The organism is Microcoleus sp. D3_18_C2 (assembly GCF_036702395.1).
In the GTDB taxonomy this organism is placed as follows: domain Bacteria; phylum Cyanobacteriota; class Cyanobacteriia; order Cyanobacteriales; family Microcoleaceae; genus Microcoleus.
The window spans coordinates 222,028-279,059 of record NZ_JAUBTG010000002.1 but is presented as its reverse complement, the minus strand read 5'-3'; the positions used below and the strand labels follow the sequence as shown (position 1 = coordinate 279,059).

Sequence of the window (57,032 nt, the reverse complement as noted above, 5' to 3'; positions counted from 1 at the left end):
ATACCATAACCGCTATATTTAACAGTCCTCTTTGAGAGGACTTTCGCTCTCTCGACGGGGGTTTTGAACCCCCGGCGGACTGTTGGAGAAGCGAAAGCATCCTCAAAGTTTAATCGTTTTCCCAAACGGCGACAGCTTCCGAACCCAAACCACGGCGAACAACAATCGGTTCGCTTTGTGTCAAATCGAGAATGGTAGAAACTTGATATCCCGGATCGGAACCGTCATCGACAATGATATCTACTAACTTTGAAAAACAGTCAAAAAGTTCAGCTTTGCCAAAACTTTCTGCTTTTTCTGCTGGCACCGGTGCAGCACCTTCATCATCGGTGGTAATGTGAGCGGATGTTGAAATAATTGGATTTCCCAAGGCTTCCAACATGGTAAAACAAAGCCGCTGGTCTGGAACGCGAATTCCCGTGGTTTTGCGCTTTGGGCTCATTACCAACCGTGGCACTAACTTGGTAGCTGGCAGCAGAAATGTATAAGGCCCTGGTATTAACCGCTTGATAATTCTGTATGCTTCATCGCTGACTGTAGCATAGTCGGTGATATTTGACAGAGATGAACACAGGAACGTTAAAGGCTTATCATTGGATAGTTGCTTGATCTGCCTGACTCGTTCTACAGCAGACTTGGAGTTGAGATCGCAGCCGATCGCGTAAACTGTATCTGTCGGATAAAGCATCACTGCCCCATCTTTCAGAGCTTTTTGAATTTTCTCGATCCGGTCTCTTTGGGGTGCAACTGGATGCACTTCGTAAATAGTTGCCATGTTAAGATATTGCAGGCTAAGTGGGCGATCGAAATATAGAGTGAAACAATCAATGCTGAAAATTAATTGTTAACAATGAATAAAATAGCTTATTTTGACTGTCCAACCGGCATTGCTGGCGATATGTGCATCGGAGCTCTCATCCACGCCGGCGTTCCTTTAGAATACCTAATCGAAAAACTCAATTTGCTCGGCATTTCGACAGAGTACCAGTTGCGGACGGAATTAGTCCACCGGAATACTCAACAAGCAACTAAATTTTATGTCGATTTAGCTGCGGATTTGGGGTTAAAACCTGAAAATCCCGCTACCGAACTCGATCCCTCAGAAACGGAATCCCCGACTTTCGACGCCCGCCGCCACCATCATCACGGGGAAGAACATTCTCACAGTCACGGCGAAGCAGATGCCGAAATTAGCCACAGTCATCACCGCAATTTGCCCGAAATTGAGCAAATCATCGTCTCTGCAAAATTGCCTCCGCGCGTGGAAGCCTGGAGTTTGGCCGTATTTCGCAAATTAGCAGAGGCAGAGGCTGCCGTACACGGTATCCCCGCAAGCGAGGTTCACTTTCACGAGGTGGGGGCGACGGATGCAATTATTGATATTGTCGGTACTTGTTTGGGTTTGGATTGGTTGGATATTCAGGAGTTTTACTTTTCGGCGATGCCGACTGGTGGCGGTACGGTGAAGGCTGCCCACGGCCGATTAGCGGTGCCGACGCCGGCGGTGATGCGGTTGTGGGAAACGCACCGAGTGCCGGTTTATAGCAATGGGATCGATCGCGAATTGTGCACTCCTACGGGAACTGCGATCGCCTGTACTCTAGCCGCTGCTTTCGGCCCGCCACCGTCGATGCAAATTCAGGCCATTGGTTTGGGTGCAGGTTCTCGAAACCTGGCAATTCCTAATATTTTGCGCCTCTGGATTGGGGAGAAGCAAGAGGGGGAGAGGGGGAGAGTGGGAGAGGGGGAGAGTGGGAGAGTGGGAGTGGGAGAGAGTGGAGGAAAGACGGGTAGTCATTCCCAATTCCCGATGCCCAATTCCCAATTCCCAATGCCCGATGCCCAATGCCCAATGCCCAATTCCATAGAAACTATTACGGTGTTGGAAACGCAAATTGATGATTTGAGTCCGCAGGCGATCGGCTATGTTTTCGATGCTTTGTTCGCCGCCGGAGCTCTGGATGTTTTTACTGCCCCAATTGTGATGAAAAAGTCGCGGCTGGGGGTTTTGTTAACTGCGATTTGTCATCCAGAATTTGAGGATGCTTGCGAAGCTGTGATCTTTCGCGAGACTACTACTCTGGGACTTAGGCGATCGACTCAACAAAGAACGATTTTACACCGAGAAATCCAGACAGTTAAAACCGAATACGGCGAAGTCAAGATAAAAGTTGCGAAGTCTGGAGAAACTATTGTTAATGTACACCCGGAATACGAAGATTGCGCGGAAATTGCCAGACTTAAAAATATTAGTTGGCGCGAAGTTCACCGCTTGGCGCTGCAAAGTTGGTACGATCGAAGTTAGTAAATCACCAAGGATTAAGCTATCAATAAGTTAAGTTTGTTTGTCATCAATTCTTGCTCAGCATTTTGGAATAAGCGTTCTCTGACATACTCGACGATCGCAGGTTGTAGCATTAAACTTGTCGATGCGGTATTGTCGGGCGATCGCCGATCTTCAATGAGCGATCGTTCAGCCAGCCCCTCCAATGCTTCCATCAGTTGCCTTCCAGAAACTTTGGGCAAAATTTCAGCTTTTAACTTCCCAGGAGTCGCTCCTTCTTGGTTAATTGCCAGCCAGTACATAATTTTTTGTTGCAGGGGAGACAAGCGATCGAACTGGCGATCGAGCAAATCCCAGAAATGGCTAAAAACAGTATTTCCTTGTACTAAAAATGCGTGAATGTCACCGCCAAAAAGTGTTTTAATAGTCGTTGCAGCAAGTTTGAGGGCGAGGGGATTGCCGCCAAAGTAGTTGACAATATCTTGACACTGCAATAGGGTTGCCTTTAATCCTTTATCGGCGATGATTTTCTGGCATACTGGCGGTGAAACTCCGAAGAGTTGGAGCGATCGCACTGGTAAATTTTCGCCCGATCGCACAGCAAACCCACCCGGTTGTTCTCGTCCGGTTAAAATCAGACAACTTTGGTGCGGTTCGTCAGCAATGCGCGCCAATAAATGTCGGTAATCCTCATACCCTTGTTGATATTGTCCGCTGCGATTTCCCCCTTGCAAAATCGACTCCAGATTGTCGAAAATTAACAAACAGCGTTTTTGCCGCAACTGTTCCATGAGAGCATCAATAGAGTGATTGTTTTTGGCTGATGAATTAGTTAAAATGGGTAAAATATTGCTGAGGATAACATCTAATCGCGGTGCTTGCTGCAAACTCCGCCAAATTACGTATTCAAATTGAGATTGAATTTGCTGGGCGAGTTTGACAGACAGAGAAGTTTTGCCAATACCGCCAATTCCAAAAATACCGATCAGACGAGTAGAATTGCCGCTAATCCAAGTTTCTAATGTTTCCAATTCCTGTTGCCGGTTGTAAAATTGGGAAACATCGATCGCTTCTCCCCAATCTTGAGTGCTGCTATCTGCTTCGCTAGCGTGCAAGATGCCCGCACTGCAATGCTGGTAGCGGCGCAAGACTGCTTGCAGATTTTGCTTTGAGATTTTTTCGCCGATGATTTGAGAGAGATTTCGCCACAAATGCGAACCGACTTTTTTGATATAGTCATGTTCGTAAAGTAAGCGATCGGCTATCTTTTGATAAGAGTGTCCCTCCCAAGTTTCCAGAAAGACGCGGGATTGAATGTCATTGAGTTTTTGCTTTTTGTTTGCGGATTGTAACAGACCATCAACTAGGGCGATCGCCTCTTGTGCTGTCATAGCGATTTTGATCTATTAAGTAAATTTATTTATGTTTCATGACGGCGAGTTCCTTTTCAGGAAAGAAAACAAATTGACTGAATTAACCGCAAGGTAATCCCTTTTATACTTGGCGGTTGAAACCGATACTACACAAGCTTTTGTTGGTCTTCTGATAGTGAGAAATAAGGGGATGTTTAACCCGGATTTGGGATGAGGTTAATTGCACAATCTCAGATATCAAATCTCAAATCGATTGAGGATTTACGTAAGTTTACAAAAGCTAGTCACTTTTTCTCACCGACAGGGCGATCGGGGTGGTTTATTCTTTGAGTTAAGGCAGAGAACAAGTTGTTCAGACTGTTCGGAGTTAAACCGCAGATGTGCGAGATAAGTCGATGGGGAAGACTATTGTACTGCAACTTGTTAGTGCTGGAACTTGGGAAAAAATACTAGAGGCAGTACCCTAGATTTACTTAATTATCTGTGATGTCTAGCTATCGAGTTGCAGAAGACTAAAAAAGCAAAAATATTAACGAGAGGTGAATAAATGGGACGTATCTTTATTTCGGCCGGTCATTTTACTGGAGACTCAGGAGCGCCATCAGTCCTAGGTACTAAAGAAGCAGACGAGATGATCCAAACTCGTGACTTACTCCTACAAGAACTAAAATCTCAAGGATTAACAAGAGACCAAGATTTCTTCTCTGTTCCTGATACAATTGATCTTAGTCCGTCAATCAACTGGATCAATGGTCGGAGTCGGAGTGGTGATATTGCAGTTGAACTCCACGGGAATTCTGCTATTGCTTCTGCGCGGGGAGCAGAATCTTACTATGTTGATGGCAACAATCAACGAAAATCTGATGCAGAAAAGCTTGTTAATGCTCTGGTTGCAGCCGTTCCTGGACTCAGAAATCGGGGAGCTAAATCAGACAACCAAAGTCAACATCCACGTCTAGCTTTTTGTAGAGATGTGGATATTCCTTCTGTGCTTATAGAATTATGTTTTCTGTCAAGTCGCGAGGACATGAATCTTCTCACCAATCAACGTGATAAGTTTGCTAAAGGACTCGCAGATGGACTCTTACAGTGGAGCGGTTTGAATCCTGTTATTCCACCAACTCCTTTTCCCACCATCGATATAGAAATTAATGGTCAACGCTATGAAGAGCCAGGGCTTCTCGTCAATGATAATTCCTTTATTCCAATCGATTTAGCCGATAGACTGGAAATTAATTTAGCTGAACTAAACAGTGTTCGTCGTATCAATCAAAACGGTATTGTCTTTATCAAAGCTGTAGAACTTCAGCCGTTTAATGTATCAGTCAACTGGAATAGTACGACTAGGACTATTATTCTTACAACAGTAACTTTTCCAAGACAAGCTGTTTCAGAACGCATTATGAGCCGTGGAAGTGCTGCAGAAAATCAACTAAAAAGTTTACTGCAAGCAAACAATTCAGATGCATTGACTCAATTTCCAGATTTGCCGAGACTTTACATTGAAGAGTCTGCCATTGAGGGAGTAAATCACAATATTGCCTTCTCTCAAATGTGTCTGGAAACGGGTTATCTAAACTTTGGTGGTGACGTAGAACCTAGCCAAAATAACTTCTGTGGTCTTGGTGCAAGTGGAGGAGGAGTCAAAGGAGCTTCTTTCCCTAACGTAAGAACGGGAGTTAAAGCTCACATTCAACACCTCAAAGCATATGCAAGTCAAGATCCTGTTGTACCGCCCATTGTCGATCCTCGTTTTAATCTGGTTCAAAGAGGTATCGCTCCTATGGTTGCTGATTTAAGTGGACGTTGGGCAACAGAGAAAAGTTATGGTAATAAAATTTTAGCAATCCAAAGGCGACTTCTTGGTATTGTTTAAGGCATTATCAGCATATATAGGGAGTAGGTGGGATTAAATGATAGATCTCAATGTAAATTTGACTACAAACTTTCGCCTTTGGGAGTTAGTTAAGTCTTCAACAGCAGATCGGTTAGGAATTGATAATACTCCTAATGCAGAAGAGATTGGAAATCTTCGGAAACTGTGTGAAAAGATTCTTCAACCTGCTCGTGATGCGCTAGGTCCCATAAAAATATTATCTGGGTTTCGCTCAGAAAAAATCAACAAAGCCGTAGGGGGCGTTAGTAATAGTGATCATCGACTGGGTTTTGCAGGAGATGTAATTCCGGTTAGTGTCAGCACAAGGAAATTAGCAGAATGGGTGGCTCAAAACTGCCCAGAGTTCGATCAGGTTATTCTTGAATTTGGTAAGCTTGACAATCCTAACTGGATACACCTTAGTGCTGCTCCGCGCAACCGCAAGCAAGTTCTGAGAGCGACTCGTGAAGATGGGGAAGTTGTTTATCGTCCTATTGCATTGTTCAGTTAAGTCCCCACAAGTTTAAAGAGGAGAAGCGTGGTGTTCTAACTGTTGTAGGAGCGATCGCACCTGACCCCTTCATCTCCTCACCAAATAACGGGACATGAAGGTTGCAGGTGCGATCGCCCTTTCCCCTAATTCGACAATTTACGCATTTACAGAACTTTACACTGGTCACTTTTTCTCACCGGCAGGGCGATCGGGGTGATTTATTCTTTGAGTGAAGTCAAAGCAAAACTTGTTCAGACTATTCAGAGTTAAACCGCAGATGTGCGGTATAACCTGACTAAGAAAAGTATTGTGCCGCATCTGCGACACAATTATAAGTTCGACTGCTTTAGCTTTCGGTTGAGATGTACTTCAGAGTTTTCTGTTCGAGTTGAATCTAAAATATGAGGCTTTGTTATGTGGTTATTCAAGCAGATTAGGCAAGAGCCAGTTTTATTTCAGGGACTTATTCAAGCACTTTTTCCCGTGCTAGTGGCTTTCGGTGTTCTTAAGTTGCAGGAGAGTCAGTTAGGAACTTTATATGCTTTCACTGCTGCATTGCTATCCTTTCTTACCCGCCTTCAAGTAACTCCTCTTTCAAATCCCAGAGATGATGCTGGCAATCGACTAGCTCCTAGACCCAGTAGTGATTCATGACTGAAAGATAGGTTGAGCGGTGCGAACTCCAAGCTATATTAAATTGTAATTGGTGAATGCCATGCAAGCCAAACTTCTGGAACAACTTTCCCTCGCTGATGCCGAAATTATTTTAGGACGCTTGCCCGATCGAATTCAAGCCGCTCTAATTGCTCGTGCTGCTGAAATTGAATACCCGATCGCAGCAGTTATTGAGATGGCAATCGCCAGTTTTCAAGGGCACAGAGGCATTAGGTTTTGTAGATTGCAAACCAGGACGCGGGCAGTAAAATTATAAAATATTTTAGAAGGCCGATCGCACCTCATCCCCCCTTCATTCCCTCGTCAAATAACAGGAAATGAAGGTTGCAAGTGCGATCGCCCTTTCCTCTACCTCGACAACTTACCAATTTACAAAGCGTTACAAAACCATGTCACTTTCTGGCTGGAAAATTACTGTTGTATCCGCAGATAATAAGTACGTAAAAATCCCTAGCTCACAATAGGGCGATCGTCCTACCTTTCTGATTCTTGCGAGTAAAAGGTATATTTACACTTTATTGTAGCTTACACAGGTAGATTCGAGCTATTCTAGAAACATACTTGATTCCCGATCGCATTATGGTTGCCTTACGCGATCGCCCATCACTGAGATATTGCACCATTCTTAATAAGCTTTTATGAACAGGCTTTTCGGCCTGTTCCACAAAGAGTGAATTTTCTTGTGGAACAGGCCGAAAAGCCTGTTAAGCGAGAATGGTGCAAGATGTGAGATTTAAACAAACTGGCCCGTTGGAGTCGATCGCACCCGACGAATTCCAATCACCGACGGCATCGGCGAACGACGCCGATCGTTCTCAATATTGCTAGGCCACAAACTGCCGCGAGACACACTCCGAGTCTGATTGAAAACAGCACCGTTCAAATCCAACATTTCAATTTGCCGACTCAGTACAGTACCATCATCGATCGGGCAATCTTCCCCCGGATGCTGCACCGAAAGCAACAGCGTATCTCCCACAAAAGTCGGCCCCGTCATTTCGCACCGATTCGGGCCGTAAGCAAACGGAATTACTGTTCCTGCATTCGGCCCAGAAGTCGGAATATAAAAGAGCCAATTGTTGCCGAAAACTCCAGTAAAATCTGACACATTTCCAGTCTTTTTATGGTCGATCGTCGTTGGCTTTCCACTCGCACCTACATCAAAACCGTTGTGCGTGCTCGTAGACATATCAGTCACGCCCCAAACATTGCCTTGAGTGTCAAAAGCCAAATTGTCTACACTAGCAAATCCCGCCCCAGCTACCGAACCCGCTTCTCCACCTTGAGCCAAACGCTGCCAGCGGAACGTCAAACCCGCACCGTCGGGACTGTCTTCAATTATTTTGTAAAGTCCTCCCGACTGCTGATTGCTGTTGACTGCGCTACCGTATTTAGCAACATTAAAAATGCGAGAATCTGGATAGCCGTCGCTTCCCGGTGCGCCGTCAGTATAAGCAATGAAAACTTCCTTCGTAGTAGGATTAACTTCCAAATCTTCCGGCCGCGCCGTCGGAGTGCCACCAATCAAATTAGCAGCTAAGAAAGCATCAACTAAAACCGCGCCTTGGCTGCTGTAGAAATTAGCCAGAGTTTTATTTTGGTAGCCCGAAATTGCTGTTGCTTCATTGGTTGTATCTACTACAAAAGAACCGCCGTCTTCGGTTTGACCAGCAATTCCGGCGCGTTTGGGCAAGCGAGTAGCGGCATCTCTTTGAGCTTTGCCAAAACTTGCTAATTCCGCCTCGCCAACTCTAGAAGGACGCACCGGATTTGTCGGGGTATTTAATGTCAGTGGCAGCCATCTTCCAGTACCGTTGCGGTTATATTGGGCAACGTACAAAACCCCATCTTCAAACAATCGGCTGTTGTTTTTATCTGCGGGATTGGTGACATTACCGTTGCTGACAAATTTCCAGGTGTGTCCGCCGCGCCGATCGTCCCCCATGTAGCCTATTAACTTGCGGCCTGCTTCAGCGCGAATCGCGACGTTTTCGTGGCGGAAACGGCCCAACCATGAGTGCTTCCGGGGGCGGAAACTTGGATCTAGGGGATCGACTTCTACCATCCAGCCGTATTTTTCGCCGACTAAGCCAAATTCCTCACCGATAGTGCCCTTGGCGTAGCTGGTTTGGCCACCGTTGGGTTTGACGTTTTCCTGAACCCCGACGAAAAATGCTTCGCTACCTTGGAAGTTTTCTTCGGCGGAGAGGATTGTTCCCCAAGGGCTTGTGGCGCCGGAACAGTTGTAGGCTGTACCGATGATGCGGTTGCCGAGTCCGTCGGTGTTGACTTGCGCGAAGACTTGGGTAGCTGCAGGGCCCGTGCCGATGAGGTAGTTGTCGTCCCCTTGTCTGGTTCCCCAGGAGGTGACATCTTTGTATTTGTCGGTACGCTGGCTGTTGATTCCGAGGCCGGAAAGTCCGTGAATACGGCGGTTGAGGGGGTCGCCGGCGATCGCCTGAAATCTGCCGTTGGCTTGTTTGGTGATGCGGACGATCGAACCACCGAGATTGTACAGGAATTCGCCGATGGTATCGCGATTCTTTACGGATAAGTCTATACCGAGGACGGCGCGCTCGGTTGTTGGAAATGATGCCAAGTCTGACGGGGTATCGGGTGCCTCTTTCGACATTGGGAAGGATACGTACTCGTGGTTAACCCAGAGATAACCGTCGTCATTGCTGCCGCGAAGGCCTACAAAGCCGGTGTAGTCGCAGTTGTAGCCGAAATAGTCTGCCGGATTGGGAAAAACTCGATCGCCCCAGCGGACAATCACGTAACGTTCGTATTCCGGCGGCACAACCACATCGTCAACAATGCTGTAACTCGTTAATCTAGTATCCTGTGAGGCAGCCATCACAGTTCCCTGTCCGTTTAAGCCCATCGGCATAAAGCTGGACAATTCTCGATAAATCGGCAGCGGGTGGGGAAGTCTTAACGGAGTGAAAGATAGCGGAACTACAGCTTCGGCCGAGGTGGAATTGATGCCGAATAGTGTTTTAGTTACTTGAGGGGCAAGCACAGTGGTAGCTGCACTGCTGCCGAAGAAAATTAGCAGTTGTCGGCGAGTTATTTTAGACATAAATTCCTGTTCAGCCCAACTTCCCTAATCAGATGATTCCGTATGAAACTATATCACTGTTCAATTAAGGGAAGTTAACCTGAAGGTTAATTAACATTGGGAGATATTTAGGTTAACAACAAGTTAAAAATAGGAAATTATAGCAATCATAAATCATTTGTGAATTTCTTACTCCCTCCCCTTGATAAGGGGAGGGTTGGGGTGGGGTAAAAATTTCACGAGTCATTTAGGATTGCTATAGTATGAGAGAGATATTTAGGAAAAAATATCTATCCGTGTATCCGTGATTTCCGTGTCGTGCTGTTGGTTATTTGTTATTTGTTATCTGTTACCAATGCCCGATGCCCGATGCCCCATGCCCGATGCCCGATTTCAATCATCTCGAAAACCTGGATCATTTTCTCTGGAGGTCGATCGACTAGGCGCAGGTACATTCCTCACTTGCGAAAATCCAGAATTTGGGGACGAAATACCGCCGTTTCTGAATCCCAGCAGCAATTGAGCATCGGCAAAATATCTAGTCCACTGTTCGATTCTCGCATCTTGTTGCCAGTCGCGACGGGATACTCTCGATCGCAAAACTGGAACTCTTTGTCGGCTGCGATCGGCTGTAATAATGACTGTAACTTCTGTTAATGCCGGATTTTCTTGAAACTCGCGGGCGATCGACTCTTTCGCTAAATCTTCCGCCTGCTGCACTAAACTCGCAAAAGATTGACTACCGTCCGAATCTAGGGTAAGGTAGCGCTCTTTTGTTTCAGCCAAACCTATTGATATACTTGCTGTTAAACTGATAATTGCTAGAATGACAGCCGACAATAAGCGTAGGTACAAATTCATTATGTTTGAAACTAAATACTAACACTTGTCAATAATAGTTAATAAAATTTAACATACTGTTAAGCTTAAATTAAAATAATATTTTGTGTTATCAGAATGCGCCAAAAATGCAGGCTTTAGGGGGAAAGTTTCGTAAAAATACAACTTGTATGGGCGGGTTAAACCCGAAATCTGTTTAGGAATCAAAGAATATTGATAAACCCGCGCCGCCTTAATCTTCTCTCTTCCTGACATCCGTTACATCCGTTACATCCGTTACACAATCCGTTGCCGAACCTTCCTTATGAAACTAACAAAATGTGCGATCGCCCTCGGTAGCAACTTAGGCGACTCCCTAGCCACACTCTCTAGCGCGATCGTAACCCTAAACAACACCCCAGGAATAGCAGTAAAATCCCATTCAAGCTGGTATCAAACCGCCCCCGTCGGGCCGCCCCAACCCGATTACATCAATGCCTGTGCCATCCTAGAAGTTGCACTAGAACCCGAACAATTACTAGCAAAATTATTAGAAATTGAAATAAAATTTAATCGAATTCGCCGAGAAAAATGGGGGCCAAGAACCCTCGACCTAGATTTGCTGCTGTACGACAATTTAATCCTAGAAACTCCCACACTGACTCTACCTCATCCCCGGATGACCGAAAGAGCTTTTGTATTAGTACCTTTAGCAGAAATTGCCCCGGATTGGGTGCATCCGGTGACGAAAAGTGCGATCGTCCAACTCCTGCAAACCGCAGACTGTTCGGGAGTGCAAAAATTGTAACTGTAAAAAGTGAGTACAATTCACCGATCGTACCAGTTTCAAAAAAAATGCAACCGTAGCTAAGCTGCCAACTGTGATAGTCATCAGTCATTCCCAATCTAAAATCTAAAATCTAAAATCTAAAATCGTATTAGATCGCCTATGATGTCTTAAATCGGTGCACCCTAACATTATTCGCTTGTCGCTTATGTCGATCGGTCAAGAACTACCCCAACTCCTCAAACAACGCCTATTTTACCAAGGGCGCAAATTCAACTTTGACGTAGCCACCCTCCGTCTTCCCAACGGTTCCGAAGGCGAGTGGGAATGTATTCGCCACCCAGGCGGAGCACTTGCAGTTCCCGTCACACCCGAAGGTAAACTCGTCTTGGTACGCCAATATCGCTTTGCCACAAAAGGGCGAATTTTAGAATTTCCCGCAGGTACAGTAGAAATCAATGAAAATCCCGCCGAAACTATCAAACGAGAAATCGAAGAAGAAACCGGATATCGCGCCGGAAAATGGCAGAAATTAGGGCAATTTTTTCTCGCCCCCGGTTATTCCGACGAAATCATTTATGCTTTCTTAGCCCAAGATTTGGAAAAACTGGAACAGCCGCCAGCACAAGATGATGACGAAGACATTGAAACAGTTCTATTCACCCCTGAAGAATTAGAAAAAGCTATCTTAGCTGGGGAACCCATTGATGCAAAATCTATTTCTAGCTTTTTCTTGGCACGTCCCTTTTTGATGTAAATCTGACTGACGGAAAAACCCGGTTTCTTATAAAAATCGTGCGTCCAACCGATAAATATTAACTTAGAAACCGGGTTTTTGAACCCGCTTGTGTCCAGAACTGTAAAATCTAAAATCTAAAATCTAAAATCTAAAATCGAATGTCTGATATATCCAATCTAATTTTATTTTGGCACCGCCGCGACTTGCGTATTTCTGACAACATCGGACTGGCAGCAGCGCGCCAGCAAAGCCCGAAAGTAGTCGGAATTTTTTGTCTCGATCGCAATATCCTAAATCGCGATGACGTAGCCCCAGCCAGAGTCACCTACATGATCGGCTGCTTGCAAAAACTCTCCTCGCGTTACAGGGAAGCAGGCAGCCAATTGCTGATAATTCAAGATGACCCGATCCTAGGAATACCGAGATTAGCAACAGCTATAAATGCCCAAGCAGTATTTTGGAACTGGGATGTAGAACCCTACGCCAAACAGCGCGATCTGGCCGTCTCAAACGCCCTCCAACAAGCAGGAATTCAAGTTCAAAATTTCTGGGATCAACTCCTGCACGCCCCAGATGAAATTCGCAGCGGTACAGGGACTCCCTACACAGTTTATACACCATTTTGGAAAAAATGGAACAGTCAACCAAAAGCCCAACCAGTAGAGACACTGCCGATAACTTATCTGGAATTAATGACCGGATTAACCGCCGAAGAACAAGCAATCGCCAACCAAGCAGGTGCAAGGGAAACAGTGCCAACTGCCTCTAGTTTAGGATTTATTTGGGAAAACCCATTAGTAATAGAACCAGGAGAAGATGCAGCGCAAAAAAAATTAGAAGAATTTTGCGATCGGGCAATTTACAAATATCAAGGACAGCGCAATTTTCCCGCCATTAACGGCACATCCAAACTCAGCGCAGCCCTCAAATTTGGTGCAATTGGCATCCGCACTGTTTGGCAAGCTACCCAAATAGTAATGGACACTTGCAGCAGCGAAGAAGCGTCTACAAGCATCCGTACTTGGCAACAGGAAATAGCGTGGCGAGAATTTTACCAACACGCCATGTATAACTTCCCAGAATTAGCAGACGGCCCCTACCGTCAAGCATTCAAAGACTTTCCTTGGGAGAACAATGAAAAACTCTTTCAAGCTTGGTGTAAAGGCAAAACAGGCTATCCTATTATCGATGCAGCAATGCGGCAGTTAAATCAGACAGGTTGGATGCACAATCGCTGTCGCATGATAGTCGCCAGTTTCCTCACCAAAGATTTAATTATTAACTGGCAGTGGGGTGAAAAATACTTCATGCAAAAATTGATAGATGCCGACCTTTCTGCTAATAACGGCGGCTGGCAGTGGAGTGCATCTAGCGGCATGGACCCGAAACCTTTGCGAATATTTAATCCGGCGAGTCAAGCTCAGAAATTCGACCCGGAAGGGGAATATATTCGGCACTGGGTTCCCGAATTGCGTCGCGTTGATACTAAATTTTTGCTAACAGGAAATATTTCGTCTTTAGAACGCCGACTTCTTCATTATCCCTCTCCGATCGTAGATCACAACGAGCAGCAGCGCAAGTTTAAGGAACTGTACACGCAGCAAAAAATTTAAACATCACACCCAGAACCCCGACTTTTTGAAGAAGTCGGGTTTCTAGCTGCCCTTATTACACCTACCTAATTAATATGTGATATCATGTTCTGTTAATTCCCCTTAAAAAAATTGTTTGTAGTAAGGACTTGAGTCCTTGTTGACTCTATTCGAGGACTCAAGTCCTCACTACGAACTATTGATGGCTATATGAACGGAGAATTTTTCATGATTCAAACCATAATCAAATCTATAACATTTGAAGACTTTTTAGAATGGTATCCAGATGGAAAAGGACGTTTCGAGCTACGCAATGGAGTAATAGTTGAGATGAACCCAAATGGAGACCATGAGGAAGTTACAGGTTTTCTGCTTCGTAAAATTAACGTAGAAATTGACCGTTTAAATCTTCCTTATGTAACACCTTCAACTTATTTTGTCAGACCTCCCGAAACGACCACGGGCTACCAGCCGGATATTATAGTCTTAGACAAACCAGCCTTAATGTCAGAGCCACTCTGGAAAAAATCATCAGTTATTTCTCAAGGTAGCTCTGTTAAGCTTGTTGTCGAAGTAGTTAGCACTAACTGGCAAGATGATTACCTGGTAAAAGTGGCTGAGTATGAAAGATTGGGTATCCCGGAATACTGGGTTGTTGACTATGCTGCCTTGGGTGGTCGGCGGTTCATCGGCAATCCCAAACAACCTACTGTCTCGATTTACCAGTTGGTAGAGGGGGAATACCAGGTTAGCCAGTTCCGAGAGGGCGATACGATTATTTCGTCTGCCTTCGGGGAACTTAATCTGACTGTTGAGCAGGTTTTTAGCTCTATAATTTAAATAAATCGGAGGTTGAAATGGTAACGCTGCAATTAAGGCAAATCATTGTACCACCTGGACAGAGAGTGCTGTTAAATGATGTCAACTGGCAGGAATTTGAAGCAATTTTAGAAGAGTTGGGAGAACACCGTGGCTCTAGAATAGCTTACAGTCAAGGAACTTTGGAGATTAGGATGCCACTACCAGAACATGAATTCAATAAGGAAATCATTGGCGATATGGTGAAAATATTACTCGAAAAACTTGAAATCGATCGAGAATGTTTTGGTTCGACGACTTTTCAGCGAAAAAGTATGTTACAAGGAATTGAACCTGACAATTGCTTTTACATTCAGAATTATGCTCTAATGATTGGCAAAAAGCGGATAGACTTAACTATCGATCCGCCGCCTGACTTAGCTATTGAAGTGGATATAACTTCCAAAACTCAACTCGATGCTTACGAAGCTTTGGGAGTACCTGAAATATGGCGCTATGAAAATAAAAAGCTTCAGATTAATGTGCTTCAAGATGGGAAATATGTTGAATCGGAAATTAGTCCGACTTTTCCAAATCTGCCAATTATTGAAGCTATTTCTCAATATTGCGAACAAAGCCAAACAGTGGGCACGAGTCAAACTCTCAGATTGTTTCGCAAGTGGGTTAGAGACCAAATACAAAATTGATATGAAATCGGTCTTCCACGGACTTGCTGTAAGGAATCCGGCTTATTTACGATCGCCAAAAAGCAATTTTCTCACAGCAAGCGTCCTAATTCCGTTTTATTTTTAATTTCGCTTTTGGGAAATAGAGAGAGAGTAAGGGTGTTGACCTTGAGCTCGATCGCCCACAAAAATAACATAAGTCCCCTTGTCCCCATAACCGGAAAATTCTACATTCCCCGCAGCAGCATTCGCCGGCAGCACGCAGAAACGCCCCCTCGGCCCTTGAATCATCAAACTCGGAGCTCCAGCGGTTTGTACTGCAATCCGCCAGTAAGGCAAATCCTGCGTTACTTCAATGACGTGGTTCGGCCCTTGGGAGACAAAACCGCAGTCGCCACTATTGTTCGGGCCGCCGGAAACTCCAGAAACTCCCAGCGGTTCGGGAAATCCCGGAGCAATTTGTAGCGGTTGGCTCCGAACAGCACCCGCATCCGCTAAAATCATTGCCAAGGCTACGGTCACGATCGAGCTAAACCACAGTTTGCCGCGATCGCCCGGATAATTTATCTTCATGTTTCCTCACACAATGGCATTTGGTTATAGTTCTTTGACGGTAGGGGATAATGGCAGTTCCAAACACATTAATCTAAAATAACTTCCGAATTTTTTTATGAATCCTCAAAATAACTTCAATTGGCAGCAAGCGTTCGGAGAACTAAAAGCTAAAGTAGAACGATCGCGACTCATCACACAAAATCCAGACAGCTATCAAGCCGTCGGAACCTTCTACAATCAATTACTGGACAAGTTTCAAAGACTCCCCAAACCTGGGCAGGTGGCAGCCTTTGCCGTCGGAGCGATAATTGTCCTGACAGTCTTCAATAGCGTCGTACAGCTAATTTCAGCGCTGATGACTCTTGCCGTTCTCGGAGTGCTAATCTACATAGCGTATAAATTGGCAATTTCCCCCCAGTCCTCAAATACTAACGACAAATAATAGGAATTTCTAAATATGGCTAACCCCACCGCGCCCAGCGGCATCAATCAACCCGATCCGTCTTGGCAAACACAATCCAAGCAAATGCCACTGCTGGTTCGCAGGTGCGGCGCTTGGGCTGTGGAAATTTCGTTAATTGCGGCCAGCGCCCTCGTTCCCTTCAGTATCGGGGCATTAGTCAACCAGGAATCTCAAACCGTACCGCTCAATTCCTCAGTAGCAGCAGCATCCGAAACCGTCGCCCGTACCTTGGGCATACCCGTGCGCGATCGCAGCCCCAGAGTAGCACCCCTAACTAATCTATTCTGGTCGGGGGCGCTGCTGGCACCGGCAGTTTTAGCGGGGTGGCAACTGTTTTTGCTCGCCAGAACCGGTCAAACTATCCCCAAACGCTGGTTCGGCGTCAAAGTTGTCACAGCGTCGGGTACTCCTCCGGGTTTTGGGCAAGTGCTAATTCGCGAAAGTTTGGGGCGCTGGGGAGTGCCTCTGGGCGTCGCTTACGGCATTTGGCGCTTGACGGGAGCGTTTCCTGATTTGCTGATTTTAGGGGGGCTCAGCGGCTTGGCAGTGCTCGCAGACGGGGCTTTTGCATGGCGCTACAAACGGCAAACGGGACACGATCGCCTCGCCAATACTTTGGTCGTCAACGCTCGATCCCATCAACTGTCTGCCAATCCTGTCAAGACTCAAGATTGGACTGAGGAAGACGCGCAGATTGCGGCTTTGGTTGTGACTCCACCAAGCGGCCTGAAAGTAAATGCCAGTTTGTGGAATTGGATGCGCCAACACCCAGGCACAACTTTAGTAATAGTTACCGTCGGCAGCGCGGGATTGATTTTAACTTTGTTTGTCGGCACTCTCATCTACACTCAAAGTCAAGCAAATATGCGGGATTCCCGGCAGCGGAACGACGAATTATTTGTGGCTTTAGTCAGCAAATTGTCTCCCACATCGGCTAGCGGGGCATCGGGCAGGCGATCGGCAATTTTGGCTTTGGGGGCGGTGGAAGACTCCCGCGCCCTACCCCTGCTATCGGATTTGCTAGCTCAAGAAGACAACCGGGCCATGCTGGACGCGATCCAGCAAGCTTTAGTCAGTAGCGGGCCGAAAGCTTTGCCTGACTTGCAGCGGTTGAACCAAGCCCTCAGCAACGACCTCGATTCCCTGCGGTTTGACGGCAAGGCCCCGGAACGCGAGTTAGCGGCCGCCCGCCAGCGAACAGTACAAAGGGCGATCGGCAAAATTCTCACAGTGTATAGCAGCCAACTCAACGGTGTCGATCTCAGCCGCACGGATTTAGCTCAAAGTCCTGCCGGCCCATCTCAGTTTACTTTAGTTTTAAACAAAGTTGACTTGTCGGGAATTAAGTTGAGAAATGCCAATTTAACCAATGCCAGCTTGCAGGGATCTCGCTTTTACGGCACCGGCGAAGACAGGCGTCCGGGTACATTTGACGATTGGATTTCTGACTTGAGCGGCGCTAATTTGGAAGGAGTAAATTTGACCGGGGCGTCTTTGAACAGTGCTGTAATGAACGGGACTAATTTTGTGCGCGCTGTCATGAACAAAGCTAATTTGTCAAACGGCAATTTGAATTCAGCTAATTTCAGCAGTGCTATTTTAATTGGAGCCAATTTACAGGAAGCAATGTTAAAAAATGCCCGTTTTACCGGAGCCGATATAGGAAGCGCGAATTTGTCGCGAGCGGATTTGTCCGGTGCACGTTTGGGCAAAGTTAAGGCTCAAGGCGCTCAGTTGTCCTTGACAAATTTGTCTAAATCGGAATGGCAAGGTGCTGATTTATCCGGTGCTGATTTGAGCGGCGCAAACTTACAAAATGCCAATTTGACTTCGACTAAACTCGCCAACGTGAATTTAAAAGATGCTCGGTTGCAAGATGCCAATTTTCGGAATGCAGAGGTGAGTTCGGTTGATTTTCGGGGCGCGAATTTAGCGGGAGCGGATTTTAAAGGCGCGGTGTTTCTGGGGAAAGCAGCTTCGGAGCAATTTATTCAAAATCCCACGACTGGTAGTAAATCAGGTAGATTCCTAGGAGTTGATTTTGCGGAGGCTAAGAATTTAGATAAAAGTCAAATTGCTTACATTTGTTTGCAGGGGGGGATTCATCCAAAGTGCCCGCAGAAGAAGTAAGGATTTGTTGTTAGCGAGTAGGCTAATACAGTTGAGCATTTAAATTGTATATTCACGGCGGGTGGGACACCCCAAAAAAGTTTGATTATTTTTTGACATACAATTTAAATGCCACAACAGCTTAGTCAACAATCAATAATCATGAGGAGTGCAACCGGGATTGAGATTATGCAATAGCATCCGAAGTGACAAGAGTCTCGAATTGCGCCAATAGCATTGCCTCACCACTATTGGGAGTTCCAAAAATTTTAGGTAACTGGCCTGTTTGGGCGAGAACTTGTCTCACTTCTTGGTTAGATACATCGGCTAGATTTTTGTTATTTAGAATGGCATTAACCGCAGCGATACCCACACCTTGACCAACTGCAGCGTTGAATTCAACTATTCTGCCGACAGAACAGGCTAACCCTTCAAATCCCGAACACGGACTGACTACTGCCAAGTTAGGAACGTTTTTAATTAATGCGTGGCGGATGCCAATATTAAAGATAGGCTGTTTAAAACTCAGACTTTTAAACCATCCTAGACTGTTTGCTTTCTCGCCAATACCCTGGATGCCTCCCCGTACATCAAAATGATAGCTAAATGTTGCCAGGGCTTCATTAGCAGGTACGCCACCTAACAGCATTTGTGCGCCAGTTAAAGGTTCTACAACTCCCGTCACATTGCCAGCGTGTCTGATATAAAGTTCTGAGGCATAAGTAACAGAAGTAGCCCCCAAACTCCTCAGCCAAGTTGTAATAAATAACATCTCTCTTTGCATATTAGCCGTGGGTTTGCTCCCGCTTCTAGCTAAGGCTTCGGCTTCGCTGGCTGTGACTGCAAATAAAAGCGCATTCCACGAAAGTCGGTCATTTGGAAGTATTGCTATATTTCCCTCATCTAAAATTATGCCAGTTTCAGAAAAAGATAGTTTTCTTCCTCTAAATGAGTGGTAAGCTACAGACAGAGCCGGCGCGCGAACATCGATGTAATCGTTACCCGCCCACAGAGTTTTGAGATTGCCTTGAGTGTCCCTCATTTCCCGCCGCAGCTCTTCTGCTAGTTTGGCATCCTTGCCTGCGGCGTACAGCAAAAATTTTTGACTCTCTGCATCGGCCAGGTTGGTAAAGCGTTTTAGATAAATATAATCGAATTCTTTCAGTGCTCTTGCACTGAGTCCTTGGGTTTCAAAAACGAGGGTGACTGGAAGTTCTGAATTAGGCAGACCAAATGTTTCAAATCCCTTCAGCTTTCTCACACCGGCAGCTTGAGCTAATTCGGCATTGACAGTGGCATCAATAAATTGCTTGCCGGCATAAACTACGCCTTGAGAGGTGGTTATACTGACAATTTTTTGACCTTCTTTACTGACTGATTTAATTTCTACTTTGCTCAGGAGATCGGCCCCAGCTTTTACCAGCATTTCTTTCAGGGCTGCACTGGCTTTGCGGGGGTCAAGTGCAATTGCGGTGACACCGGATTTTTGTAAGAATTCTTTATAGATTGTCGCTGGTGAACCAAAGGTATCTAACTTTAAAGATTTTTGAAGTTCTTCACTAATCTGACTTCTATCTAAATAAGCAAGACCGCCTCTTACCAAATGCCCGCCAATTCCTTCTTGCAAGCTTCCTTTAGACATCAGTAGAATTCGCGGATAACGCTTTGTTCGGCGAAGATATTCTCTGGAGGCAGAGATAACAGCTAGAACTCCTGGAACTTCATCACCAAAACAGATGATATCGTAAGAACGCAGATTCATGACCATTATTTAATAACCTCTGTTGATTTTCATGTTTTCGAGCTGCATCTCAATGTTTGCCGTCCAACTTTCTGTTTTTCCCAAATCTAGCTAGATACTTCCTGATTTTTGCGATAATATTCACACATTTCTGGAGGCAGAAACCGGGTTTTTTCCAGAAAATCCTCCTTTGAGGACGATCGATCGGGCGTTGCAAAACCCGGTTTGTGAGCGTCTAGAGTACAACACTGAGGTACTCTTGATTGCCATCAGCCCAGATTATCAGGATCTATCCCCAACTCCCGCAATCGCTGAGCCAGTCGATCGGCGCGCTGGGATTCCTGTTGGGCGCGCTGCGCTGATTCTTTCACCTGTTCTTCAGGTGTCAGATAACGTTTTCCATCGGCATCATACCAATACAACCACTCTCTTGTCACCCCAGAATAACTTCCCCTTTCACAACCAATCCCCAAACCAATTTCAGGCATCCAAACTGGATGTTCTGGCTGTAACTCGTACTTCCCATTGACTAACTTGTGTACTTCCAAATGAGGTTTACGGCGGCGGCGGGAAGAATAAATGACGTAATAAAGTACGCCTAAAGCTTGATAAGTGTCTAATTTTGTGCTGTATTCCTTGCGATAAGTTGGGGAAACAACTTCCAGCACAAAAGTAGGCAGAACATTTTCATCCCACAGCACGTAACTGGGGCGCAATTCTTCGTCGTAAAATCGTTCTACTCCTAAACTTAAGAAAGCATCGGGGACAATGGGCGGTTCGTCAGGGTGATGATAAATACCCATATCTATGCCAAAAAACCAGTCCATGCGTTCTGCCCAAAGTATGAGCAATATTGCTTTTAACAACCCTGGTATTAGTTCTTGCAGTTCGTTATCCACAGGAGTTTCATCTGAGTCTGGTAGTTCATCGGCTGAGGGCCAGTGCCTCGGAAATTTGTAATCTAACATGGCGGCTTTCCTCAAAACTCACTAATATTATACCGTTGATTTGTTGGGCAATAGTATTTATGGAACGAACCGCGAAGACGCGAAGGAAGAGAAGATGAGAGGTAATTTTGACTTAGGAACGCGAATTAAATAACTTACAATTTTAATTGTGATTGTGGGATGGGTGTCCCGCCCGTCCACTCATGACGGGCTATAAGAGCCCATCCCACTTTCAAGAGTGGAAGTTATTTAATTCTCATTCCTTAGTTAATCTGAAGTAATTTTTGTAAAAGATTTGCTGAGACTTACGCGATCGACTAAACTATGTGTAACCAGTCGGTTCTAATGGGGAGCAGCCGTTAGAGGAAACGGGGAAAGTTCGGTGCAAGTCCGGCGCTGTCCCGCAACTGTAATGAGAGTTTTGTCGCTTTCTGAGTCAGGATGCCCGCCGATGTGTTAGTTTACATAGTCTCATCTGCGAGGTTCAGCGTGAAGGCCAGAAATCGGAAATTGGTCAGCTTGGGATTGATGGCTGGCTTGAGTTGTTATATTGTCCTGGGTTCGGCAACGCCCGCCGCAGCTATGCACATTTCGGAAGGTTTTTTGCCGGTGCAATGGGCGGCGTTTTGGTGGATGGTGGCGTTGCCTTTTTTTGCAGTAGGTTTGCGATCGATTACTCGTATTACAAAAGAACACCCGGAACTTAAATTATTGCTTGCTTTGGCGGGTGCGTTTACTTTTGTGCTTTCTGCTTTAAAAATTCCCTCGGTAACGGGCAGTTGTTCTCACCCGACGGGTACCGGTTTGGGTGCAATTTTGTTCGGCCCTTCGGTGATGGCTGTACTGGGGGCTTTAGTTCTGCTGTTTCAAACGTTACTGTTAGCTCACGGCGGGCTGACAACGCTGGGAGCGAATATGTTTTCGATGGCGATCGTCGGCCCTTTCGCTGCCTATTTTATCTATCAATTGCTGATGCGAACTGGCAGGCAACGGGCGGCAATTTTTTGTGCGGCGGCTTTAGCAAATTTACTGGCTTATGTGACGACTTCGATTCAATTAGCGTTAGCTTTTCCGGCAGCAATTGGCGGTTTTATGGCTTCGTTTCTCAAGTTTGCTGGCATCTTTGCTATCACTCAAGTACCCCTGGCGATTAGTGAAGGATTGCTGACTCTATTGGTCTGGAATTGGCTGCATTCTTACGGGAAGCCGGAGTTGGAAACTTTGAAATTATTGAGACAGGAGTCATAAGCCGTGAGTCAAAAAAACACAAGAAATCAGCAAGCTACTTCACAACAAAATTGGATGTTGGTAATTGCTGTTATCGCGCTTGCCGTTATTCCCCTAGTTTTTGTCCGGGGTGAATACGGCGGATCGGATGGGGAAGCACAGAAAGCGATTGCGGAAATTCAACCTGACTATCAACCTTGGTTTAACCATTTTTTTGAGCCTGCTAGCGGAGAAATTGAAAGTTTGCTGTTTGCGACTCAAGCGGCGCTGGGGGCTGGCGTAATTGGATATGCGATCGGGCTGTACAAGGGGCGATCGCAGCGACAAAAATCTGATGATGAATAGCCGTCAGAATGAACCATCAGATTGATAGTCTGGCTTATACAAATCGCTTGCGGGGGTTGCCGCCATCTCACAAGTTATCCTTTGCGATCGCCCTTTTAATTCTGTCTCTCGTTTCTGGGGCGATCGTCCAATTGTCGATCGGCTTTTGGTTAACCGTCTGGATCGTCATCTATGCGGGTATTCCGGCGAAACTGTATTTGCGGTTGCTGTCGCTACCGTTGATGTTTTTGCTGACAAGTTTGCCTGCTTTGGCGCTGGGTGCGGTTGAGTTAAGTCAAATCCAGGAAATTCAGTGGGATATTTGGCAAGGTTGGGGCATTAGCATCGGCACTTTTTATCTGTATGTGAGCCGCACTGGAATATACCAAGTGAGCTTGCTGTTTGCCCGCGCCTTCGCATCGACAAGTTGTATGTATTTCATTCTCTTGACGGTTCCATTTACCGAAATCTTGCAGATTCTCAGACAATTACGCTGTCCAGAGTTAGTCACAGAACTGCTATTACTAATGTATCGGTTTATTTTTAGCTTATTGGCGATCGCCCATGAACTTTGGATAGCACAAAACTCGCGCTGTGGCTACCGCACTTGGAAGCGGGGAATGCAGAGTTTAAGCATTTTAATCGGGCAATTGCTTCAGCGAACTTTGGAAAACTACCGTCAAGTTTCGTTGAGTTTAGCGTCGCGCGGCTTTAATGGAGAATTGCGCGTTTGGAATTCTTACCCTTATAAACCTTCGCGAAGATATACATTTGAAGCCGTGTTTGGTTGCACGGTTTTAACTTTGTTAAGCGCGGTACTTCAACGCTAAATTTATTGTTATTCCTGGACGAATGGGGGTCAGAAACCGGGTTTTTTGACCTAATCTGCGATCTAACGCGTCTTTTCGTAAAAAACCCGGTTTCTTTGGTCGGAGTGGGTAAGTCCTGCATGATATTCACGATTAGTGCCGGTGACGGTGGCGGTGGTTAATATCAACGGGAGTTACGCATCACAATCAAAGAAACCGGGTTTTTACAGAATCTGCGGGTTGTAACTGAGATATTGCAGCATTCTCAATAATCTTTTTATGAACAGGCTTTCCGGCTTGTTCCACAAGAAAATTTATCTCTTGTGGAACAGGCCGGAAAGCCTGTTAAGCGAGAATGGTGCAAGATGTGAGTTGTAACCAAGTATTCTCGCAAAAAACCCGGTTTCTGAACACCCGCGCCTCCAGGAATATTGTTGATAATTCTCCTATTCTCGTTAGTTTAGCGGGCCGGATTTGAATAAGGGCGATCGCACTTCTTGCAACAGCTATTACAAATACAGCGGATTCCAGGTTTATAAAGTACACCCCAGAAACCGGGTTTCTTGTGGATTTCTCGCCAGAAACCGGTTTGATTCAAGAAACCCGGTTTCTCTGTACTTCACTTACCTGGAAAGTGCTGTATGACTTTTATGAACTTAATTAATGAATTATATGAATTGACGTGAACATTAGTTGAATGAATAATTACAGTATCAAAATAAATAGAAAAAATTCTGTATCAAGATACTAACAAAAACAACAGCCCGCCCCCCATTATTTTTATTATTGCCATCGGCTTAATTTGGTTGGGCGCCTACAAGTTCCTTCCCGGTTTATTGAATGCCAAAAATTAAAATAGACCTACATCTACATCTACATCGGCAACGATCGCACCCGGAGCGCCAGACGAGCTTTGCCAATAATCTATCAGGATTTGGCAGCTACATCTTTCGGACAGTACCCAATATTAGCTTAATGGCAGCTCCCTTAGCAGAATATGGAGTGAAAACAGCAGCCAAAACTAATATTGCGGTTTGTTATGATTCCCAAGCACCGGATAACATATCATTTAAAGATGAATTTGTGGCATCTCTTACTGCTGCTGGTGGCAAATTAGTTCCCACTGTTTGCGACTTTTATTTACCCTCTTTTAATCCCGAAAGTGCGATCGCCGATGCTGTCAGCAAAGGTGCACAAGGATTGATGGTAGCGCCCCACATCGATCGCATTGACCGTGCCATTTCTCTGGCTCGCATCAATCGAGGCAAATTGCCACTCTACGGCAGCACTACGCTCTACACCTTTCAAACTTTAAAAGACGGACAAAAAGACGTTGACGGGATTGTTTTGCCCGTTCCCTGGCATCCTGAAACTAATCCCGGTAGCCGTTTCCCAGAAAATGCCCGCCAGCGTTGGGGAGGCATTGTGAATTGGCGAACAGCAACGAGTTTTGACGCGACTCAAGCTGTCATCGCTGGCTTGCGGCAAAGCAATACGCGGGAAGGGTTGCAACAAGCACTCAGAAATCGGAGTTTTTCAACAGCAGGATCGAGCGAGGATGTGAAGTTTTTGCCCACGGGCGATCGGGCTGGGAAGCCGATTTTAGTGCAAGTTAAACAAGGAGGAAGCACTGGCTATAACTTTGTCCCGCTGCGGTAAGTTTGTTAAGTAATATCATGTCCAGTCGATTGACCATGATTCCTGTAGGGGCGGGTTCACCAACAATATTTGCCAAAAACCGACAATCTCAAAAACCCGCCCCAGCTTATGTATTATGCGCGATCGATCGGACATAATATAAGTTTCCTAAGTGCGATCGGACTCATATTTTGCATCATTTTTATTAATAAAGGGCTAGTTTGTGGGGTGGGGGCGGGTTTATTTAACCTGTCTGCACCATGAGAAAGCTTTTGGCGAACCCGCCCCTACAGGCTTTTTCTTTTTCTCAGACTATTCGTGGGAATGCGTAGCCGAAGCTGCGGTATCCAAATAATATCGAAATAAAGATAACAAATCATCCCTATAATTAAGGATTTTTAAGATAAACTGAAATGAGTAGATTAAAGGAGAGCGTTGTGTATGATCGCGCAAGTTGAAACCAAAACCTACACCGCTGAGGAATATCTAGAATTAGAAATCAATTCTCTGGATCGGCATGAATTTATCAATGGGGAGATTGTTCTGATGGCTGGCGGCACACCGGATCACAATGAAATTACCACTAATTTAGTTGTTGCGCTGAAACTGGCGTTAAAAGGGAAACCATATCGGACTTTTAGTTCGGATCAGCGGCTTTGGGTTCCGCAGCTTAATAATTATACTTACCCGGATGTGATGGTGGTAGCGCGCCCGATCGAGATGCAATCTGGACGGACGGATACAATTACTAATCCGCTGCTAATTGCTGAGGTGCTGTCTAAAGGTACCAAAGCTTATGATCGCGATGAAAAGTTTGCTGCTTATCGCAGTATTCCTAGTTTTCAGGAGTATTTATTAATCGACCAATATCGGCTACAGGTGGAGCAATATTCTAAAACTGATGCGAATAAGTGGATTTTTTCGGAATATAGCTGTATGGGCGATCGGCTGAGTTTAACATCTGTTGCTGTGGAGATTTCGCTGGCTGATTTGTATGAAAATATTGAGTTTGGTTAATAGGCACACGGCTTTTTTTGTCAAATATCCCAAATAGTGGTAATATCCCCGTATATCGATCGGCTCTGATGAAAAACACACATCAGACGTAAGGGGGAAAGTTCGGTGCGAATCCGGCGCTGTCCCGCAACTGTAATGAGAGCATTGCATCTCTGAGTCAGGATGCCCGCCGATTTGTTTACAATCATGTTTTTCATCTGCGAGGTATGGATGATGGTGAGTTCAATATTTTTACAAATAATCTGCTGTTGTGCTCCGTTTCCCGATCGACAATAACGAAATTTTAGGCAGCGGGAAACTAAAAAAATGCGAATCGAAGATAGTGTTTGGCAGGGTAGTTTTGGCTACTGGCAAAACTTGTTTATTCATCAGAATATTTTGTCGATCGGACATACCGCTTGGAATGGCTTTTTGCATCAAGGACGAGGCTTGGTTGCTTGCAAAATCAATACTCCCATTAACGGCTATGTGAATTGGAGCGTAGATACTATCAAGTACGATCTGGAATTTATTTCCGACTTGGAGGCAACCGTTTATTTGCAACAACTAGAAATCGAGCAAAATACTGTTTCAAATCTGCTCCAAATCATTGATAGCTACGAACCCAAGGAAGCAATTATATTTTTGTCGATCGCCCACGGTCACATTGATATCAATTTGTTGCAAAAGTTGGCAATTTCTCCGGTTGAGTGCTATGAACAGGTATGCAAGCGCTGGGAAGAATTTCAACTCAGCCCTAAATCCTAAAACTTACTAAATTTTCCCAATGTCGCAGCCAAAATCTATCGAAATTTCTAAAGTAACTCGCTACCAAAATGCAGCGCTTAATTACTATTTGGGCTTGACAGATTCGCCCTACCTTCACTACGGCTATTGGGAAACCCTACCTGTGCCCGCTGACGAACTCACGATCGCACGATTGCGCGTCGCTCAGCAAGCTTATACTGTAAAACTGTTAGATGCAATCCCCAAAGGCACTCATACGATACTCGATGTGGGCTGCGGGATTGGCGGAAATGCGGCTTATTTGCTCGATCGAGGTTTTGCAGTCGAAGGGGTCGCACCCGATCCTTTCCAACAACAGCGCTTTCTTAAGTGTACGCGCGATCGGGCAATCTTCCACCTCACGAGGTTTGAAGACTTCAAAGCAACCCATTTCTACGATCTTATTCTCTTTAGCGAAAGTAGCCAGTATATGTCGGCTGTTGATATTGCTAACGGTGCCGCCAAAATCCTCAATCCCGGCGGTTACGTTTTGCTGGCTGATATGCTGCGATCTGATGCTAATTATCAAGAGGGAATGTTCTCTAATTGTCATGTTGTTACGGAACTTCATGCAGCATTAAAGCAAGCTGGATTCACTTTAGTAAAAACTGAGGATATTTCCGCCCATATTTTGCCAACAATCGATTTGTATGTCGATACTTTCCGCCGATATGGACTAAATACAATGATTTATGTTGCAGATTTGATTGCGATTACAGTTCCCCCCGTCCACAAATTCCTGCGCTGGATATTTCGTCGCTGGTTCAAGAAGCTGGTGGTTGAAGGATTGGAGGCAAGTCAACTTTTTGAGCAACATCTCTGTTATGAAATGCAACTTTGGCAGTTGTCAAAATCTGATCAAGGCTGACACAAATATAGCAATTCTAAATCATTTGTGAATTTCTTACTCCCTCCCCTTGATAAGGGGAGGGTTGGGGTGGGGTAAAAAGTTTACGACTCCTTTGTGAATTTCTTACTCCCTCCCCTTGATAAGGGGAGGGTTGGGGTGGGGTAAAAAGTTTACGACTCCTGCAAGGATTGCTATACAATGAAAATCGGTAATCGGTAATTGGTAATCATTCATCGGTAATCGGTAATTGGAGGCATAGCCTCCGGGTATTTATTCCCAGGCAGAGCCTGGGAACAAGGCTATAAAAAATAAAAAATATGTCTGAATGGATTCTAGAATTCGATCGCACTTCCTACTCCTATCCCTGCGGTTCGCGAGTGGCAATTCAGGGTTTAAATCTCAAAGTCCCCACTGGGAAACGCTGCGGGCTGATCGGTCAAAATGGCTGTGGCAAAACTACATTTTTTCTGTTAGCAAATGGCTTATATCAACCGCAACAGGGAATCATTAGCTGGCAAGGTGAACCCTTGCGCTACGATCGCAAATCTTTGATGCAACTGCGCCAACAAATCGGACTCGTCTTTCAAAATCCCGAACATCAATTAGTAGCTTCGACGGTAGAAGAAGATATTTCCTATGGATTGTACAATTTAGGCTTGAGAGAATCCGAAATTGCTCAACAGGTGCAGCAGGCGATCGAGCAATTCGATCTAAGCGAACTCGCCCGCGAACCAATTCACAATCTCAGTTTGGGCCAGAAAAAGCGGGTTTCCATCGCCGATATCATGATTCTCAAGCCCAAACTGCTGCTGTTAGATGAACCTACCGCCTATCTCGATCCGCGTCACACCCGACAACTGATCGGTTTACTTCAACAAATTCACAGCGCCGGAACCACTATCCTTTTAGCAAGTCACGACCTCGATTTCATCTACCGCTGGGCTGATTGGGTGTTTGTAATGGATCGAGGAAAATTGATTTTAGAAGGAACACCGGAAACCGTTTTTGCTCAGCGGGATGTCTTGGAACAATTGCAGCTTGGCGTACCGCTGGCGATCGAGCTAATCGAGCAAATAAGGGCGATGTTTCCAACAGACGATCGCTCAAAAATCCCCGTTTTCGAGCAATGGCAACAACAAATTTTACAAGCACGTCGGCTGCTTTAACGGGACTTAGACAATTGATAATTGGGGTTGCTGATTCACGGTATGAATCACCTTTGATCGGAATTTACAAAACTCACCCGACTTGGTTTATAGCAATTGCAAAATCTTGAATTCCTACCTGTATCCAGTAACGCCCCCCGTGGGGGGAAGTTCAGATTACACATTACCAATTATCAAAAATTGATTTAGGAAAAAGGCGATCGCCCCACTGCCGATCGGCACAGTCAGATTGTCAATTCCCAGCTTGGAAACCGACTCCAAAGTAGCAGCAGCCAAAGCTACAACAGCAGACACAGCCCAAGTTTGCCAAATATTGCCTTGAACCGCCAGCAAAATCAAACTACTAATAGCAAAACTCACCAAATACATAGTTGCAGAACCTTCCCAACTCTTTTGTATTCCCCCAACTCGATAAATATGTTTGCCGTATTTCTGGCCGATGACAGCAGCCAATCCGTCGCCCCAAGTCATCACTAAAATGCCCAAAGCAGCGTATTCCTGATGTTGCAGCGGCCAAAACCAAGCTACGAGAACGCTGATACTAACAGCATAGAAAAAAGTCCCCCAACTCTTCCGGTTGATACTGTTAAGACTGGGCAAAATCGGAACTTGGTAAGAAATTAGGGCGATCGCACCTGCTAAAACTCCCGCCGAAATCCCCACCCAACCGGGTATTTCCAGCCACCAAGCCAGCAAAATCACATTTCCAGTACCGATGTGAACCACCTTCCGCGATACTTCAGGATTGACAGAAGTAAAGCGATTTAACCCCTCAGCGACCAGTAAAATCAAACCCAGCCAGATACCCACGAGGGAAATTTGCAGCCATACAGTGGGAATTTCGGAAAATATAGACACGATATTTAGGAAAAACTTAGAGCGGGCAATGTTTATAACTTTAGTGGAAATAGGAAGGTGAAACGATCGATCGAGCCATAGAAATAGCAGGAAAAACGGGCACTCCTGCTAAACCACTACTATTTTGGCGAATTCGCGCCTTGTTACACAGGCGCTCCCAAGGGGATGCCTTTGTTGTCAACCACAGCGACGGCTTGTCGCAAGGCTGCGGTACGATCGCTCATGACATGCTCTGGCGCAATCAGATCCAACAATCCCAACTTCTGCAAGCGCTGCTGAATTTTCTCGCTGGCACCGACGATGTAAACCTGCAAACCCTTATCGCAGGCATCGCGAATCGCATTTTCGATCGCCAGCGAAGCCGTCACCCCCAGCATGGGCACAGCAGTCAGATCCATCACCAAAGCATCCGCATCCTTCATAGCATTGTGTTCGCGGGAAATCGCCTTCGACAACCCAAAAATCATCGGGCCGCTCAAGCAGAACAGCAACACGCGCCCCCTACCCCGATCCAAGAGTTGCTTCTCCTCCTGACTGAGGACCACATCATCATCCGTATCGGAAATCAGCTTCACTCCCGCAGACTGCAAACTACTCAACCGTTCGATAGTCAGGATATTGGCAATAAAGACGCCCACACCCACCGCCACAATCAGATCCACAAACACAGTCAAAAACAGCACCCCGTACATGATCAGGGAACCCTTAACAGATACTTTGTGCGATCGTTTCAGGAAACTCCAGTCAAGAATATCAATCCCCACCTTCAGCGCAATCCCCGCCAACACCGCCATCGGAATCGGTTCAGTTAACTTCGCCGCGCCCAAAACCACCACCAGCAGCACCAACGCCCGAGTTAAACCCGACAACGCCGAAGTCGCGCCTGTTTGGATATTGACCACAGTTCCCATCGTTGCCCCGGCCCCCGGTAAGCCACCGCAGATCCCCGACATGATATTGCCAATTCCTTGACCGATCAACTCCTTATCGGACTTGTGCTCAGTCCGCGTCAGACTGTCCGCCACCACCGCCGTCAGCAAGGTATCGATACAGCCCAGCATCCCCAGCATCACCGCATTCACAAACATCACCGTGAGTTGACCGGCGGAAAAAGTCGGCAATTGCAAGGGAGGCAGTCCCACCGGAATTTCTCCAATCCGGCGAATATCCGCGCCCTGAAACACAGTCAGGGAAATTACCGTGCCGACAATCAGCGCTATCAATTGCGGGGGTACGATTTTCTTCAGCTTTTTGGGCATCAGGAAAATAATTGCCACCGTCAAGATACCGAGAATTGCTTCCGGCGGATTTACGTTTGCCAGCAACTGCGGAATTGCCATAAAAGTGCCCAAAACACCTCCTTTGGGAGGGGCTTGACCCAGAAACGGTGCAATTTGCAGAATTATCAAAATCACGCCAATTCCCGACATAAAGCCCGAAATCACGCTGTATGGCATCAGGGTGACGTATTTCCCTAGCTTGAAAATACCAAAGATGATTTGAAACAACCCCGCCAGCATCACAACGGTAAACGCCATTGCTAGCCCTTGTTCGGGATTGCTGGCGGTGAGGGATGCGACGATCGCAGTCATCACCACAGTCATCGGCCCTGTGGGTTCCGAAATCAGTGTTGGGGTGCCGCCAAACAGCGCCGCAAAGAAGCCAACACAAATGGCACCGTACAGTCCCCCGATCGGCCCGATTCCCGAAGCGACCCCGAAGGCGAGGGCCAGGGGCAGCGAGACAATGGCAGCCGTGACACCGCCGAAGATGTCGCCCTGGAGATTATTGAAACTAATCCGATTAGTTATTGACATGAGTGGTGCATTAATAAAATAGACAGAATTTAACAATGCTGACTTTGATCCCTTCACCCACTCTCAGGGCAAAAGTTTTCCCTAATCGCCTGACAGATAGCACAAGCAGGGCAGACCCAAGGAAAGGTCTGTACTCGTCCCCGATCGATGTCAAAGTCGTAAATACTTAATTTTCAGTATTTCTTAATTTCTTAATTTAATCTAAAACGTGTCTGATCGAATTTTTATTTTTAGCCTACTCTCTCAAGGCTCCCCGAAAAGTTTTCTATCGAGCCAAATCTGAGCAAATCTCAATGCCAAACAAAACCCCCTACTCTAATAAATTAATATCTTATATCCTGCTGATAATTAATAACTCTTATTGATGGTTACGATCGCGAATTAAATAATTTACACTCTTGAAAGTGGGATGGGCGTCCCGCCCGCCGTTTCTGGACGGGCTATAAGATCCCATCCCACAAGAACCATCACGCATTCTAAGTTATTTAATTCTCATGCCTTATTTAATCAACTCTCGCACAAACTCAAACGCTTTTGGACGCAACTCGACCGGCAGCAGCGACAATCCCAAACCTGCCCACATTTTCGCCGCAGAAACAGACTTTCCCTCCCGCACCATCCGGCGTCCTTTTGCAGTTTCACCCACCTCAATCAGCCGCAAACCCAGCGCTAATTGAGTTTCTGCAATCCTTTTGAGCCTGACTGTTTCCAACTTCTCGGAATCAAATTCGTAGCCGGTCAAATAGCGCAATTTATCGCTTAAATACGGAATTGCCCGATCGACTCCTTGCTGTCCTGCATGAACTCGATACTCCATCAACAGCTCCGGCAAGTAATAGCACTTTTTGCCAGCAATCGCAAGTCTTACAAACAAATCGTTATCTTCGCAATTTTGCAAATTCGGCCGCAGAAATCCGACTTCTTCCAGCGCGCGGCGGCGAAACAAAGTCGCCCCTATTTGCAAACTTTGTCTGAGAAAAACTGCCGAGAGCAAATCTTCAATAATTCCAGCCGACAACTCGGTGCGCCCCCACCGCTGCGAATTCAGTTTCGTCTGGTTTTCGTCAATATAATTGTTAATGTCGATCACCCAGTGATCTGTACTGACAAAATCGATGCTGGGGTCTTTATCTAAAATAGCAGATGTCCGCTCTAGAAATTGCGGGCTGAGGCGATCGTCATCGTCAAACTTGATAAAATATTTGCCCCTTGCAGCAGCAAAGCCCGATCGCATATTATTACTCTTGCCGATATTCTGCGGGTGGCGAATGTAGCGAATCGGGCGATGGCGTCCCGCCCCGCAAGCTACGACAAATTCCGACATCAACAAAGGAGTGCTGTCAGTAGAACCATCATCACAGATAATTAATTCAAAATCTGTATAAGTTTGATCTAGCACGCTGGCGATCGCACAAGCCAGCAGATGCACTCGATTGTAAGTAGGAATGCAAACGCTAATTTTAGGCACTAACTTAGACAATTTTAGATTTTAGATTTTAGATTTTAGATTGCTAAAAAGTGACTAAGCTGTTGTACATCTAATTTGACAGTCATTTTTTATACAATTATTATTGTGGAACTGGCCCCAGAACCCGGATCTGGATTCAATTTAAATGCGTAGCAGCTTACAATTTGGTATTAACACTTTTGGGTCCAGGAAAATTAACTTTAACTCAAACGAGCCGTACATTCGAGAATTAACTTTTGATTCACCAAAGCAAACGGTTGAATTTCCAAAGCGCGACGAAAAGCTTGAATAGCATTTAGGTATTCTCCCAAGGCAGCGTAGCACAAACCCAGACCGTGCAACGCCCCAAAATGCACCGGGTTCAGTTTGAGGACAATTTCGCAGTCGTCGATCGACTTTTTATAATTTCCTTGAGTATAGTGAAGTACGGCGCGTCGGTTCCAAGCTTCCGCAAAATCCGGCGCTTCCGCAATCAATTTCGTCAGCAAATCCAAAGCGTGGTGAACATCGCCTGCATCCAGCGAAACTTGCGCTCGCCTGAGAATTTGCATCCCATAGTCACCTTTCTGGTTAAACCAAGTGTGCCAGAGTTCAGTAGTTGCCCGATCGCGAACACTTTCGTCGGACTTTTTCAAGTCTTCCAGCAGCGCCTTAAGAGATAATTCGTCCATAGGTGCGAAGATTGTAAAAAAAAAACGTTTTATCAATCAATTTTATCGCGCAAGCGGCAAATTTATTTATCCCACATCCCATGAAGATTTTAATGCTTTCCTCAACTTTTCCCTATCCGCCCAGCCGCGGAGGAACTCAGGTAAGGACGTTTAATTTATTACAATACTTGAGCCAGCGACATGAGGTAATTCTCGGCACTGTACGATCGCCCGATGTCACCGACGCACAAATCGACGCATTGCGCCAGCAAGTCACAGAATTAGCAGTTTTTCCCAACCCGCGATTACCCCCCCAACCCCCCCTTGCTAAGGGGGGGCTAAGACTCCACCAGGAGACTGAGGAAGGATTCTTACCTCCCCCCCTTGTTAAGGGGGGGACTGAGGGGGGGTTATTTCCTGCCCTTAACCAGGGGCTTGAGGAGGGCTTCTTGCCTCCCCCCCTTAACAAGGGGGGGACTGAGGGGGGTTTCTCTGAAATAATAGGAAAATTCCACAGATTCGGTCGATTTTTGTTGTCCGGGACACCTCCGAACGTCCTCTCAAGCTACTCCCAAGCAATGCAGAATTGGGCAGACGAATTAGTAACAGCAGGCAAATGCGATGTTGTCACCTGCGAGCACAGCGTTAACGAGATTTACGTGCGTCCAGAATGGCGACAAAAAGTGCTGACAGTGGCAAACATTCACAGTTCCGTTTGGGGAACTTGCAGGGAAATGTTAGCAACCGGCACCTCGGAAAAACCCCTGCGGGATCGACTAAATTTACCCCTACTCGCCCGCTACGAAAAACGCTACTGTTCCAAATTCTCCCGCATTGTGGCGACAACATCCACAGACAGAGAGCAACTCCTCGAATTACTGTTGCCTCCGGTTCGAGTGCCAGGAAAACAAGATTTTTTTGTACCTCCCATAGATGTAATTCCTAACGGCGTGGATTTAACTCAATTTCCGTACCGGTCGATCGATCCGGGAGGACACACCTTAATTTTTGCAGGCGCAATGAACAATTTGCCCAATATTGACGCGGCGCGGTTTCTCAGTTTGCAAATACTGCCGCCTTTGCAGCAGCGCTATCGGGATGCTACCCTCACCCTAGTCGGGGCTTCGCCAGTCCCGGAAGTGCTCGCCTTGGGAGAACTTCCCGGAATTCAAGTAGTAGGTCGGGTGCAAAGGGTGGCAGAATATTTGCATCAAGCTGCTGTTTGTGTGGTGCCGATGCGGATAGGTTTTGGGATTAAAAATAAAACTTTGGAGGCGATGGCTGCGGGAACTCCCGTGGTTGCTAGCGATCGAGGTTTGGAGGGTTTAGCCGTCGATGGCGGCCCACAACTGATAAGGGCCTTGCGGGCGAACAATGTTCAGGAGTATGTTGAGGCGATCGCCAGTTTGTTTGAAAATCAGCAGCTAAGACAGGAGCTCTCTGTCAACGCGCGATCGCTCGTTGACAGCCAATACACTTGGGATATCATAGGTCGGCAGTACGATCGGCTATTGCAATTTTAAACTCTAAATTCTAAAATCTAAATTCTAAAATGGCATGATGGAACACAAAATTAACCCCTCAAAAAATCGAGCCAAACCCCCAGAAAATCCCAAAGTTGCTCCTCCCCCGACAAGACGCCGTCGCCAAACCCGACGCCCCAAAAATCTTCAAGAGTCCCCGCTTCCAATACCTACTCCCCGAACTCGCGCCAGATATCCCTGGAAAAGACTGATAGCTAATTTGACAGCCCTCAGCATCTTGGGTGGCTGTGCAGCTTTAATGGGAGGCGGCGCTTGGCTGAGTTATCAGCTAATTGTCGATCCCAATGGCAACAAGTTGATCTCTCAATTTGTGCCGGAATGGTCGCGCCTGCCTACAGGTAGCAGAGATTCGATCCAAACTCTCGATCAAATCAAAGCCAGCATCCGCAAATTGGGATTCGTAACCGGAGAAGCCCTGCCGCTTCCCGTCGATCAATCCCGCGATAATTCTATTGCCGATTTGCTATTACCGGTGATGGTAGAAAGAACTGTTAAGGCTTCTACTGTTTGCAAAAATCCTTGTCGTCAAATTGTCGAACTTCGGGTGTACAAGCGAGTGCAATTTCCCGATCGCAGTTCCGATAAAGAGCAGTATTTCCAACTAGCAAGTTCTGTGAATGTAGAAGGCCCTGCAGAATCTTTTGTCATTGCTTCTTTAGCTGACTCTACATCTAACAATCAAGCCTCCAATCAGTCGCTACCCCTAACAGAACTGCGCCGCTTTGATGGCAAGCCCCCCGCATCGGGCATTTGGTTTAATGTCAGCGGTCAACTAAAGCAGGGCGACAAGAAAATTCCCTACGGACAAGTCGTTCGCTACAACCCCAGCCAAAATCATTTAATGCCGCTGTTGGAGTGGGCGAGTGCGGCTGGACAACCGCCGAATTGGCAGCAAATTGTTAAGGGCGAAAACCCGCAGTTGGCGATCGACCAAACAGTTGGTTTAGAGCCGCAATTTACCCTTTATCAAATTGGCCCGCGCAAATTTTTGCCCAACCCAGTTCAGTTAACGGCGATTTCTTTAGAAGAAATTGCCTTCAATGACGAGACTTACAAAAATGGGCTGCGACTGGCGAAAAGCGGCCTGTGGTCTCCAGCATTAAATGTCATGCGTGTGGCGAAGGGGAAAGCCGGCAAAAATTGGCCCGCAGTCGCGCAAGCTCAGCTAGAAACGATCGAATTTCACGCTAAAATCACTCGGGCTCAGGCGATCGCATCTTGGGCCAGTCCCGGTCAACAAGTTCTCGCAGAATTAATCGACGGCCGCTGGACTGAAGCTTTGCAAGTATTTGAAGCCGATCCGAGCAACTCTCACGAAATAGCCACAACCCTCAAAAATGACAGCGGGCGGATCTGGAACCGCATCGACGCCGCCTTGAGAGTGAATGCCGCTGACGCCGATGTCAAGGCTTGGGGCGCCCTGATTGTAGCTTCTCAAGACGGCACTCGCGAAGCGATGAATTGGCTCGACCAGCAATCAGATACTGACAGCGAAACAAGAACTCGAATTCGGAATTTGGTCAACAAACTTCAGGAAGCAGTTTCTCAGGCGGAAAGTTTAGAAGACCACAAAAGTCAAATTATGGGTTCTGCTACTTTAATTAACAGTGTCAATCCCGCTGAGTGGCTGGAACCAGAACCGAACAATGAGTTAAAATTGGCAGGAGAACAAGTTTGGTATCAGGTGCAGGTAGCAAGTTTTTACGACGGTAGCCGCTGGGTTAATTCGCCTTTTTCTGATGTAGAAGTGAGCTCTTTTCCTGCTACTCAAGTCAAGTGGCTGTGGGGGCGGCTGGGATTGCAGGCTGACCCCAAGATTAAGATTGAGGTAGCGATGGCTAACGGTCAACAAAGAGTTGCTGTGGGAACGGTGAAAGCAGTGCAGATTCAAGACGGAAGTCTGCGCTTGCTGGCGGCGGTTGACAAGCGATCGTAATCTGGCAGAAAGCCTTCGGCAGATAGAACAGTCCCGGAGACACTCTTGATATTACAGCGGATTCCAGGTTTATAAAGTACACCCCAGAAACCGGGTTTCTTCTGGATTTCTCGCCAGAAACCGGTTTTATTCAAGAAACCCGGTTTCTCTGTACTTCACTTACCTGGAAAGTGCTGTATGTCCGGTCGATTACCCATAATACGGTAGGGGATCCCCTCACGAAAAATATCTGCCAATAAATGACAATCTCAAAAACCCGCCCTTTTAATCGCGGTCACTCGATCGGACATGATATGACACAAAGAAACCGGGTTTTTTTACCATTTCTGCCGATCGCAACAGAAGTATTTTCGTAAAAAAACCCGGCTTCCTTCCACCTGTACGTCCAAAACTCGGAAAAAGGAAAATTCTTTCTCTTGCCTCTCCCGCAACTCGGACAACAATGCAGACAAAAATTTTGTTAATTTAATTAATTAACACAACCTGTGCACAAAAAACCCACAGATGTCAAATCGCGCCCTTTTTAGAGAGTGCTGCAATCATCTGCCGTTTCACTGCTTTAGCCCAAAGCTCAAACTCCAAACTGTTGATATTCTGAATTTTCACTTCCTCAACAGGCTGAGTTGGGGCTTCCTTCTGTGCTGTAGTCTCCATTGTTTTTTCCCTCGTCAAAAAATGTTAGTAGTCGCTCGCAAACGCTTAGCATCATACATCTATTTTAATAACTAATTCTGGCAAGAAATTACACTAAAGGCATAGAATTTAACCATAAAATGCAGTAAATACATCTAGATCATGCAATTTACGAATTTAATGTAATAAAACCCTACAAGCCATGTTATATATAGGCTTTTCTTGACATTAAAATTTTACAACTTACATTATATCGCACTATCAAACCACTGCTTATGTTAGTAAAGTTATTTTTAAATGAATGTATTGACATATACAGCAGAAAATAATTTTATTGAATTCACATAGTCCCGTAAAGTCGATCGCCCGCATCTCCCAGTCCGGGTACAATATAGCCATGCTCGTCCAAACACTCGTCAACAGCAGCCGTATAAATCTGCACGTCAGGGTGTTGTTCGTGAAAGTGCCCCACTCCCTCCGGTGCCGCCAGCAAGCACAAAAATTTAATAGACTTCGGATGAACTTCTTTCAGCCTATCCACTGCCGCCACTGCTGAATTACCAGTAGCCAGCATCGGATCGACAATTAAAACATCTCGCTGTTCGATATCCTGGGGAACTTTGAAATAATATTCAATCACCATCCGAGTTGTCGGATCGCGGTACAAACCAATATGTCCTACCCTCGCAGACGGAATCAGCTCTAAAATACTATCTAACAGTCCCTGACCAGCACGCATAATCGAAATAATCACAATTTTCTTTTCAGCAGCCAGCACCGGTGCATTCATTTTCGCGATCGGCGTTTCTATTTGTTCGTATTTTAGCGGCAAATCTCGCGTCACTTCATAGGCTAGCAGCATTCCAATCTCTTTGAGCAATTGGCGAAATTTCGCCGTACTCGTTTGAGTTTGCCGCATCAGAGTTAACTTGTGCTGTATCAAAGGATGGTCAATGACAGTAACTTTAGCACTCATTTTTTTGAATAATTAATTGGCTTTATTATAACTTATCAGCCATCGAGGCATTCTTGACGCAAAAAAAAACCGATTTCTGCGGCCCCTGCGTCCTGGACTACTTATATCAAACCCTATTGAAAACACGAATACCGCGCGAATAAAATTGCTCCGACAATTACCTTTCATCCCCCCAGAGCGACACTAAGGAATGAAAATTAAATAACTTCCACAAGATTGTGGGACGGGCGGGACGCCCATCCCACAATAACAATTAAAATTGTAAGTTATTTAATTCGCGATCCTAAGCCAGTTTTAAATCGGAATCTCAGGGGCCAAACTAACTACAATGTTCGAGATAGCTTAGCCACTATAGCGAATGTTTGGTCTCGCTGTGGTGATAGTGTAAATATGAGAGTAAATGCTGCAATGACAGCCCGCGGTGCCGGCATGGCCACCGTTGACTCCTTCGATTTGGCTCATCGCGGTTTAGTTTATCGCGTCAAATATCGCACTTGCCGCTAAGCAGCTTGTTGGGAGTGTAGTGTGAGGTATAGTTTTCAGGTTTGAATTTGGAATTTTTAATTTTAAGTTGGAAGAGGGAATAAATTTCCCTCTTCCTTCTTGCTTCTTCCCTCTTTCTTCTTCCCTCTTGCTTCTTCCCTCTTCTTGACATCCGTTACATCTGATATCTTGCACCATTGTCAGCAACAGGCTTTTCGGCCTGTTCCACAAGAAAATCTACTCTTTGTGGAACGGGCCGAAGAGCCCGTTCTTGAGAATGGTGCAAGATGTGAGTTACATCCGTTACATCCGTCGAGCGAATCCGTTGCCGAACTTCCCTTTTCCTTCTTCCTGACATCCGTTATATCCGTCGAGCGAATCCGTTGCCGAACTTCCTTCTTCCCTCTAAAACACAGTCCCGTCACTTTCAATCTGAATTGGCGGCACTCCACCAGGCCTCAATTCGCCCGCAATTTTCCGCCCCGCCGCCCAAGTTCCTCCTTGCAAAATCTTCACCAGCGGCAATTCTTCCGCACTCAAATGCAGCTTTTCTCGAATAGCAGCGGCAATTTTATCTAAAAGATTCACAGTCAGCGATCGCCACTCTACTATAACTTCCGAACCAGGCAAGTAACTCTGTGCAAAAATAGCCGAATCTTTGGGCTGCAGCAGCCCGATATCCAAACACAAACCGCCGTTGCGGTACTCCGGCAATCCCGTTAACTCATCCAATCCCGCGACTTCTAAACCAACTTCTTGCAGCGGTTCCAACAGCGAATAAGTCAACCACTGCGAGAGTTTGTGAAACGGCACCAATTCATCTCCCAGATTTTCTCCTGTTAAAGCCGGATGCCGCCAAACATCGCCTAAATTAACGCCACCAATTGCATATCTTCCCGGCCAAATTTCCCCAAAACCTGTCAAAACAGCGCTCAATACTTCAGTAGCATTCACAGTTTTGTCTCCCGAAACCCGACTGTCGAGCAAGTATTTTGCCAAATTGCCGGGACGCGGGTTTTCGCTACCAAATAATAATGGATGCTGGCAAATCGCCTTCCCCAAACGCTGCAATAATTCTAATCTGCCTGTTAAACCAACTAGCGGATTGTCTCGACTTACCTGAAATCCAGCAGCTAAGGCTTCTAGTTTTAATTGAGAAAGTCCGCGAAAATCAGCTTGCCAAGGAAAATCGGGATTGCTGGAAAAAACACCTTGACAAAACATCCGCAAGCTGGCTATTGCTAACCCTTCAGAACGGCGGTAAACCTGTCCGGTTTCGGATTCGCAATACTGCCAATCTGCACCAGCACCGGCATCAAGCAAAACGCTGACAATGGCTAAATCAAATTTGATCTTAGCTTGCTCTATGAGTGCAAATTCGGCTATTGCTGCATCCAATTCGGCGATTCGCGACAAGTTGCCGGCTTCAAAATGTCGCCAGCGACTGTGAAAGGGAATGTTAAAATCAGGATACTGTTGGCGCGTTGTGTCAATTACATAATTTGCTGCTTTGTCGAGTTGGGATAAATCGACGCGGAAGTAGCGAAGTTTGTCCTGGCTGGCTAAATCAAAAAGCCGATCGCACTTTTGACGAATAGCAGCCGGCGTTCTCAGATATTCTACAGTCTCAAGTTCACTATTGCCCAAGTTCATACTACCAAACAGCGGTAAACATCATTTTCTTGAAAAAAGTCAAACTGACTGTAATCTAAAAGATTATCTAAAATCGCATTTTTATCGATTTTGATCAGCTTATATTCCCACTTAGACCCGCTGACTTCGCGTTTTATTTGATCGGAAACTATGACCGAATTTCTTTCTCTACCCGGACATACTATTTTACTTAAATCTTCCAGCCTGTCGGCTATGTGAATATCTTTTCCGTAAGTGCAAGACCTAAATATATATAAATTTCCCTTAGCAACTCCCACCGACAAGCCGCAAGGTATTTGATTGGCGTCAATAAAAAGTTTCCAATTCTCGCACAGACTTTCCATTGCCGCTAAGGCTGAGTGAGCTTCCGGGAAAGTCAACAAATGCGAATCGCCAACAATACTCCGAATTGTGCCGCCGTATTCTTCGCAAATTGTTTTTTCAAAAGTATCAAAGTTGGTGAGCAAATATTCCACATCTTTGATAGAATTAGATTCTTGATAAGCTATAAAACCTCTCAAATCTGCTTTAATTATTGCTTGATTCTTGATAATTCGCGTTTTGTAACTTTGGTCAACTTTGTAAACTTTTTCAGGTTCGCTCATCCCTTTCAAAGAAAACTCGTTAACAAAAGACGTTTGCACTTCTGCTTTGTTGAGCGCCAGCCATGCTGCTTGGGACAAATATATTTCATCCGGCGGAGTTACTGATTCTATACGCGCTGTTAAATTCACCGTATCGCCAAAGATATCTTTATCTTGATGCAAGACATCTCCTAATGTAATCGACACGCGAATAGCCAATCGTTCGTCGTTCGCCTTGCTAGATTGTTGCGCTCTCAATTCTTGCTGCATTTCTATGGCTGCTACCGCCGCTGCTGTGACGCTGGGAAAAATTATCCAAAATGAATCACCTTCCCCTTTAATCACGCTGCCTTCATTTCTGGCGCTAATATCTGAAACAAAAGTTTTATGCTCGTTTAACAAACTACTTAAGTCCGACTGAGATAATTTTTTGACTCTGGCGGTATATCCACAAATATCTGTTTTTACGATCACACTAGAACGCAAATTAGCCATAACCTACCCTGACTGATCAAAAACCAGCAATAATTTTATGTGGCCAAGACGCGATAGTTCGCGTCCGATCGCGTCTTAGCCCTCTCAATCTCCTAAATCGCGTCCGATCGCTTCTGCAAGAATTGTAGCATCTGGCACAGGGTCAGGCGTGTAGTAGCCGGCGGCTTTTTTGGCGACGATTTCGACTTGTGCGTCTGCAGGAATCCAATCTTCAGGAATGGGGATGCGATCGACCACCTGAATGCCAGAATTGATAATCGCATTGTATTTCATATCGCTCATAGAAACTAAACTGTCAATGCGAGAGATCCCCAACCAGTGCAGCACGTCTGGCATTAGTTCTTGAAACCGCATATCTTGAACTCCCGCAACACATTCAGTGCGCGTAAAATAGGCATCAGCTCGATCGCCGCCTTCCTGCCGTTTTCTGGCATTGTACACCAAAAACTTAGTCACTTCCCCCAAAGCTCTCCCTTCCTTGCGGAAGTAAACTATTACCCCAGAACCGCCGGATTGTGCAGTTTGGATGCAAATTTCCATCCCGTGTACCAAATAAGGGCGACAAGTGCAGATATCCGAACTGAAGACATCTGAACCGTTGCATTCATCGTGTACCCGTACCGCCAACTGCTTATCGGTGTCAGAAATATTCCCGACATCGCCAATAATATAAACCGTAGTTCCGCCAATTGGTGGCAAGAAAACGTGTAAATCTGGCCGCGTCACTAAATCCGAGAACATTCCGCCTGTTTGCTCGAACAGGACACGGCGGAGAACGCTTTCTTGGGCGCCGATTCGCCTCGCAATTCCCGGCAAATACCACACCGGATCGATCGCAATTTTAGTTACTGCTAAATTGCCACCTGCTTTGACTATTTTGCCATCAATTTGCACTCGCCCCTTAGCGATGGCATCTTGCAATTCCGGCATATTAATGTGAGCTTTAGTGACAGCAATTGTCGGTCGAATATCGTATCCCTGCTGGAGAAATGAAGTATAAACTTCGCTAACCAAACCCCCAAAGGGATCGAGAGAAACAATCAAATTGCGATCGCCCCAACTCGGATGCGGCCCGATGTGTGCCGCCGGAGAGGTGTTGGTAAAATCGGGGCGGTGATCGGCTTGGAGTGCGCCGTTCGCAACTGCTAGCGCGCGATAAACAGAGTAGGAACCCGAATGAGTGCCGATCGCATTCCGGTGAGACGATTTGGTAAGGCTACCAATAACAGGCCCCCGTTTCAGGGGATCGATTTCTCCCCAGTAAATGGGATGAGGTTTTGTGCCGGATCTGTCGGGATGGGATGTTAAAACTATATGCTTGGGTTTAGACACAGTTTTTTTGGGATCTTGCTATGGATGCTGCTGTTAGTTGTAAGCCGAATCGCAATCTGAAACAGTGATTCATCATACCAACCGTACACACCTCCCTGGTTGAAACAATCGCGCTACACACACACAAACCTTTCTCGGCTTGGGTTGCACGATAACAAGAGGTTTTCGTCGGATTTGATATAAGGATCGCGAATTAAATAACTTACAATTTTAATTGTTATTGTGGGATGGGCGTCCCGCCCGTCCACTCATGACGGGCTATAAGAGCCCATCCCACTTTCAAGAGTGGAAGTTATTTAATTCTCATTCCTAAGTCCAGAGTTCGATCTTGGACAGTATAGCCAACACCAAAGACAGCACAACTGCCAAATGGCAAGTGTGAAGTTTTAAGAGATGCGCGAAAAAAAAAGATTTGAGATTCTGAGCCGCCGACGTGCACTCAATCTCAAATCTCAAATCTCAAATCAAATACTTTTGGTAAAAACGTCTTAATCCAGGCTTTGAGGGTGACAGAATTCCATTAAAATTGCCTCACCTTCGCCGCGCGAGTCCAATTCCTTCGCCATGCACTCAACACGTTCTTCCGAAAGGAAGAAGCGGGTAACTTTGTGCGGTACAAACCACCGATAGCGCTGCCACAAACAGATAGAGTAACGAAGGGCATCCGGCAAAGAGTATGTGTAATTTCGCTGAATTGCCAAACCAGCCTTTTCCCCGGCTAGAGCCAAAGTTTTTGGAGTGTAACCGATCAGATTGTAGGGATAATCGGTGCTGTGCCAGCGCCAGCCCAGCTTGCGCGCGTATTCGCTATCAGCGTTCGGTACAGCCACCCAAATGTAACCGTTTGGAGCCAGCAACTGCCTCATGCAGTCGAGTGTTTCAACGGGAAAAGGCGTTGCTCCCAAAACGTGTGAACAGAGTATGACATCAAACTTTTCGTCAGTACCTTTTTCTGCAACGTATTCTTCTACAGTGCCGGTGAAAACATCGACACCGCATTCGCGGGCTGCTGCTGCTGCTGAGGAGCTAGGCTCAATTCCTGCTACCTCAACTCCGAGTTTTTTGAAGACTTGGATAATGGAACCTCCCCCGCATCCTACGTCTAACAGCCGCTTGCCTACAGGGATAGGAATGTGTCGGTATTCATTGAGTTTTTTAGCTTGTTTTACTACGTCTTCTTCCTCTGGTACGTAAGTATTGTAGCACTGCCAGCCCTCGGGGTAATAATCGCTCAGTTCATCCCATGTCGGGCGGGGATTTACGAATACTAAGCCACAATCTTCGCATCCGTAAACTGACCATTTAGGAGCCTCTTTTGGTTGGCGGGCTGTCCCGGCTGTGTACTGGAAGCTGATTTTTTGGGAGCTGCAAACTGGGCAATTTGTAAATTTTTGCATGGTTCAGTTTCACGATTTGTACAGTTGCTAAGGGCAGTGGAACGACCACAATTTATTACCATTAGCTGAGCTGGTAGAGTGCACCACTGCAAACAGATCGAAAACTAGGTTTATTTGCAAATCAGTATTTGTAGATGCTTGGGTTGTTGGCGCTCGCCCCCCGATTAAGCGGCGCTGTACAATTTTATGTCTAAATGGTTAGACTGAGAAGGTAGCATTTGTTACCTATAAGACAACCGACGCTCAACAGACAATGATTGTCGGTAGCGTTTTTGCGGTTGGGCTAAATTCTTACAAAAATACTAACTCACAAAATTAATGTTGCCAAGTACATCTAATTATTTGCTCAAAAATGGTCGCGTACCCACGTCTCTTCTAGAGATGAAATCGATCGCCCCGTCAGCTTCTACTGTCGCCACAACGGGGAGTGAGAACAATTTTTGTTTGGTGGATTTGGAAATTGCAGCAGGGACGATCGCCCAAATTATCCCAGTAGGTAGAAAACCTGTATCCTCCTCTGGAGATATCCCAGTTGTAGATTTGCACCGCGGCTTAGTTTGGCCTTGTTTTGTGGATATGCACACCCATTTAGACAAAGGCCACATTTGGGAACGATCGCCCAATCCCGATGGAACTTTTGCCAGCGCGATCGAAGCGGTAGGCGCTGACGCTCAAAAAAACTGGAATGCAGACGATGTTTACCGGCGAATGGAGTTCGGCCTCAAATGCAGCTACGCCCACGGAACCAAGGCTATCCGCACTCACATTGACAGCGCGGGCAAACAGGGAACCGTTAGTTGGGGAGTATTTGAAGCGCTGCAAGCCGAATGGGGCGATCGGCTGATCTTGCAAGCAGTTTCCCTGGTTTCCCTCGACTATTTCCTGACACCAGCCGGCGAAAAATTAGCCGATCGCATGGCCCAAACCGGCGGCATTCTCGGCGGAGTCGCCTATATCAACCCCGACTTAGACAAACAACTCGATCGAGTTTTTGCCTTAGCCAAAGAACGAAATTTAAACCTCGACTTCCACACCGACGAAAACGACGATCCAGATTCAGTAACACTGCGGGAAGTCGCAAAAACCGCCATCCGCCATCAATTTTCCGGTCAAATCATCTGCGGACACTGCTGTAGTTTAGCTGTACAACCGCCAGATTTAGTAACAGAAACTATCGCATTAGTCAAGGAAGCAAATATTGGCATTGTCAGCTTGCCGATGTGCAACCTTTACCTGCAAGACCGAGAATCTCAGCGTACACCTCGCTGGCGAGGAGTGACACTGCTGCACGAACTCAAAGCAGCCGGAATTCCCGTTGCAGTTGCTAGCGACAATTGTCGCGATCCGTTTTACGGATTTGGCGATCATGATGTTTTGGAAGTCTTTAATATGGCAGTCCGCATCGCTCATTTAGATAGGCCCTATGGAGACTGGCCCTGTACAGTGACAAAGACTCCTGCAGATTTAATGGGATTGCCGAAGTTAGGACGAATTGCAGTTGGTTTACCAGCAGATTTGATTTTGTTTAAGGCGCGGAATTTCAGCGAATTGTTATCTAGAGCGCAGGGCGATCGTACAGTCTTGCGGCAGGGTAAAGAAATTGATACAACTTTGCCCGATTACCGGGAACTCGATGATTTATTAGCAACTGAAATCTGACATTTTGTACGAATATCAAGAACAGGCTCTCCGGCCTGTTCCACAAAAGATGAATTTTCTTTCTACTCGTTACTAGGCAGAGCCGGGAAAGCAGTTAATTGAGTTTTGTGGAACGGGCCGGAGAGCCCGTTCTTGACAATCGTGTAATATGTAGGTTTCAAAAATCATTTAGCCTTGGTATATTGTCAATTTGCAACTATTTTGATATAAATATAAAAGCTAATTCGAGTGAGGATGTTTTAAGTGAAAGCAGTTATTTTATTGTCGGGAGGGCTAGATTCCTCAACAGTTTTGTATCAAGCCAAAGCCGACGGCTGCGAGTGTTATGCTATTTCCTTTGACTACAAGCAAAGACATCGGCGGGAGTTGGAATCAGCAAGGGCGATCGCACTTTCGGCAGCGGTTAAGGCACATCAGATAGTAAACTTTGACTTAACACTGTGGGGCGGTTCCGCTTTGACGGATAATGAGATGGAATTGCCTCGCGATCGCACTCTTGGAGAAATGTCTCAAAACATCCCCACTACCTACGTTCCAGCTAGAAATACGATCTTTCTCAGTTTTGCCCTCGCCTACGCAGAAACTCTACAAGCCGATCGTATTTACATCGGCGTCAACGCTTTAGATTATTCCGGCTATCCCGACTGCCGCCTCGATTACATTCAAGCCATGCAGGAAGTATTTCGGTTAGGAACAAAGCAGGGAAGAGAAGGAGAAGCTATTAATATTGTAACACCTTTGATCGAACTTAAAAAAACCGAAATTATTCAATTAGGCAACAAATTAGGAGTACCTTGGGAGCAAACTTGGTCTTGCTATGCAGGCGGGGAAAATGCCTGTGGCGTTTGCGATTCTTGTCGGTTGCGGCTGGCTGCTTTTGAGGAATTGGGATTGAAAGATCCGGTGCCTTACGCTTAAAGATGACTTACGCACGACGGCCCAGAAACCGGGTTTTTTCGAGTCTCTTCGCTTCGCCCGCCGAAACGGTAAAAAACCCGGTTTCTAAGCATCGCAGCGGGTGGTCAATCGATTTGAGATTTTAGATTTTAGATTTTAGATTGACCCCACGGATAAATGCGGGGGCTTGAGGATTTTAGATTTTCGATTTTGGATTGATTCCACGGATAAATCCGGGGGCTTGTACCATCAAGAAATTCCTGGTCAGAAACCGGGTTTTTTCGCAAGAATATGTTACAGATGGCAGAAACTGCCAAAGACCCGGTTTCTTGGGTTTTGATGGGTAAGTCGTGCATGACTAAAATTTTTAAAATTGATTCTTAGTTAGTTTTGAATCATCCGAGTGCTTATTTACCTTCCGGCTCATCCTCAACTTCCAGTTGACTCTCGTCTTCCTGTCCGAACGTAATTTCATTTTGCAGCGAATTCAATGGGACTAAAAGCATATCAGCTATTTGCGATTGTCCTCTAGCCCTGTAGATATCTATCGCTTTCTGAAAATCTTCTACTCCCCCCTGTTTTTCTCCAATTACAGCTCGCATACGAGCACGGATAATATAAGCTTCTACAAAATCCGGATTAAGATTAATTGCTTTAGTAAAAGCTTCAGCAGCTTCCTTATACTGTCCTTTGCGACCGAGGTCAAATCCTTGTTCATAAAGTTCTTTAGCTTCCATCGCATTCCTTAATTTATTTTGAATCAGTAGGCTGCTTATTTGTCTTCCGGCTCATCCTCAACTTCCGGTTGACCCTGGTCTTCCTGTTCATCCTTAATTTCATTTTGCAGCGTATTCAATGGGACTAAAAGCTGATCAGCTATGTCTGATCGTCCTCTAGCCCTGTAGATATCCATAGCTTTCTGAAAATCTTTAACTCCCCCATGTTGGTCTCCAGTTCCAGTCCGAGCATAAGCACGGTAAATATAAGCTTCTACAAAATCAGGATTGAGATTAATTGCTTGAGTAAAAGCTTCAACTGCTTCCTTATACTGTCCTTTGCGACCGAGGTCAAATCCTTGTTGATAAAGTTCTTGAGCTTTCATGGCATTCTTTAATTTCTGCTGTTCATCTCGCTTGCATAAAGGATCGAGTCTATTTACTTGACCTGATGAATCAATTATAAAGCACCCTGGTTGTTCCTGAGCATTCGCTAGAGTCTGAAAAAGAGGTAGACTAATTATTGATTGTTTTTTACAAGCTAAAAATTATGTCTATTGAAGAGCGCCGAGGTATTGAAACAATTGACAGAAACCAAAATCTACTTCTCGTTCGCGCTCCTATTGAGTCAGTGGCGCAAAAGCTTAGTAGGGCGAGACGCGCGGATGTCTGGGAACGGGATATCTACGATCGCGAAATCGAAATTACCGCCGAAAGCTATATTGTATTTCAGTTCCGAGGACACCCTTGGACGATCGTTGAGCAACTGAATCATCATCCCGGTTCCCTTGTATTTGGAGAAGGAGATGCGATCACTCTTTCCAGCTTCCCATCCACTCGCGCCATCTACTACAAATGCAGCGACACTTGCGGTTACATTGGTTATAACTGCTACGACAGAGGTGCATTTGCGGAGATGCTGTACTTTGAGGAAGAAATGGATCTCCTATTCCTCTCTGACTTTCGTGAGGTTAAAGCTGAGGACATTGACAGTGCCTTTCGCTTTACTTACGCTTTTATGGAGGAGCAAGATATCTATATTCCCTACGCATATTACGAAAATGTGAAGGTTGGCGATCGCATTAATTTACGCCCCAAAGGCCCGACGTTAGATGATTTAGTACGCAGCGACTTCGAGCGAGTAGATTATCTAGGTATTCGCTAAAATATTCTCAACTAGAAAATTTCGCCACACTACTCACCCCGCTATTCTTTCGCCCTTTCCCCACAACTTCCTCATCCGCTGCTGCAATTCCATCTAAAGTTCGATCGCCCGCAGCCCCTTCCAACAAGTGAATTTGAAGTTGATCCAACCGCGGCCCGCACACAGAAACAACCGTAAGTTCTACGTTGTCGCCGCGCCAAACTTCCCCCACAGCCGGCATTCTTTGCAACTGATAGCTCAGAAAACCTCCGATTGTCTGATATTCGTCAGTTACTGGCAAATCCAAATTCAATATTTGATTCACATCATCTAAATTTAACTGCGCTTGCACTAAATAAGTGCGATCGTCCAATACTTGCAAAGCAATTTCTTTACTGTCGGGTGACTCGTAGCTGCGGCCGATAATTTCGGCTATCAAATCGCGCAGTGTCACTAACCCGGAAATGCCGCCAAATTCATCGACTACGATCGCAATTTCTTCCGACGAACTCTGCATCAAAGGCAGCAGTTCCCCCAGCAGCATCATCTCCGGTACAAACCTCACCGAACCCATCCAATTTAAAATTGGCGTGTCGGGAGATAGCAAACCTTCAGCTAGGGGTTTCGCAAGTTGTTTGAAGCCAATAATGCCGATAATGTCGTCTAAAGAATCTCCCGTCACGGGATAGCGGGAATGGTTAGAAATCGCCATTTCGTCGAGCAAATTTTGAAATGTGGCCGTCTTGGGAAGTGCGACAATGCTAGGCCTCGGCACCATTACTTCTTCTACCCAAACTTCGCCAAATTCAAACACGTTGTTGAGCAATTCTCGCTTTTCTGCTTCCAAGCCGCTGGATTCGCTGGAAGTAGCGATAATTAATTGCAGTTCTTCGGGAGTAACCGGTCGATGCCTTAGATCGTATTCGATGCCCGCAAACCGCAAGAGCGATCGAGTAGATTGATTGAGAAACGACACAAAGGGCTTGAACAAACGGGCAATCAATAAACTCGGAGGCCCTAAACTTCTGGCTAACTGTTCGGAATACAGTAAGGCTACAGATTTGGGAAAGAGTTCGCCCAGTACGATTTGCAGGTAAGCTAGCAACAAAAAAGTTACTATTGATATGCTAAAAGAATGGGCGATCGCCGACTTGATGTAAATTGGCAGTGGCAAATAGCCGATCGACATTCTCACTAGCACGGCGATCGTACTTTCCCCAATCCAGCCGAGAGCTAAACTAGAAAGAGTGATTCCCAACTGCATTGTTGAGAGCAATCGCTCAATACTTTGCTGCAAAGATTGCACAGTTAAAGCTGCAACGTCGCCAGCGTCCACTAACTGATTGATGCGCGATCGGCGTACCGTCACCATCGAAAACTCAGCCGCCACAAAAAAAGCATTAATCGCAATCAGCAACAGCACTGACAGCAACCGCGACAGCACCTCTGTCAAACTCATCGCGGGTAAATCAGATATCTCCTGCACTCTCGCCCCTAAAAGTGACACAATGCTCCCTAAAAAAACTTTCTCGATCAAACCTGAGAATCCCTCTGCAGGTTTGGTCTTCTTTTATATTACTTCGCCACTGGAATGCCAGATATTTGCAACTGAAGTTTTTGACCTGGATAATCTGTCAGCGTCAACGAAACTTCCTTAGCATTTTCTAGCAAAGCTGTGGGAATACTCACCGTACCGTAAAACACCTGCCCGTTGGGGGGCAGTTCCGACGGCAAATCCTCGGCAGTCGCGCTCAGGGCCCGGCCACGATCGTCAGTGACGTTCAAGAAACTGTAGAGAAACCTCACAGCTTGGGAGCCTTCATTTTTCATGCTCACGTCTAGCAGCATGGAATTGTTGCGCTGACTGGACGCGCTCACTTCCAGAGTTATTCCCCCGTCGCGACTGTTCAGGGGAAACTTGGCGCTGGCATTTTGTGCCGCCGGTTTTTTGGCCGCGGCTGCTTTAGAGCTTGCCTTCTCTGTTTTAGTATTTGCCCCGGCCGTTTTTTCGGGATCGCGACCTTCTACCCGTGCTTTGACGGTTGTGAGAATGTCTTTTTCTTTCAAAATGCTCACTTGGTCTTTGCTAGCGGTCTTTCCAGGCTTGCCGCTGCCAGCATTGTTGCTGGGACGAACATCGGGTTGAGTCGTTCCTTGCAAGGCTTCGCGACCTATAGTAAATCCCCAAACAGAACTCGTCACGCCTGCTCCAAACATGAGAGCGAGCAGAATTAGAGTCAGCACTACCGTCGAATTCACTGCCATTGCCTATAAGTTTATGCCGAGTCCTAGAAACTGCTTTGTCCGGTCGATCGGCTTGCCTAAGATTGGCTAACAGGCGATCGGGACTCAGCCGCTCTAAAGATTTTGATTTTTGTTCTCTAGTTCTAGCACGGACTGAGAAATTATGTTATAATTCATTTTGAGTTAGGTCGAAGAAATCGATTTAACGGCAGTTGGCCGAGCGGTTTAGGCAGCGAACTCATAATTCGCCCCAGGCAGGTTCAACTCCTGCACTGCCGATTTTTAATAACTTAGGACGCTCAGCGCCCGAAAAACCCCGTTTCTTCCTAGAGGATTGCTTACCCAAAAGCCCCTATTCTGGTAGAAACCGGGTTTTTTACGTTGTCAGCGGGCGGAAACGAAGTATTTTGCTCGGTGATGGACGCAAAAAGTGGCTTGACGCGCTACTTACAGCGCACCCTAAGTAGTTTATTTAGCTGGACATTGTTTAACAGTCATTTGTGCCCAATCTAAAATCTAAAATCTAAAATCTAAAATCGTATTATCCCTTAATTAACTCCACTCCGTCGCGCCCGTCGATATCTTGAACGTAAACCTTAACTTGTTCTTCCTTTGCAGTCGGCAACTTTTTACCCGTAAAATCCGGCTGAATCGGTACTTCTCGGTGGCCGCGATCGACTAATACCGCTAACCAAATTTTCTCCGGCCGCCCGTAATCGTTTACCGCATTCAAAGCCGCTCGACTCGTTCTGCCTTTATATATAACGTCATCTACCAACACCACGGTTTTGCCCGTCAAATCGAAAGGAATTTCTGTTTTAGCCGGTGTCCGCATCGCAACTCGATCCAAGTCATCTCGATAAAAGGTAATATCCAAAGCGCCCACGGATACTTTGACTTGTTCGAGGACTTCAATTTGATCTGCCAAAATTTGAGCTAAAGGCACTCCTCTACTATGAATGCCCAACAGCACTAACTCCGAGGGATTCCCTGATTTTTCGACAATCTGGGAAGCGACGCGGGTGAGAGTGCGCCTCACTTCATCAGGGGATAAAATTTGGATAATTTTAGTCATGGGTTGCTGCGAGCTAATTGTTGGCTGTTGGCATATCGAACAATTTGAGATTTGAGATTTGAGATTTGAGATTTTAGACTGACTTGACAAATGAGACATCTTGCATTCATTCGCTCTCCCTCGCAAATTATCTGCGTTTATCTGTGTGTATCTGCCATTATCTGCGGTTTATGTATCAATCAAAGATTTGTGCAATTGCTCGTCTATGAATCTGGGAGTGGAACGATTTGGGATTTGAGCTTTGAGATTTTAGATTGACTTGATAGATGAATCTGGGGTGGGAACTACTAACGTCAAAACTTTTTTGCTCTCCCAGACTCCTGCTGAGAGCTGGTATCTGTGGTCGGGTGCAGTCAGCAGTTAGCGGCTCAAACATAATAAGGTATAAAAAAGCAATGATAGTCCCAACCAAATCAGAAAGCAATACCGAGTTAATTGCAATGCTTGGCAAATTAGCGGCGCTGCGATCGGGTGAACCGGCTCGCCTAACAGCGGTTTGTGTTTGAGAACTCCGCGATAGGAATTAGTACCTCCTAGTTGCACTCCCAAGATGGCGGCGTAAACGCACTCGCTCCAACCGGAATTGGGGCTGGCATCTTTAACAGCATCTCTCTGACAAATTTGCCAAATGTAAATCGGTTTGCCAGATATAACGGCTAAAGTAATCACTGTTAGCCGGCAAGGAATCCACGTCAGCACGTCTTCTAGTTTGGCGCTAAACCATCCTAAATCAGTGTATGGCGCTTCTTTGTAGCCGATCGTAGAATCTAATGTGCTGGCTGCTTTGTAAGCGATCGCCAAGGGGACTATAGCACTCGCCCACATCGAGTTAGGATCGATCGGCGCACCGGTAACACTTAATAATAGATGTGGCAGAGCGAACCCAAGTAAGGCATAAAATAGCGGTGCTGTCACGCCATCGACTGCATTCTCTGTTACAGTTTCTAACAATGCTCGCAGAATTTCTGGCTCGGATAAGTTTTCGGTATCCCGGCCGACGTAAAGGCTCAACCTTTCTCGCGCCTTGACTAAATCTCCAACATTTAAAGGTGCTAGCACATCCTCTGCTGCCGCCCTCAAACTGCGACCTGCAAAACAGCTTGCCAGCAAAATGGTCTGTATGGCAATACCTAAAAGAGGATGCACCCAACTAGCAGCTTGGACGATCGACCAACTGACAGTATAACTGCCTACAATCAGCCCGATCGCTAGTATTGTACCAGCACCTCGCAGCAGCAGTTTGTGCTGATCGCCAGCGGGACTATCCCCGGCTTCAGGCATTTTGCCTGCGGGATTATTCCATATATTAAAGACAAGTCGAGTATAACGGTCGATCGCCCAACCCATCGCCTGCACGGGATGCGGCCAACCCCAAGGATCGCCGATCGAATAATCCAACACCGCAGCTAAAATCAAAACAGGAAATTCATCCGGCATCATTATATATTGTGTCAAACTTGATAGTCCGTCAATCCATTTTAGATTTTAGATTTTAGATTTTAGATTTTAGAATTGAAGAAAGCGACTCCACCGATCGATCCGGGGACTGGCGATGGGGAGCGAGGATCTTTTTTCTCGCTCCACGGATGAATCCGGGGGGCCGAACCATCTTCCTTCATTGTCACAGCAGGAGTTATCGCCCCAGAGAGCAGATTTTAACTCCTGCTACCCTTGCGGACTTTGATTTTTTGAGGGGCGATTTTATAGTAGAAGAAAGAAGGAAGAAGCAATAAAGGCAAGGGTTTGAGCAATTCAAAACCTCATCATCATCAGGCGTGGTTGCTCTAACTGCTGAGATTACTGTAGTCGCCCAGCAAGTGTACGTTCTCCTCCCAATTAACACCGTCAAACGGTAGAATCTCAAAGTGTTTGATGGCATCGTCGTCAAGACAGCGGACGTTGACATCGAAATGATCGGGATGCGATCGGGGGCGATAGAACGAGTGAATGCCGCAAATTCGGCAGAAAGTATGTTGAGCAGTTCCTGTATTAAATGTATAGGTTGTCAAAACATCTTCGCCACTGAGCAAGGTAAAACGTTCCGGCGGCACAATGAGATGCAAAAATCCCTTCTTTTGACAGATAGAGCAGTTGCAATCAGATGCTTCGTGTTTGTCAACGGCTACACGGAAGCGGACAGCTCCGCAGCGTGTGCCACCAAAGTAAGTAACAAGTGTTGCGTCCATGTGTGCAAGCTTGCGATCGAATGAATGAACTTACCATTTAAATGATAAAGCTAGTTTCTTCCCCAAGAGCCGCTTGCCAACTGCGGACATCATAGTATAAGTCTTCGAGGGAAATACTGTACAGCGCTTCGGCAAGTTTTTTGTGCAATCGGTTCCACAAACTGAATGTTACCCAGTCCTCTGCTTGCGTCGCGTCGGGAAAATGTCGAGGTAAAGGTTCAATAGTTTCACCTACAGCCTCTAAGATTTGTCCTAAAGAGATTTGAGCGGGCATACGGGCTAATTGATATCCACCTTGGGCACCCCGAACAGATTGGACTAAACCGGCTCGTCGCATTTCAATCAGCAATTTTTCTAGATAAGGAGCCGGTAACTCCTGTCGCTTCGCTATCGATTTCACCGATGTCGGGCCGAAGCGAGGTTGCAAACTTAGATCCAGTAATGCTTTGACACTGTAGTGTCCGCGTGTGGTTAACTTCATGGGATTTTAAGAGCGGGGCAAATATTCAGCTAGCTGATAGGTGATAGCTTATGCTACCGAGTTTAGAGATTGCTCGCACCTGCTGCTGCTACTCCTCAAGAAAGACTGCAGGTTGTTAAAAATATTTAGATAATAGTGGTTAACAATTGAGCCGATCGGTGTAATATAGTTTTACGACCAGCTATAAAGCTAAAGTTTCTTGGTCAAACCAAAAACCTACCGAGAAAAAATCCGTACACCAGTTGAATATTTCAGGACTCAGTAAATGGCTAAAAAGAAAAATATCGAACCCCTTGAAGGCGAAGATCTGATCAAAAAGGTCAAAGACCTAGAGAACCTTACCAAGGAAGAAAAAGCTAGAGCCTGTGGCTACTACACCGTTACTAAGAACGGCGTAGAACGGGTCAACATGATGAAATTCCTGAATGCGCTGATTGATGCAGAAGGCATTCAGCTAGACGGGAAGCAAAACGGCAATGGACGCGGCGGACGCTCTGCCAGCTATCGGATTAGCGTTCAATCTAACGGCAACTTACTGATTGGAGCTGCCTACACCAAACAGATGGAACTCCAGCCAGGAGATGAATTTGAAATCTCTCTGGGACGCAAGCACATTCACCTGCGCCAAATCGATCGCGAAGAAGAAGAATCCTAGGCTTTTACGACTTGCTTTGACTTCTTGCTTGAACAGGTTGGTTTGACTTCAAGCATTGACTGCGAGCAGAGAATTGGCTCTGAAATCTTTCTGCGAGCCTAAAACACTATGGCTTCTATAGATGGCAATGGCTCGACAAAAGCCACTGCCACCACTTTATATTTTGCGAGAATACCTATTCTCGCCCCTCGCTATATCCGTTTGGACAAGCGGGGGATTTTCCGCGTAGCTGTTGAAGAGAAGTTCGGCAACGGATTGTGTAGCGGATGTAACGGATGTAACGGATGGATGTTCGGCAACGGATTGTGTACGGGATTTAACGGATGTAATTGATGAACCGAAGAGGTTTGAAGGAAGAATTAGGTTTGGTTGAGCTCGGAAACTCACCAAAGCAAGAAAATGGCGGAGGTATTCTCAGCTAACAGTGCATCATAACCAGTGGAAAAAAAGAGTGCAACTGTAGCGAAGCTCGAAAGCACGAGCTCCCTCATCCATCCCTAATTATTTAATCTAAAATCTAAAATCTAAAATCTAAAATTGTATAAGTCTCGTGCTTGCTCCTGAGTTGTGTCTGTGTGGGAGGGGTTTTGAGGGGAAGGAAACACCTCGATCGCCCGTAAGTGAAATTACAGGCTGGAACAGTTAAAGTGTTAGGGAGCAATTAGTCACCAGCCTATGCCGTTGCCCCGATTCGCGAGCAAAACTTCTCAACACCAAATAAAAATCCCCCTGCGTCACCTTCTAGTGGCCTCTTTTGTGCTGCAAATCGTCGCAGCCGTTGGGATTGTCGGGTATCTGTCCTTTCGCAACGGAGACAAAGCAGTCGAAGAGCTCGCCGAGAAATTGATCGCGGAGACGGGAAAGAGAGTTGAAGAAAAGCTGATTTCTTTTCTCGAACCTACCCAGTGGGTAAATCAACTTAACGCCTCGGCGATCGAGCGCGGTGAATTAAACTTACAGTTAGAAAAGCCCCAGCCTCGGGGAGAGAAGTTCCTCTGGCAGCAAATGCGATCTTTTAAAAGCATTCAATGGATTTCCTTCGGTGCTGAAAAATCAGGAGAATATCTCGGCATTTGGCGCAACCCCACTGATCGCAGCTTGCAAATTGTCGCGGCGAACAAGTCTACCAACTTTCAGAACATATACTACGCTACAGACGGCAACGGCACTCGCACCGCTAAATTAAAGGCAGAACCCGGAACCTACGATGCCCGTCTCCGCCCCTGGTACAAAGAAGCTGTCGCAGCTAATAAACCGATTTGGACGAGTATTTATCGAGGTTTTACTCCTGGGACTGTTTTTATTGCTGCCAGCCAACCAATTCGCGATCGAAATGGTAAATTGCTGGGAGTTTG

General features: G+C 46.0%; 55 protein-coding genes, 1 tRNA gene and 2 riboswitches (1 of these 58 running past the window's edge). Of the genes, 30 read left to right on the top strand and 26 right to left on the bottom strand.

Translation table 11 applies throughout. From position 1 onward, the window contains the following. Positions 1-109 precede the first annotated feature (109 nt). Positions 110-775 (bottom strand): L-threonylcarbamoyladenylate synthase, encoded by a 666-nt coding sequence (locus QUA88_RS02565; protein WP_333270059.1) that lies wholly within the window; start codon positions 773-775, stop codon positions 110-112. 75 nt (positions 776-850) lie between these two features. Between QUA88_RS02565 and larC the strand changes: the two genes are divergently transcribed. Next, positions 851-2,305 carry a nickel pincer cofactor biosynthesis protein LarC gene (gene larC, locus QUA88_RS02560; RefSeq protein WP_333270056.1) on the top strand — a complete coding sequence of 485 codons (1,455 nt, stop codon included), beginning with the start codon at positions 851-853 and terminating at the stop codon, positions 2,303-2,305. 14 nt (positions 2,306-2,319) lie between these two features. Here larC and QUA88_RS02555 read toward each other — a convergent pair whose 3' ends face one another. Continuing rightward, positions 2,320-3,675, bottom strand: a complete 1,356-nt coding sequence (locus tag QUA88_RS02555) for an NB-ARC domain-containing protein (RefSeq protein ID WP_333270053.1) — start codon at positions 3,673-3,675, stop codon at positions 2,320-2,322. Positions 3,676-4,204: 529 nt separating this feature from the next. On the opposite strand from QUA88_RS02555, the gene tftA reads away from it, so the two are divergent. The 4 genes from tftA to QUA88_RS02535 all read left to right on the top strand — a co-directional run bounded on the left by tftA (position 4,205) and on the right by QUA88_RS02535 (position 6,957). Further along, positions 4,205-5,533 (top strand): hormogonium tapered terminus morphoprotein TftA, encoded by a 1,329-nt coding sequence (gene tftA, locus QUA88_RS02550; RefSeq protein WP_333270051.1) that lies wholly within the window; start codon positions 4,205-4,207, stop codon positions 5,531-5,533. Positions 5,534-5,570: 37 nt separating this feature from the next. Further along, a complete protein-coding gene (locus QUA88_RS02545; RefSeq protein ID WP_333270049.1) occupies positions 5,571-6,044 on the top strand; it encodes a D-Ala-D-Ala carboxypeptidase family metallohydrolase in 474 nt (157 codons plus the stop codon). Between the two features lie 396 nt (positions 6,045-6,440). Then, the gene (locus tag QUA88_RS02540) at positions 6,441-6,680 is read left to right on the top strand and encodes a hypothetical protein (protein ID WP_333270046.1); all 240 of its coding nucleotides are present in this window, start codon (positions 6,441-6,443) and stop codon (positions 6,678-6,680) included. Between the two features lie 61 nt (positions 6,681-6,741). Next, positions 6,742-6,957 (top strand): hypothetical protein, encoded by a 216-nt coding sequence (locus QUA88_RS02535; protein ID WP_333270043.1) that lies wholly within the window; start codon positions 6,742-6,744, stop codon positions 6,955-6,957. A 477-nt stretch (positions 6,958-7,434) separates the two neighbouring features. On the opposite strand, the gene QUA88_RS02530 is transcribed toward QUA88_RS02535, so the two are convergent. Together QUA88_RS02530 and QUA88_RS02525 are read right to left on the bottom strand one after the other, a co-directional pair. Further along, a complete protein-coding gene (locus tag QUA88_RS02530) occupies positions 7,435-9,783 on the bottom strand; it encodes a PhoX family phosphatase (protein WP_333270040.1) in 2,349 nt (782 codons plus the stop codon). Between the two features lie 372 nt (positions 9,784-10,155). Beyond that, positions 10,156-10,623, bottom strand: a complete 468-nt coding sequence (locus tag QUA88_RS02525; protein ID WP_333054992.1) for a hypothetical protein — start codon at positions 10,621-10,623, stop codon at positions 10,156-10,158. Positions 10,624-10,906: 283 nt separating this feature from the next. On the opposite strand from QUA88_RS02525, the gene folK reads away from it, so the two are divergent. The 5 genes from folK to QUA88_RS02500 all read left to right on the top strand — a co-directional run bounded on the left by folK (position 10,907) and on the right by QUA88_RS02500 (position 15,204). Then, positions 10,907-11,389: a 2-amino-4-hydroxy-6-hydroxymethyldihydropteridine diphosphokinase gene (folK, locus tag QUA88_RS02520; protein ID WP_333054993.1), complete on the top strand. Its 483-nt coding sequence runs from the start codon at positions 10,907-10,909 to the stop codon at positions 11,387-11,389. A 187-nt stretch (positions 11,390-11,576) separates the two neighbouring features. Beyond that, the gene (locus QUA88_RS02515) at positions 11,577-12,125 is read left to right on the top strand and encodes an NUDIX hydrolase (protein WP_333055091.1); all 549 of its coding nucleotides are present in this window, start codon (positions 11,577-11,579) and stop codon (positions 12,123-12,125) included. Positions 12,126-12,274: 149 nt separating this feature from the next. After that, entirely contained in the window at positions 12,275-13,720 is a 1,446-nt protein-coding gene (locus QUA88_RS02510; RefSeq protein ID WP_333270089.1) for an FAD-binding domain-containing protein, read from the top strand. A 207-nt stretch (positions 13,721-13,927) separates the two neighbouring features. After that, entirely contained in the window at positions 13,928-14,539 is a 612-nt protein-coding gene (locus tag QUA88_RS02505) for a Uma2 family endonuclease (RefSeq protein ID WP_333054994.1), read from the top strand. Positions 14,540-14,556: 17 nt separating this feature from the next. Then, positions 14,557-15,204: a Uma2 family endonuclease gene (locus tag QUA88_RS02500; RefSeq protein ID WP_333208764.1), complete on the top strand. Its 648-nt coding sequence runs from the start codon at positions 14,557-14,559 to the stop codon at positions 15,202-15,204. 102 nt (positions 15,205-15,306) lie between these two features. On the opposite strand, the gene QUA88_RS02495 is transcribed toward QUA88_RS02500, so the two are convergent. Then, on the bottom strand, positions 15,307-15,756 hold the full coding sequence (locus QUA88_RS02495) for a hypothetical protein (RefSeq protein WP_333270035.1): 450 nt from the start codon (positions 15,754-15,756) through the stop codon (positions 15,307-15,309). Positions 15,757-15,853: 97 nt separating this feature from the next. Here QUA88_RS02495 and QUA88_RS02490 point away from each other — a divergent pair, with 97 nt between their 5' ends. Together QUA88_RS02490 and QUA88_RS02485 are read left to right on the top strand one after the other, a co-directional pair. Then, positions 15,854-16,180 (top strand): hypothetical protein, encoded by a 327-nt coding sequence (locus QUA88_RS02490; protein ID WP_333054997.1) that lies wholly within the window; start codon positions 15,854-15,856, stop codon positions 16,178-16,180. A 15-nt stretch (positions 16,181-16,195) separates the two neighbouring features. Further along, positions 16,196-18,331 carry a pentapeptide repeat-containing protein gene (locus QUA88_RS02485; RefSeq protein ID WP_333054998.1) on the top strand — a complete coding sequence of 712 codons (2,136 nt, stop codon included), beginning with the start codon at positions 16,196-16,198 and terminating at the stop codon, positions 18,329-18,331. Positions 18,332-18,497: 166 nt separating this feature from the next. Here QUA88_RS02485 and QUA88_RS02480 read toward each other — a convergent pair whose 3' ends face one another. Together QUA88_RS02480 and QUA88_RS02475 are read right to left on the bottom strand one after the other, a co-directional pair. Further along, positions 18,498-20,078 carry an FAD-dependent oxidoreductase gene (locus QUA88_RS02480; protein ID WP_333208768.1) on the bottom strand — a complete coding sequence of 527 codons (1,581 nt, stop codon included), beginning with the start codon at positions 20,076-20,078 and terminating at the stop codon, positions 18,498-18,500. A gap of 242 nt (positions 20,079-20,320) precedes the next feature. Further along, complete coding sequence (locus QUA88_RS02475; RefSeq protein WP_333055000.1) at positions 20,321-21,019, bottom strand: Uma2 family endonuclease; 699 nt, start codon at positions 21,017-21,019, stop codon at positions 20,321-20,323. Between the two features lie 299 nt (positions 21,020-21,318). Continuing rightward, a riboswitch (cobalamin riboswitch) is annotated at positions 21,319-21,465 on the top strand. Between the two features lie 61 nt (positions 21,466-21,526). On the opposite strand from QUA88_RS02475, the gene QUA88_RS02470 reads away from it, so the two are divergent. From QUA88_RS02470 to QUA88_RS02435, 8 genes are all read left to right on the top strand, one after another. After that, positions 21,527-22,246 (top strand): energy-coupling factor ABC transporter permease, encoded by a 720-nt coding sequence (locus tag QUA88_RS02470; protein ID WP_333270086.1) that lies wholly within the window; start codon positions 21,527-21,529, stop codon positions 22,244-22,246. A gap of 3 nt (positions 22,247-22,249) precedes the next feature. Beyond that, complete coding sequence (locus tag QUA88_RS02465; RefSeq protein WP_333055001.1) at positions 22,250-22,570, top strand: energy-coupling factor ABC transporter substrate-binding protein; 321 nt, start codon at positions 22,250-22,252, stop codon at positions 22,568-22,570. An 8-nt stretch (positions 22,571-22,578) separates the two neighbouring features. Next, the gene (gene cbiQ, locus QUA88_RS02460; protein ID WP_333055002.1) at positions 22,579-23,379 is read left to right on the top strand and encodes a cobalt ECF transporter T component CbiQ; all 801 of its coding nucleotides are present in this window, start codon (positions 22,579-22,581) and stop codon (positions 23,377-23,379) included. An 819-nt stretch (positions 23,380-24,198) separates the two neighbouring features. After that, a complete protein-coding gene (locus tag QUA88_RS02455) occupies positions 24,199-25,017 on the top strand; it encodes an ABC transporter substrate-binding protein (protein ID WP_333055003.1) in 819 nt (272 codons plus the stop codon). A 420-nt stretch (positions 25,018-25,437) separates the two neighbouring features. Then, entirely contained in the window at positions 25,438-26,013 is a 576-nt protein-coding gene (locus tag QUA88_RS02450; protein ID WP_333055004.1) for a Uma2 family endonuclease, read from the top strand. A gap of 43 nt (positions 26,014-26,056) precedes the next feature. Then, positions 26,057-26,201, top strand: a riboswitch (cobalamin riboswitch). A 118-nt stretch (positions 26,202-26,319) separates the two neighbouring features. Then, positions 26,320-26,760, top strand: coding sequence for a hypothetical protein (locus QUA88_RS02445; protein WP_333055005.1), 441 nt, complete (start codon positions 26,320-26,322; stop codon positions 26,758-26,760). Positions 26,761-26,779: 19 nt separating this feature from the next. Next, complete coding sequence (locus QUA88_RS02440; RefSeq protein WP_333270030.1) at positions 26,780-27,646, top strand: methyltransferase domain-containing protein; 867 nt, start codon at positions 26,780-26,782, stop codon at positions 27,644-27,646. Between the two features lie 299 nt (positions 27,647-27,945). Beyond that, positions 27,946-28,794, top strand: a complete 849-nt coding sequence (locus QUA88_RS02435) for an ABC transporter ATP-binding protein (RefSeq protein WP_333270028.1) — start codon at positions 27,946-27,948, stop codon at positions 28,792-28,794. Between the two features lie 156 nt (positions 28,795-28,950). Here the strand turns inward: QUA88_RS02435 and QUA88_RS02430 are convergent, their stop codons facing one another. The 4 genes from QUA88_RS02430 to QUA88_RS02415 form a co-directional block, all read right to left on the bottom strand. Continuing rightward, positions 28,951-29,652, bottom strand: coding sequence for a diacylglycerol/polyprenol kinase family protein (locus tag QUA88_RS02430; RefSeq protein WP_445242995.1), 702 nt, complete (start codon positions 29,650-29,652; stop codon positions 28,951-28,953). A 143-nt stretch (positions 29,653-29,795) separates the two neighbouring features. Beyond that, complete coding sequence (gene bicA, locus QUA88_RS02425; protein WP_333055009.1) at positions 29,796-31,469, bottom strand: bicarbonate transporter BicA; 1,674 nt, start codon at positions 31,467-31,469, stop codon at positions 29,796-29,798. Between the two features lie 499 nt (positions 31,470-31,968). Further along, positions 31,969-32,937 (bottom strand): glycosyltransferase, encoded by a 969-nt coding sequence (locus QUA88_RS02420; RefSeq protein ID WP_333055096.1) that lies wholly within the window; start codon positions 32,935-32,937, stop codon positions 31,969-31,971. Positions 32,938-33,137: 200 nt separating this feature from the next. Continuing rightward, on the bottom strand, positions 33,138-33,608 hold the full coding sequence (locus QUA88_RS02415) for a tetratricopeptide repeat protein (protein ID WP_333055010.1): 471 nt from the start codon (positions 33,606-33,608) through the stop codon (positions 33,138-33,140). Positions 33,609-33,688: 80 nt separating this feature from the next. Between QUA88_RS02415 and QUA88_RS02410 the strand changes: the two genes are divergently transcribed. Together QUA88_RS02410 and QUA88_RS02405 are read left to right on the top strand one after the other, a co-directional pair. Further along, on the top strand, positions 33,689-35,110 hold the full coding sequence (locus tag QUA88_RS02410) for a glycosyltransferase family 4 protein (RefSeq protein ID WP_333270024.1): 1,422 nt from the start codon (positions 33,689-33,691) through the stop codon (positions 35,108-35,110). 34 nt (positions 35,111-35,144) lie between these two features. Then, entirely contained in the window at positions 35,145-37,067 is a 1,923-nt protein-coding gene (locus QUA88_RS02405) for a hypothetical protein (RefSeq protein ID WP_333055012.1), read from the top strand. Between the two features lie 507 nt (positions 37,068-37,574). On the opposite strand, the gene QUA88_RS02400 is transcribed toward QUA88_RS02405, so the two are convergent. Further along, positions 37,575-37,721, bottom strand: a complete 147-nt coding sequence (locus tag QUA88_RS02400; protein WP_332946242.1) for a hypothetical protein — start codon at positions 37,719-37,721, stop codon at positions 37,575-37,577. A gap of 319 nt (positions 37,722-38,040) precedes the next feature. Continuing rightward, positions 38,041-38,676 carry a uracil phosphoribosyltransferase gene (gene upp, locus QUA88_RS02395; RefSeq protein ID WP_333208779.1) on the bottom strand — a complete coding sequence of 212 codons (636 nt, stop codon included), beginning with the start codon at positions 38,674-38,676 and terminating at the stop codon, positions 38,041-38,043. Positions 38,677-38,892: 216 nt separating this feature from the next. On the opposite strand from upp, the gene QUA88_RS02390 reads away from it, so the two are divergent. After that, positions 38,893-39,180, top strand: coding sequence for a DUF4360 domain-containing protein (locus QUA88_RS02390; RefSeq protein WP_333208781.1), 288 nt, complete (start codon positions 38,893-38,895; stop codon positions 39,178-39,180). A gap of 154 nt (positions 39,181-39,334) precedes the next feature. Here QUA88_RS02390 and QUA88_RS02385 read toward each other — a convergent pair whose 3' ends face one another. From QUA88_RS02385 to QUA88_RS02365, 5 genes are all read right to left on the bottom strand, one after another. Further along, positions 39,335-39,517, bottom strand: a complete 183-nt coding sequence (locus QUA88_RS02385; protein ID WP_333208783.1) for a hypothetical protein — start codon at positions 39,515-39,517, stop codon at positions 39,335-39,337. A 47-nt stretch (positions 39,518-39,564) separates the two neighbouring features. Continuing rightward, positions 39,565-40,812, bottom strand: coding sequence for a URC4/urg3 family protein (locus QUA88_RS02380; RefSeq protein WP_333208785.1), 1,248 nt, complete (start codon positions 40,810-40,812; stop codon positions 39,565-39,567). After that, positions 40,809-41,891 carry an adenylate/guanylate cyclase domain-containing protein gene (locus QUA88_RS02375; RefSeq protein ID WP_333055017.1) on the bottom strand — a complete coding sequence of 361 codons (1,083 nt, stop codon included), beginning with the start codon at positions 41,889-41,891 and terminating at the stop codon, positions 40,809-40,811. The genes QUA88_RS02380 and QUA88_RS02375 overlap by 4 nt, the downstream gene beginning before the upstream one ends. An 84-nt stretch (positions 41,892-41,975) precedes the next feature. Continuing rightward, the gene (locus QUA88_RS02370; protein WP_333231889.1) at positions 41,976-43,223 is read right to left on the bottom strand and encodes a GTP cyclohydrolase II; all 1,248 of its coding nucleotides are present in this window, start codon (positions 43,221-43,223) and stop codon (positions 41,976-41,978) included. A 488-nt stretch (positions 43,224-43,711) separates the two neighbouring features. Continuing rightward, positions 43,712-44,620, bottom strand: a complete 909-nt coding sequence (locus QUA88_RS02365; protein ID WP_333270018.1) for a class I SAM-dependent methyltransferase — start codon at positions 44,618-44,620, stop codon at positions 43,712-43,714. Positions 44,621-44,938: 318 nt separating this feature from the next. Between QUA88_RS02365 and QUA88_RS02360 the strand changes: the two genes are divergently transcribed. Together QUA88_RS02360 and queC are read left to right on the top strand one after the other, a co-directional pair. Further along, the gene (locus QUA88_RS02360) at positions 44,939-46,279 is read left to right on the top strand and encodes a cytosine deaminase (RefSeq protein WP_333270015.1); all 1,341 of its coding nucleotides are present in this window, start codon (positions 44,939-44,941) and stop codon (positions 46,277-46,279) included. A gap of 243 nt (positions 46,280-46,522) precedes the next feature. Further along, a complete protein-coding gene (gene queC, locus QUA88_RS02355; protein ID WP_333270012.1) occupies positions 46,523-47,197 on the top strand; it encodes a 7-cyano-7-deazaguanine synthase QueC in 675 nt (224 codons plus the stop codon). A 386-nt stretch (positions 47,198-47,583) separates the two neighbouring features. On the opposite strand, the gene QUA88_RS02350 is transcribed toward queC, so the two are convergent. Together QUA88_RS02350 and QUA88_RS02345 are read right to left on the bottom strand one after the other, a co-directional pair. After that, entirely contained in the window at positions 47,584-47,913 is a 330-nt protein-coding gene (locus tag QUA88_RS02350; RefSeq protein WP_333208794.1) for a tetratricopeptide repeat protein, read from the bottom strand. Between the two features lie 35 nt (positions 47,914-47,948). Then, on the bottom strand, positions 47,949-48,278 hold the full coding sequence (locus tag QUA88_RS02345) for a tetratricopeptide repeat protein (RefSeq protein WP_333147054.1): 330 nt from the start codon (positions 48,276-48,278) through the stop codon (positions 47,949-47,951). Positions 48,279-48,442: 164 nt separating this feature from the next. Between QUA88_RS02345 and QUA88_RS02340 the strand changes: the two genes are divergently transcribed. Then, positions 48,443-49,057, top strand: a complete 615-nt coding sequence (locus QUA88_RS02340) for a hypothetical protein (protein ID WP_333261787.1) — start codon at positions 48,443-48,445, stop codon at positions 49,055-49,057. Between the two features lie 7 nt (positions 49,058-49,064). Here the strand turns inward: QUA88_RS02340 and QUA88_RS02335 are convergent, their stop codons facing one another. Next, positions 49,065-50,543: a hemolysin family protein gene (locus QUA88_RS02335; protein ID WP_333270008.1), complete on the bottom strand. Its 1,479-nt coding sequence runs from the start codon at positions 50,541-50,543 to the stop codon at positions 49,065-49,067. A gap of 68 nt (positions 50,544-50,611) precedes the next feature. Continuing rightward, positions 50,612-51,301: a hypothetical protein gene (locus tag QUA88_RS02330; protein ID WP_333055025.1), complete on the bottom strand. Its 690-nt coding sequence runs from the start codon at positions 51,299-51,301 to the stop codon at positions 50,612-50,614. A 185-nt stretch (positions 51,302-51,486) separates the two neighbouring features. Between QUA88_RS02330 and QUA88_RS02325 the strand changes: the two genes are divergently transcribed. Beyond that, positions 51,487-51,559, top strand: a tRNA-Ile gene (locus QUA88_RS02325). A gap of 262 nt (positions 51,560-51,821) precedes the next feature. Here the strand turns inward: QUA88_RS02325 and pyrR are convergent. From pyrR to QUA88_RS02305, 4 genes are all read right to left on the bottom strand, one after another. Further along, positions 51,822-52,355, bottom strand: a complete 534-nt coding sequence (gene pyrR, locus QUA88_RS02320) for a bifunctional pyr operon transcriptional regulator/uracil phosphoribosyltransferase PyrR (RefSeq protein ID WP_333055026.1) — start codon at positions 52,353-52,355, stop codon at positions 51,822-51,824. 360 nt (positions 52,356-52,715) lie between these two features. Then, on the bottom strand, positions 52,716-53,795 hold the full coding sequence (gene cbiB, locus QUA88_RS02315; protein WP_333270083.1) for an adenosylcobinamide-phosphate synthase CbiB: 1,080 nt from the start codon (positions 53,793-53,795) through the stop codon (positions 52,716-52,718). A 344-nt stretch (positions 53,796-54,139) separates the two neighbouring features. Further along, positions 54,140-54,541, bottom strand: coding sequence for a GFA family protein (locus tag QUA88_RS02310; RefSeq protein ID WP_333231881.1), 402 nt, complete (start codon positions 54,539-54,541; stop codon positions 54,140-54,142). A 37-nt stretch (positions 54,542-54,578) separates the two neighbouring features. Beyond that, positions 54,579-55,022 (bottom strand): RrF2 family transcriptional regulator, encoded by a 444-nt coding sequence (locus tag QUA88_RS02305; protein WP_333055030.1) that lies wholly within the window; start codon positions 55,020-55,022, stop codon positions 54,579-54,581. Positions 55,023-55,287: 265 nt separating this feature from the next. Here QUA88_RS02305 and QUA88_RS02300 point away from each other — a divergent pair, with 265 nt between their 5' ends. The 3 genes from QUA88_RS02300 to QUA88_RS02290 all read left to right on the top strand — a co-directional run. Continuing rightward, a complete protein-coding gene (locus QUA88_RS02300) occupies positions 55,288-55,677 on the top strand; it encodes an AbrB family transcriptional regulator (protein ID WP_015179394.1) in 390 nt (129 codons plus the stop codon). A gap of 108 nt (positions 55,678-55,785) precedes the next feature. Further along, complete coding sequence (locus QUA88_RS02295) at positions 55,786-56,010, top strand: hypothetical protein (RefSeq protein WP_333055032.1); 225 nt, start codon at positions 55,786-55,788, stop codon at positions 56,008-56,010. 423 nt (positions 56,011-56,433) lie between these two features. Then, positions 56,434-57,032, top strand: partial view of a PAS domain S-box protein gene (locus QUA88_RS02290; protein WP_333270003.1) — the beginning only. It continues 2,986 nt past the right edge of the window; only the first 599 of its 3,585 coding nucleotides appear in the window; the start codon lies at positions 56,434-56,436; its stop codon lies off the right edge, out of view.

Coding starts and splice junctions, on each gene's coding strand:
- QUA88_RS02410 (WP_333270024.1), top strand. CDS start 33,689: ATGAAGATTTTAATGCTTTCCTCAACTTTTCCCTATCCGCCCAGCCGC.
- QUA88_RS02435 (WP_333270028.1), top strand. CDS start 27,946: ATGTCTGAATGGATTCTAGAATTCGATCGCACTTCCTACTCCTATCCC.
- cbiQ (WP_333055002.1), top strand. CDS start 22,579: ATGAACCATCAGATTGATAGTCTGGCTTATACAAATCGCTTGCGGGGG.
- QUA88_RS02530 (WP_333270040.1), bottom strand. CDS start 9,783: ATGTCTAAAATAACTCGCCGACAACTGCTAATTTTCTTCGGCAGCAGT.
- QUA88_RS02330 (WP_333055025.1), bottom strand. CDS start 51,301: ATGGCAGTGAATTCGACGGTAGTGCTGACTCTAATTCTGCTCGCTCTC.
- QUA88_RS02480 (WP_333208768.1), bottom strand. CDS start 20,078: ATGGTCATGAATCTGCGTTCTTACGATATCATCTGTTTTGGTGATGAA.
- QUA88_RS02440 (WP_333270030.1), top strand. CDS start 26,780: ATGTCGCAGCCAAAATCTATCGAAATTTCTAAAGTAACTCGCTACCAA.
- QUA88_RS02555 (WP_333270053.1), bottom strand. CDS start 3,675: ATGACAGCACAAGAGGCGATCGCCCTAGTTGATGGTCTGTTACAATCC.
- QUA88_RS02305 (WP_333055030.1), bottom strand. CDS start 55,022: ATGAAGTTAACCACACGCGGACACTACAGTGTCAAAGCATTACTGGAT.
- QUA88_RS02525 (WP_333054992.1), bottom strand. CDS start 10,623: ATGAATTTGTACCTACGCTTATTGTCGGCTGTCATTCTAGCAATTATC.
- QUA88_RS02310 (WP_333231881.1), bottom strand. CDS start 54,541: ATGGACGCAACACTTGTTACTTACTTTGGTGGCACACGCTGCGGAGCT.
- QUA88_RS02450 (WP_333055004.1), top strand. CDS start 25,438: ATGATCGCGCAAGTTGAAACCAAAACCTACACCGCTGAGGAATATCTA.
- QUA88_RS02470 (WP_333270086.1), top strand. CDS start 21,527: ATGGCTGGCTTGAGTTGTTATATTGTCCTGGGTTCGGCAACGCCCGCC.
- QUA88_RS02485 (WP_333054998.1), top strand. CDS start 16,196: ATGGCTAACCCCACCGCGCCCAGCGGCATCAATCAACCCGATCCGTCT.
- QUA88_RS02400 (WP_332946242.1), bottom strand. CDS start 37,721: ATGGAGACTACAGCACAGAAGGAAGCCCCAACTCAGCCTGTTGAGGAA.
- QUA88_RS02360 (WP_333270015.1), top strand. CDS start 44,939: ATGTTGCCAAGTACATCTAATTATTTGCTCAAAAATGGTCGCGTACCC.
- QUA88_RS02350 (WP_333208794.1), bottom strand. CDS start 47,913: ATGGAAGCTAAAGAACTTTATGAACAAGGATTTGACCTCGGTCGCAAA.
- QUA88_RS02545 (WP_333270049.1), top strand. CDS start 5,571: ATGATAGATCTCAATGTAAATTTGACTACAAACTTTCGCCTTTGGGAG.
- QUA88_RS02300 (WP_015179394.1), top strand. CDS start 55,288: ATGGCTAAAAAGAAAAATATCGAACCCCTTGAAGGCGAAGATCTGATC.
- QUA88_RS02505 (WP_333054994.1), top strand. CDS start 13,928: ATGATTCAAACCATAATCAAATCTATAACATTTGAAGACTTTTTAGAA.
- QUA88_RS02500 (WP_333208764.1), top strand. CDS start 14,557: ATGGTAACGCTGCAATTAAGGCAAATCATTGTACCACCTGGACAGAGA.
- QUA88_RS02345 (WP_333147054.1), bottom strand. CDS start 48,278: ATGAAAGCTCAAGAACTTTATCAACAAGGATTTGACCTCGGTCGCAAA.
- QUA88_RS02380 (WP_333208785.1), bottom strand. CDS start 40,812: ATGAACTTGGGCAATAGTGAACTTGAGACTGTAGAATATCTGAGAACG.
- QUA88_RS02385 (WP_333208783.1), bottom strand. CDS start 39,517: ATGTCAGGAAGAAGGAAAAGGGAAGTTCGGCAACGGATTCGCTCGACG.
- QUA88_RS02295 (WP_333055032.1), top strand. CDS start 55,786: ATGGCTTCTATAGATGGCAATGGCTCGACAAAAGCCACTGCCACCACT.
- QUA88_RS02445 (WP_333055005.1), top strand. CDS start 26,320: ATGCGAATCGAAGATAGTGTTTGGCAGGGTAGTTTTGGCTACTGGCAA.
- pyrR (WP_333055026.1), bottom strand. CDS start 52,355: ATGACTAAAATTATCCAAATTTTATCCCCTGATGAAGTGAGGCGCACT.
- larC (WP_333270056.1), top strand. CDS start 851: ATGAATAAAATAGCTTATTTTGACTGTCCAACCGGCATTGCTGGCGAT.
- QUA88_RS02565 (WP_333270059.1), bottom strand. CDS start 775: ATGGCAACTATTTACGAAGTGCATCCAGTTGCACCCCAAAGAGACCGG.
- QUA88_RS02495 (WP_333270035.1), bottom strand. CDS start 15,756: ATGAAGATAAATTATCCGGGCGATCGCGGCAAACTGTGGTTTAGCTCG.
- QUA88_RS02375 (WP_333055017.1), bottom strand. CDS start 41,891: ATGGCTAATTTGCGTTCTAGTGTGATCGTAAAAACAGATATTTGTGGA.
- QUA88_RS02405 (WP_333055012.1), top strand. CDS start 35,145: ATGATGGAACACAAAATTAACCCCTCAAAAAATCGAGCCAAACCCCCA.
- QUA88_RS02365 (WP_333270018.1), bottom strand. CDS start 44,620: ATGCAAAAATTTACAAATTGCCCAGTTTGCAGCTCCCAAAAAATCAGC.
- cbiB (WP_333270083.1), bottom strand. CDS start 53,795: ATGATGCCGGATGAATTTCCTGTTTTGATTTTAGCTGCGGTGTTGGAT.
- QUA88_RS02490 (WP_333054997.1), top strand. CDS start 15,854: ATGAATCCTCAAAATAACTTCAATTGGCAGCAAGCGTTCGGAGAACTA.
- QUA88_RS02415 (WP_333055010.1), bottom strand. CDS start 33,608: ATGGACGAATTATCTCTTAAGGCGCTGCTGGAAGACTTGAAAAAGTCC.
- QUA88_RS02475 (WP_333055000.1), bottom strand. CDS start 21,019: ATGTTAGATTACAAATTTCCGAGGCACTGGCCCTCAGCCGATGAACTA.
- tftA (WP_333270051.1), top strand. CDS start 4,205: ATGGGACGTATCTTTATTTCGGCCGGTCATTTTACTGGAGACTCAGGA.
- QUA88_RS02515 (WP_333055091.1), top strand. CDS start 11,577: ATGTCGATCGGTCAAGAACTACCCCAACTCCTCAAACAACGCCTATTT.
- bicA (WP_333055009.1), bottom strand. CDS start 31,469: ATGTCAATAACTAATCGGATTAGTTTCAATAATCTCCAGGGCGACATC.
- QUA88_RS02455 (WP_333055003.1), top strand. CDS start 24,199: ATGCCAAAAATTAAAATAGACCTACATCTACATCTACATCGGCAACGA.
- QUA88_RS02535 (WP_333270043.1), top strand. CDS start 6,742: ATGCAAGCCAAACTTCTGGAACAACTTTCCCTCGCTGATGCCGAAATT.
- upp (WP_333208779.1), bottom strand. CDS start 38,676: ATGAGTGCTAAAGTTACTGTCATTGACCATCCTTTGATACAGCACAAG.
- QUA88_RS02340 (WP_333261787.1), top strand. CDS start 48,443: ATGTCTATTGAAGAGCGCCGAGGTATTGAAACAATTGACAGAAACCAA.
- folK (WP_333054993.1), top strand. CDS start 10,907: ATGAAACTAACAAAATGTGCGATCGCCCTCGGTAGCAACTTAGGCGAC.
- QUA88_RS02540 (WP_333270046.1), top strand. CDS start 6,441: ATGTGGTTATTCAAGCAGATTAGGCAAGAGCCAGTTTTATTTCAGGGA.